This window comes from Geodermatophilus sp. DSM 45219 (assembly GCF_900104025.1).
Lineage (GTDB): Bacteria > Actinomycetota > Actinomycetes > Mycobacteriales > Geodermatophilaceae > Geodermatophilus.
In genome coordinates this window covers 55,916-113,586 of record NZ_FNIQ01000003.1, presented here as the reverse complement: position 1 = coordinate 113,586, position 57,671 = coordinate 55,916, and the positions used below count along the sequence as shown (strand labels likewise).

The 57,671-nt window shown below is 73.8% G+C and carries 51 protein-coding genes (1 of these 51 cut by a window edge); 23 read left to right on the top strand and 28 right to left on the bottom strand.

Annotated features, from left to right (window positions below):
- Positions 1–68 precede the first annotated feature (68 nt).
- Both BLR12_RS09645 and BLR12_RS09640 read right to left on the bottom strand, forming a co-directional pair.
- Positions 69–1,112: a YihY/virulence factor BrkB family protein gene (locus tag BLR12_RS09645; protein WP_091376948.1), complete on the bottom strand. Its 1,044-nt coding sequence runs from the start codon at positions 1,110–1,112 to the stop codon at positions 69–71.
- Positions 1,113–1,217: 105 nt separating this feature from the next.
- Positions 1,218–2,645: an MFS transporter gene (locus BLR12_RS09640; protein ID WP_091376946.1), complete on the bottom strand. Its 1,428-nt coding sequence runs from the start codon at positions 2,643–2,645 to the stop codon at positions 1,218–1,220.
- A 188-nt stretch (positions 2,646–2,833) separates the two neighbouring features.
- Between BLR12_RS09640 and BLR12_RS09635 the strand changes: the two genes are divergently transcribed.
- A complete protein-coding gene (locus BLR12_RS09635) occupies positions 2,834–3,013 on the top strand; it encodes a hypothetical protein (protein WP_091376944.1) in 180 nt (59 codons plus the stop codon).
- A gap of 294 nt (positions 3,014–3,307) precedes the next feature.
- Here the strand turns inward: BLR12_RS09635 and BLR12_RS09630 are convergent, their stop codons facing one another.
- On the bottom strand, positions 3,308–5,107 hold the full coding sequence (locus BLR12_RS09630; RefSeq protein WP_091376943.1) for an acyl-CoA dehydrogenase: 1,800 nt from the start codon (positions 5,105–5,107) through the stop codon (positions 3,308–3,310).
- Between the two features lie 169 nt (positions 5,108–5,276).
- Between BLR12_RS09630 and BLR12_RS09625 the strand changes: the two genes are divergently transcribed.
- From BLR12_RS09625 to BLR12_RS09610, 3 genes are all read left to right on the top strand, one after another.
- Positions 5,277–7,376: a putative bifunctional diguanylate cyclase/phosphodiesterase gene (locus BLR12_RS09625; RefSeq protein WP_176832448.1), complete on the top strand. Its 2,100-nt coding sequence runs from the start codon at positions 5,277–5,279 to the stop codon at positions 7,374–7,376.
- 428 nt (positions 7,377–7,804) lie between these two features.
- Positions 7,805–8,281, top strand: coding sequence for a hypothetical protein (locus BLR12_RS09615; protein WP_091376937.1), 477 nt, complete (start codon positions 7,805–7,807; stop codon positions 8,279–8,281).
- Positions 8,278–9,453: a zinc-dependent alcohol dehydrogenase gene (locus tag BLR12_RS09610; protein WP_091376935.1), complete on the top strand. Its 1,176-nt coding sequence runs from the start codon at positions 8,278–8,280 to the stop codon at positions 9,451–9,453. Before BLR12_RS09615 ends, BLR12_RS09610 begins: the two co-directional genes overlap by 4 nt.
- Before the next feature lie 90 nt (positions 9,454–9,543).
- Here BLR12_RS09610 and BLR12_RS09605 read toward each other — a convergent pair whose 3' ends face one another.
- Together BLR12_RS09605 and BLR12_RS09600 are read right to left on the bottom strand one after the other, a co-directional pair.
- Complete coding sequence (locus tag BLR12_RS09605; protein ID WP_091376932.1) at positions 9,544–11,322, bottom strand: MDR family MFS transporter; 1,779 nt, start codon at positions 11,320–11,322, stop codon at positions 9,544–9,546.
- On the bottom strand, positions 11,319–11,837 hold the full coding sequence (locus BLR12_RS09600; RefSeq protein ID WP_091376929.1) for a MarR family winged helix-turn-helix transcriptional regulator: 519 nt from the start codon (positions 11,835–11,837) through the stop codon (positions 11,319–11,321). The genes BLR12_RS09605 and BLR12_RS09600 overlap by 4 nt, the downstream gene beginning before the upstream one ends.
- A 193-nt stretch (positions 11,838–12,030) precedes the next feature.
- Here BLR12_RS09600 and hrpA point away from each other — a divergent pair, with 193 nt between their 5' ends.
- A complete protein-coding gene (gene hrpA, locus BLR12_RS09595; RefSeq protein ID WP_091376926.1) occupies positions 12,031–15,984 on the top strand; it encodes an ATP-dependent RNA helicase HrpA in 3,954 nt (1,317 codons plus the stop codon).
- Between the two features lie 100 nt (positions 15,985–16,084).
- On the opposite strand, the gene BLR12_RS09590 is transcribed toward hrpA, so the two are convergent.
- Complete coding sequence (locus BLR12_RS09590) at positions 16,085–16,450, bottom strand: hypothetical protein (protein ID WP_091376923.1); 366 nt, start codon at positions 16,448–16,450, stop codon at positions 16,085–16,087.
- 226 nt (positions 16,451–16,676) lie between these two features.
- Between BLR12_RS09590 and BLR12_RS09585 the strand changes: the two genes are divergently transcribed.
- The 5 genes from BLR12_RS09585 to BLR12_RS09570 all read left to right on the top strand — a co-directional run bounded on the left by BLR12_RS09585 (position 16,677) and on the right by BLR12_RS09570 (position 21,133).
- Entirely contained in the window at positions 16,677–17,129 is a 453-nt protein-coding gene (locus tag BLR12_RS09585) for an ATP-binding protein (RefSeq protein ID WP_091376921.1), read from the top strand.
- Positions 17,126–17,302: a hypothetical protein gene (locus tag BLR12_RS24445; RefSeq protein ID WP_176832447.1), complete on the top strand. Its 177-nt coding sequence runs from the start codon at positions 17,126–17,128 to the stop codon at positions 17,300–17,302. Before BLR12_RS09585 ends, BLR12_RS24445 begins: the two co-directional genes overlap by 4 nt.
- A gap of 156 nt (positions 17,303–17,458) precedes the next feature.
- On the top strand, positions 17,459–19,735 hold the full coding sequence (locus tag BLR12_RS09580; protein ID WP_091376918.1) for a xanthine dehydrogenase family protein molybdopterin-binding subunit: 2,277 nt from the start codon (positions 17,459–17,461) through the stop codon (positions 19,733–19,735).
- Entirely contained in the window at positions 19,735–20,238 is a 504-nt protein-coding gene (locus BLR12_RS09575) for a (2Fe-2S)-binding protein (protein ID WP_091376916.1), read from the top strand. Before BLR12_RS09580 ends, BLR12_RS09575 begins: the two co-directional genes overlap by 1 nt.
- A 73-nt stretch (positions 20,239–20,311) precedes the next feature.
- The gene (locus BLR12_RS09570) at positions 20,312–21,133 is read left to right on the top strand and encodes an FAD binding domain-containing protein (protein WP_091376913.1); all 822 of its coding nucleotides are present in this window, start codon (positions 20,312–20,314) and stop codon (positions 21,131–21,133) included.
- A gap of 86 nt (positions 21,134–21,219) precedes the next feature.
- Here the strand turns inward: BLR12_RS09570 and BLR12_RS09565 are convergent, their stop codons facing one another.
- The 7 genes from BLR12_RS09565 to BLR12_RS09535 form a co-directional block, all read right to left on the bottom strand.
- Entirely contained in the window at positions 21,220–22,590 is a 1,371-nt protein-coding gene (locus BLR12_RS09565; RefSeq protein WP_255363400.1) for a sulfate adenylyltransferase subunit 1, read from the bottom strand.
- Positions 22,590–23,498 (bottom strand): sulfate adenylyltransferase subunit CysD, encoded by a 909-nt coding sequence (gene cysD, locus BLR12_RS09560; protein ID WP_091376911.1) that lies wholly within the window; start codon positions 23,496–23,498, stop codon positions 22,590–22,592. The genes BLR12_RS09565 and cysD overlap by 1 nt, the downstream gene beginning before the upstream one ends.
- A gap of 106 nt (positions 23,499–23,604) precedes the next feature.
- Positions 23,605–24,342: an inositol monophosphatase family protein gene (locus BLR12_RS09555; RefSeq protein WP_091376908.1), complete on the bottom strand. Its 738-nt coding sequence runs from the start codon at positions 24,340–24,342 to the stop codon at positions 23,605–23,607.
- Complete coding sequence (locus BLR12_RS09550; RefSeq protein WP_091376907.1) at positions 24,339–25,052, bottom strand: PaaI family thioesterase; 714 nt, start codon at positions 25,050–25,052, stop codon at positions 24,339–24,341. Before BLR12_RS09550 ends, BLR12_RS09555 begins: the two co-directional genes overlap by 4 nt.
- A gap of 30 nt (positions 25,053–25,082) precedes the next feature.
- Entirely contained in the window at positions 25,083–26,630 is a 1,548-nt protein-coding gene (locus tag BLR12_RS09545; protein ID WP_255363399.1) for a sensor histidine kinase, read from the bottom strand.
- Between the two features lie 49 nt (positions 26,631–26,679).
- Entirely contained in the window at positions 26,680–27,402 is a 723-nt protein-coding gene (locus BLR12_RS09540; RefSeq protein WP_091376904.1) for a response regulator transcription factor, read from the bottom strand.
- 100 nt (positions 27,403–27,502) lie between these two features.
- Positions 27,503–28,279, bottom strand: a complete 777-nt coding sequence (locus BLR12_RS09535; protein WP_255363398.1) for a siderophore-interacting protein — start codon at positions 28,277–28,279, stop codon at positions 27,503–27,505.
- 278 nt (positions 28,280–28,557) lie between these two features.
- Here BLR12_RS09535 and BLR12_RS09530 point away from each other — a divergent pair, with 278 nt between their 5' ends.
- Both BLR12_RS09530 and BLR12_RS09525 read left to right on the top strand, forming a co-directional pair.
- Positions 28,558–28,767 (top strand): hypervirulence associated TUDOR domain-containing protein, encoded by a 210-nt coding sequence (locus tag BLR12_RS09530; protein ID WP_091376901.1) that lies wholly within the window; start codon positions 28,558–28,560, stop codon positions 28,765–28,767.
- Between the two features lie 37 nt (positions 28,768–28,804).
- On the top strand, positions 28,805–29,236 hold the full coding sequence (locus BLR12_RS09525; RefSeq protein ID WP_091376899.1) for a DUF2795 domain-containing protein: 432 nt from the start codon (positions 28,805–28,807) through the stop codon (positions 29,234–29,236).
- 55 nt (positions 29,237–29,291) lie between these two features.
- On the opposite strand, the gene BLR12_RS09520 is transcribed toward BLR12_RS09525, so the two are convergent.
- Positions 29,292–30,470: a methyl-accepting chemotaxis domain-containing protein gene (locus BLR12_RS09520; protein ID WP_143018750.1), complete on the bottom strand. Its 1,179-nt coding sequence runs from the start codon at positions 30,468–30,470 to the stop codon at positions 29,292–29,294.
- 182 nt (positions 30,471–30,652) lie between these two features.
- Between BLR12_RS09520 and BLR12_RS09515 the strand changes: the two genes are divergently transcribed.
- Positions 30,653–32,800, top strand: a complete 2,148-nt coding sequence (locus BLR12_RS09515) for an LCP family protein (RefSeq protein WP_091376892.1) — start codon at positions 30,653–30,655, stop codon at positions 32,798–32,800.
- A gap of 33 nt (positions 32,801–32,833) precedes the next feature.
- Here the strand turns inward: BLR12_RS09515 and pstB are convergent, their stop codons facing one another.
- The 6 genes from pstB to BLR12_RS09485 form a co-directional block, all read right to left on the bottom strand.
- Complete coding sequence (pstB, locus tag BLR12_RS09510; protein ID WP_091376887.1) at positions 32,834–33,613, bottom strand: phosphate ABC transporter ATP-binding protein PstB; 780 nt, start codon at positions 33,611–33,613, stop codon at positions 32,834–32,836.
- Positions 33,614–33,636: 23 nt separating this feature from the next.
- Positions 33,637–34,722, bottom strand: coding sequence for a phosphate ABC transporter permease PstA (gene pstA, locus BLR12_RS09505; RefSeq protein ID WP_091376884.1), 1,086 nt, complete (start codon positions 34,720–34,722; stop codon positions 33,637–33,639).
- Entirely contained in the window at positions 34,722–35,678 is a 957-nt protein-coding gene (gene pstC, locus BLR12_RS09500) for a phosphate ABC transporter permease subunit PstC (RefSeq protein WP_176832446.1), read from the bottom strand. The genes pstA and pstC overlap by 1 nt, the downstream gene beginning before the upstream one ends.
- 131 nt (positions 35,679–35,809) lie before the next feature.
- The gene (gene pstS / locus BLR12_RS09495; RefSeq protein WP_091376881.1) at positions 35,810–36,928 is read right to left on the bottom strand and encodes a phosphate ABC transporter substrate-binding protein PstS; all 1,119 of its coding nucleotides are present in this window, start codon (positions 36,926–36,928) and stop codon (positions 35,810–35,812) included.
- A gap of 327 nt (positions 36,929–37,255) precedes the next feature.
- Positions 37,256–38,182, bottom strand: a complete 927-nt coding sequence (gene mshD / locus BLR12_RS09490) for a mycothiol synthase (protein ID WP_091376879.1) — start codon at positions 38,180–38,182, stop codon at positions 37,256–37,258.
- An 8-nt stretch (positions 38,183–38,190) separates the two neighbouring features.
- Positions 38,191–38,946, bottom strand: a complete 756-nt coding sequence (locus BLR12_RS09485) for a winged helix-turn-helix domain-containing protein (protein WP_091376876.1) — start codon at positions 38,944–38,946, stop codon at positions 38,191–38,193.
- Positions 38,947–39,070: 124 nt separating this feature from the next.
- On the opposite strand from BLR12_RS09485, the gene BLR12_RS09480 reads away from it, so the two are divergent.
- From BLR12_RS09480 to BLR12_RS09455, 7 genes are all read left to right on the top strand, one after another.
- Complete coding sequence (locus tag BLR12_RS09480; RefSeq protein WP_218120606.1) at positions 39,071–39,820, top strand: alpha/beta hydrolase; 750 nt, start codon at positions 39,071–39,073, stop codon at positions 39,818–39,820.
- Positions 39,817–40,632 (top strand): hypothetical protein, encoded by an 816-nt coding sequence (locus BLR12_RS09475; protein ID WP_091376873.1) that lies wholly within the window; start codon positions 39,817–39,819, stop codon positions 40,630–40,632. The genes BLR12_RS09480 and BLR12_RS09475 overlap by 4 nt, the downstream gene beginning before the upstream one ends.
- Before the next feature lie 11 nt (positions 40,633–40,643).
- Positions 40,644–41,333 carry an LmeA family phospholipid-binding protein gene (locus BLR12_RS09470; RefSeq protein ID WP_091376872.1) on the top strand — a complete coding sequence of 230 codons (690 nt, stop codon included), beginning with the start codon at positions 40,644–40,646 and terminating at the stop codon, positions 41,331–41,333.
- 29 nt (positions 41,334–41,362) lie between these two features.
- A complete protein-coding gene (locus BLR12_RS09465) occupies positions 41,363–41,725 on the top strand; it encodes a thioredoxin family protein (protein WP_091376870.1) in 363 nt (120 codons plus the stop codon).
- Positions 41,726–41,743: 18 nt separating this feature from the next.
- Positions 41,744–41,818, top strand: a complete 75-nt coding sequence (locus tag BLR12_RS25640) for a putative leader peptide (RefSeq protein ID WP_369803440.1) — start codon at positions 41,744–41,746, stop codon at positions 41,816–41,818.
- A gap of 175 nt (positions 41,819–41,993) precedes the next feature.
- Entirely contained in the window at positions 41,994–42,821 is an 828-nt protein-coding gene (locus BLR12_RS09460) for a sulfurtransferase (protein ID WP_091376868.1), read from the top strand.
- Between the two features lie 6 nt (positions 42,822–42,827).
- Complete coding sequence (locus BLR12_RS09455; protein WP_091376866.1) at positions 42,828–43,121, top strand: DUF1416 domain-containing protein; 294 nt, start codon at positions 42,828–42,830, stop codon at positions 43,119–43,121.
- 80 nt (positions 43,122–43,201) lie between these two features.
- On the opposite strand, the gene pepD is transcribed toward BLR12_RS09455, so the two are convergent.
- The 8 genes from pepD to BLR12_RS09405 all read right to left on the bottom strand — a co-directional run bounded on the left by pepD (position 43,202) and on the right by BLR12_RS09405 (position 53,879).
- Entirely contained in the window at positions 43,202–44,665 is a 1,464-nt protein-coding gene (gene pepD, locus BLR12_RS09450; RefSeq protein ID WP_091376864.1) for a beta-Ala-His dipeptidase, read from the bottom strand.
- A gap of 96 nt (positions 44,666–44,761) precedes the next feature.
- Complete coding sequence (locus BLR12_RS09445; protein ID WP_176832445.1) at positions 44,762–45,787, bottom strand: ABC transporter permease; 1,026 nt, start codon at positions 45,785–45,787, stop codon at positions 44,762–44,764.
- Positions 45,784–47,346 (bottom strand): sugar ABC transporter ATP-binding protein, encoded by a 1,563-nt coding sequence (locus BLR12_RS24005; protein WP_176832444.1) that lies wholly within the window; start codon positions 47,344–47,346, stop codon positions 45,784–45,786. The genes BLR12_RS09445 and BLR12_RS24005 overlap by 4 nt, the downstream gene beginning before the upstream one ends.
- Positions 47,343–48,383 (bottom strand): ABC transporter permease, encoded by a 1,041-nt coding sequence (locus BLR12_RS09430; protein ID WP_091376858.1) that lies wholly within the window; start codon positions 48,381–48,383, stop codon positions 47,343–47,345. The genes BLR12_RS24005 and BLR12_RS09430 overlap by 4 nt, the downstream gene beginning before the upstream one ends.
- An 85-nt stretch (positions 48,384–48,468) precedes the next feature.
- Positions 48,469–49,590: a sugar ABC transporter substrate-binding protein gene (locus tag BLR12_RS09425; protein ID WP_091376855.1), complete on the bottom strand. Its 1,122-nt coding sequence runs from the start codon at positions 49,588–49,590 to the stop codon at positions 48,469–48,471.
- Positions 49,591–50,409: 819 nt separating this feature from the next.
- Positions 50,410–51,357, bottom strand: coding sequence for a beta-keto acid cleavage family enzyme (locus BLR12_RS09415; RefSeq protein WP_091376851.1), 948 nt, complete (start codon positions 51,355–51,357; stop codon positions 50,410–50,412).
- Positions 51,358–51,474: 117 nt separating this feature from the next.
- Positions 51,475–52,716, bottom strand: coding sequence for an epoxide hydrolase family protein (locus BLR12_RS09410; protein WP_091376849.1), 1,242 nt, complete (start codon positions 52,714–52,716; stop codon positions 51,475–51,477).
- 191 nt (positions 52,717–52,907) lie between these two features.
- Positions 52,908–53,879, bottom strand: coding sequence for a sugar-binding transcriptional regulator (locus BLR12_RS09405; protein ID WP_176832443.1), 972 nt, complete (start codon positions 53,877–53,879; stop codon positions 52,908–52,910).
- A 141-nt stretch (positions 53,880–54,020) separates the two neighbouring features.
- Between BLR12_RS09405 and BLR12_RS09400 the strand changes: the two genes are divergently transcribed.
- The 3 genes from BLR12_RS09400 to BLR12_RS09390 form a co-directional block, all read left to right on the top strand.
- Complete coding sequence (locus BLR12_RS09400) at positions 54,021–55,010, top strand: substrate-binding domain-containing protein (protein WP_091376844.1); 990 nt, start codon at positions 54,021–54,023, stop codon at positions 55,008–55,010.
- A 39-nt stretch (positions 55,011–55,049) separates the two neighbouring features.
- Entirely contained in the window at positions 55,050–56,576 is a 1,527-nt protein-coding gene (locus tag BLR12_RS09395) for a sugar ABC transporter ATP-binding protein (RefSeq protein WP_091376841.1), read from the top strand.
- A 71-nt stretch (positions 56,577–56,647) separates the two neighbouring features.
- On the top strand, positions 56,648–57,671 hold the 5' portion of the coding sequence (locus BLR12_RS09390; RefSeq protein WP_218120605.1) for an ABC transporter permease. Its footprint extends 5 nt past the window's final position; the window shows 1,024 of its 1,029 coding nt (coding positions 1–1,024); it begins with the start codon at positions 56,648–56,650; its stop codon lies off the right edge, out of view.

Below are 57,671 nucleotides of genomic sequence, written 5' to 3'. Positions count from 1 at the left end.
AGCGGGGAGTGTGGCCCCCTGCAGGGTCCCGCCACGAGCGTGCGAGTGGTGGGGGGCAGGGGGTCCTTCTAGTGGGTGTTGCGCTCCTTGGGCTCGGCGCGGGCGTCCAGCTGGATCTCCTTCTCCGCCAGCGGCACGCCCTCCTTGAGCTCCTTGGTGCGCTCGATCTCGGCGTCGAGCTCGATGCCGAACAGCAGGGCGAGGTTGGTGATCCAGAACCACACCAGGAAGACGATCACGCCGGCCAGGGCGCCGTACGTGGCGTTGTAGTTGCTGAAGTTGGCCACGTAGAAGGCGAACAGCGCCGAGGCGACGGCCCACACCAGCAGCGCGACGGCGGCACCGGGGCTGGTGAAGCGGAATCCGCGCAGCTTGACATTGGGGGTCGAGTAGTAGAGGACCGCGATCATCAGCGCGACGATCAGGACGACGACCGGCCACTTGGCCCAGCTCCAGATCGTCAGCACGGCGGAGGGCAGGCGGAGGGCCTGGCCGATGGCGTCGACGACCGGGCCGCTGAGCACGAGCATGGCCACGACCAGCGCGGCGAACAGCACGCCGATCAGGGTGATCAGCAGCTGCAGCGGCTTGAGCTTCCAGACCTTGCGGCCCTCGGGGGTCTCGTACACCACGTTGGCGGCGCGGGTGAAGGCCCCGACGTAGCCCGAGGCCGACCAGATGGCGGCGGCCAGACCGACGATCAGCCCGATGCCCACCGGTGCGGTGTTGCCGGCCAGCTGCTCGATCACCGGGTTGAGCGTCTCCGCCGCCTGGGCCGGCACCACCGCGGTGAGGGCGTCGGTGAGCTCCTGCGGGTTCGTCAGCAGCCCGACGATGGACAGCAGCGCGATCAGCGCCGGGAACAGCGCCAGCGTGCCGTAGTAGGTGAGCGCGGCCGCCCAGTCGGTGAGGTTGTCCTCGCTGAACTCCGTGAACGTCCGCTTCAGCGTGCCGCCGGTCGTCGCCGTGCGGTCGGTGCCCTGCGGGGCGTTGTCGAGCCGGGTGTCGTTGACCTTGGGGTCGTCAGGCGCTGGATCCCCAGCGCGGTTGCCGGCGAACCGGGTGTCCTTGGCCGCGGTTTCGCTGCCGCGCGAGCCGGTGGAGCGGGCCATCGTCAGTCCTCCGGTGGGATGGGAGTGATCCAGGCAGTCGTTCCCCGGATGATCGTCGTCCATGCCCGACGCCGGTGTGTCGCAACCGGTCCGTGATCTCGTCGATCAGCCCGCGTCGGCCGCCGGCACCCGCGCGGGGCCGCGCCGGCCGGTCAGCGTCACCAGGGCGACGGCGGCCGCGCTGCCCGCCCCGACCAGCGCGACGGCGGTGAACGCGCCGGCGGTGGGGAACCCGGTGGCGGCCGCCGTCCCGGCGGCCAGGACCGCGACGGTGACCGTGCTGCCCACGGCCTGACCCACCGACCGCGCGATGGAGTTCACCGCGTTGGCCACGCCGGTCTCCGCGGGCCGGACGGCGGCGACGACGAGCGCGGGCAGCGCCGCGTAGGCCACGGTGACCCACACCTGGGTGAGCAGCCCGGCCGCGACCACCTGGGCAGGCGTGTCGCGGAGCACCGCGAACAGCAGGAACCCCGCGACCCCGCAGACCGCACCGGCCCGCAGCGTGGTCCGCGCGCCGAGGCGGGCGACGACCCGGCCGGCCACCGGCCCGAGCAGGACCCCGGCCACCCCGCCGGGCAGCAGGTAGACCACCGCGGCCTCCAGCACGGTGGCGCCGAAGCCGTACCCGGCGGCGGCCGGCGTCTGCACGAACTGCAGGACGACGAGGAACGATGCGAACAGCCCCACGCCGGTGAGCAGCCCGGCGACGTTGGGGACGACGACGCGCGGGTCGGCCAGCAGCCCCGGGCGCACCAGCGGCTGCGCGGTGCGCCGCTGCAGCAGCACCCAGCCGGGCAGGACCAGCGCGGCCCCGGCCAGGCAGACCAGCGTCGCCGGAGACGTCCAGCCCCAGGTGTTGCCCTGCGAGACCGGCAGCAGCAGGAGCACCAGGCCCGCGGCGAGCACCGCGGCGCCGGCCCAGTCGACCCGGCCCGACCCCGCGGCCGGCCGGCGCGGCAGCACCACCGCCGTCAGCACCAGCGTGACCAGGCAGACGCCCAGGCCGATCCAGAAGGGCCGCCGGTAGTCCGCGCCGTCCTGGGTGAGCACCCCGGCGGCGACCAGGCCGACGACGCCGCCGACCGCGAGCGTGCTGCTGACGACCGACATCGCCACGTCGAGCCGCGCGGCGGGCAGCTCGCGGCGGAGCACGCTGATCGCCAGCGGGAACAGCCCGTAGGAGGCGCCCTGCAGCACGCGCGCCACCAGCAGCAGCGGCAGCGAGGCGGTGACCAGGGACAGCAGCGTCCCCACCGACATGGCCACGAGGACGCCGAGCGCCACCGGGCGCTCACCCCAGGTGTCCCCGAGGCGGCCGAGCACGGGCGTCGCGACCGCGGCGGCCAGCAGGTTGGCGGTCAGCACCCAGCCGGCGGCGTTCGCCGAGACCCCCAGCTGCTCGCCGATCGCCGGCAGCAGCGGGACGACGAGGCTCTGCATGAGCGACAGCGCCGTCGTGCCGAGCGCGAGGACCGCGACCAGCAGGACCGGGCGCGGGTGGCGCTGCTCGCCGTCGGCGCCGCGGGACACCCGGCGATCAGACCACGGGCCGACGCGCCGGGCGCGCCTGCCCGGGGGAGTGGAGTCGGTCACACACCATCGGGTACGGCGGCGAACGGACGGTTGGGACGGCGGCCGGGCGGGGTAGACCCGGCTCCGACGACACGCGCCGCCGGGCTGGACCCGACGGTGACTTCCTGCACGAAGGGGTTTGACTGATGGTGCTGTGGCCGGCCGTGACCCTCATCGGGTTCGTGGTCCTGACCGCACTGGTGATCGCGATGGGCACCTCCTCGACGGCGCGGTACGAGCGCGAGAAGCGCGCCGCGACTGCCGTGCCCGGGGGCTCGGTGACCCGGACCGCGACCGCCGAACCGGTGGGGGTCCGCGCCGCCTGATCGGGGACCTCCCTGCCCCCACGCCTCGTTGGAGGACCCCGTCCGCCCCACCCCTCGCAGGGCTCAGCACGGGACCCGGGACGGGGCCGGTGGGCCGCTGAAGGGTGGCCGTCCCCACACGTCACCAGCGCCCCGCAGCTCCTGTCCGGAGTCGCGGGGCGCTCGTCTGCCCGGCCCGGCGGCCACCGGCCGAGTGGGCAGTTGCGGTAGCCGACACGCACGGACGCCCCGGTGGCGCCCTCCAGGGGGCACCGCCCCGAGCATGCGGGGGGTGGGGAGGAGGGGGTCCTCCTCCTACAGCCAGGCCGCGTCGGTGTCGAGGACCGTGCGGTCCAGCGACTCCAGCAGGTCGAACTGGGCGCCGGTGCGCGGCAGCTCCCAGCGCCAGAAGTACCGGGCGGCCGCGCGCTTGCCCTCGTGGAAGGCCGAGGACGCGCCCTCGCAGGCCAGCGCCTGCTCCAGCCACAGCCACGCGACGACGACGTGTCCCGCGGCCTCCAGGTAGACGCTGGCGTTGGCCAGCGCGAGCTCGGGGTCGCCGGAGCCCCACAACGTCGCGGTCACCGAGCCCATCCGCGCCACCGCGGCGTCCAGGTCGGCGGCGAAGCCGGCCCACTGCGTGCCCGCGGCGCGCGTGGTCGTCGCCCCGATCGTCTCGCCGAGCAGCGCCAGCCCGGCGCCGCCCTGTGCGACGACCTTCCGGCCGAGCAGGTCCAGGGCCTGGATGCCGTTGGTGCCCTCGTGGATCGGGTTGAGCCGGTTGTCCCGGTAGAACTGCTCGACCGGGTAGTCGCGGGTGTAGCCGTAGCCGCCGTGCACCTGGATCGCGAGGTCGTCGGCGACCGGGCCCCACTGCGAGGGCCATGCCTTGGCGATCGGGGTGAGGGTGTCGAGCAGCAGGTGCGCGCGGGCCCGGTCGGCCTCGGTCTCGCCCGTCTGCTCCTCGTCGACCAGCCGGGCGCAGTACAGGCCCAGGGCCATCCCGCCCTCGGCGTAGGACTTCGCGGCCAGCAGCATCCGGCGCACGTCGGGGTGCTGGACGATCGGGACGGCGGGGGAGGAGGGGTCCTTCGCCGCCGCCGCCGCCGGCCGGCCCTGCCTGCGGGTGCGGGCGTACTCGACGGCGTGCAGGTAGCCGGTGTAGCCGAGCACGGTCGCGCCCATGCCGACGCCGATCCGTGCCTCGTTCATCATGTGGAACATGTAGGACAGGCCGCGGTGCGGCTCGCCGACGAGGTGCCCGACGGCGCCGGGCTGCCCGCCGGGGCGGTGCACGCCCTCGCCGAAGTTCAGCAGCGTGTTCGTCGTCCCCCGGTAGCCCATCTTGTGGTTGAGGCCGGCCAGGACGACGTCGTTGCGCTCGCCCAGCGAGCCGTCCGCGTCCACCAGGAACTTCGGGACGATGAACAGCGAGATGCCCTTCACCCCGGGCGGTCCGCCGGGGATCTTGGCCAGCACCAGGTGGACGATGTTCTCCGTCAGCTCGTGGTCGCCGCCGGAGATCCACATCTTGTTGCCGAAGAGCCGGTGGGTGCCGTCCTCCTGCGGCACCGCCTTCGTGGTGATGTCGGCGAGCGAGGAGCCCGCCTGCGGCTCGGACAGCGCCATGGTGCCGAACCAGCGGCCCTCGAGCTCCGGTCGGACGTAGGTCTCGATCTGCTCCCGGGTGCCGTGCGCCAGCAGCAGCCTCGCGTTGCCCATCGTCAGGAACGGGTAGGCCGACGTCGCGACGTTGGCCGCCTTGAACCAGGCGAACACCGCCTGGCCGACCACGTGCGGCAGCTGCATGCCGCCGTACTCCTCGTCGAAGCTGCCGGCCATCAACCCGGCCGCGGTGAACACGTCGAGGGCGGCCTTGACCTCGGGGATGAGGACGGCCTTCCCGTCGACCATGTGCGGCTCGTTCTCGTCGGCCTTGCGGTTGTGCGGCGCGAAGTGCTCGGTCGCGATCTGCTCGGCGAGGTCGAGCACCGCGTCGAAGGTCTCCCGCGAGTGCTCGGCGTAGCGAGGCCGCTTTCCCAGACCCTCGACTTCGAGCCACTCGTGCAGCAGGAAGTCCAGGTCGCGGCGGGACAGGATCAACGACGGGCGCACGACGCCTCCGCAGCGGTTCGGCTGGATCCGGGCACCTGCGGCCCCGGTCCCGCCACAGTAGGACGTCTCCGCACGGCGGGCCGCAGCCCCGCGGCCGGACGCCTACCATCCGGGTCCACCGTCCGACGATCCGAGCCGCGTGATCCCCCGGACGGCGATCGGAGGTCGAGTGTCCTCAGGGGGTGCCCTCCCGCTGCCGCCGTGGCGGACCCGTGTCACCGAGGCGCTGTCGGCCATCAGCGACGCGGTCTGGGTCCTCGACCACGACGACCGCTTCACCTGGGTGAACCCCGCCGCCGCACGGCTGCTGGCCCGGCCGGCCGCGGACCTGGTCGGCCACCGGGTGTGGGACGTCCTCCCCGACCTGGCCGGCAGCGAGCTGGTCACCGCCCACCGCCACGCCCGCGACACCCGGCGGCCGCAGGACGTGGAGGTCTTCGCCTCCTCGCTCGACCGGTGGCTCGGCGGGCGGGTGCACGGTGCGCCCGGTGGGGAGCTGGTCGTCGTGGTCCGCGACGTGCACGCGCGACGCACCCTCGACGACGAGCGGGCGGCGGAGTCCTCGCTCACCCGGGCGGTGCTCGACGCGCTGCCGGCCCGGACGGCGGTCCTCGACGCCGACGGCACGATCCTGACCACCAACCGCGCCTGGGACGACGCCGCGGGTCGGGCCGGGCAGCCGTTCCTCGGCCGGGTGGGGGAGGACTACCTCGCCCTGTGCCGGGCCGCGGCCGCGGCCGGCGACCGGGATGCGCGGTCGGCGGTCGATGGGCTGGAGGCGGTGTTCGCCCGGCGGGCGCCGTCCTTCGCGCTGGACTACGCCCGGGCGGTCCCGGGACGGCGCCCCGCGGAGCCGACCTGGTGGTACGTGCAGGCCTTCCCCGTGGACGACCGGCCGCGGGTCGTCGTCACGCACACCGACGTCACCGACCGCGTCACCGCCGAGCAGCAGGCGGCCTGGCAGGCCCGCCACGACCACCTCACCTCGCTGCCCAACCGGGCCGCGCTGCACGAGGCCATCACCGACGCGCTGGCCGAGGACGAGGGCGGCCGGGTCACCGTCCTGTTCATGGACGTCGACGGCTTCAAGCAGGTGAACGACTCGCTGGGCCACGCCGCGGGCGACCTGCTGCTGCGCGAGCTGGCCTCACGCCTGGCGCACCGCACCCGCCCGACCGACGTCGTCGGCCGGCTCGGCGGGGACGAGTTCGTGGTGGTCGCCCGCGACTGCGACGCCGAGGGCGGCGTGGCGCTGGCCCGCCGGTTCCACGGCGTCTTCGACGAGCCCTTCGAGTTGGCCGGGGTGCGGCTGCCGCTGACCGTCAGCATCGGCATCGCGACCTCCGACTCCGCGCACGCCGGCCCCGACGACCTGCTGCGGGACGCCGACGCCGCGATGTACGCGGCGAAGGCCGAGGGCCGCAACCGCGACCTGGTGTTCACCCCCGCACTGCGCGGCGAGCTCGAGGACCGCCGGCAGATCGCCGGCCGGCTGCGCGACGCGGCCTCGGGGGGCGAGTTCAGCGTGCACTGGCAGCCGGTGCTGCACCTGGGCACCGGCGAGGTGGCCGGGTGCGAGGCGCTGCTGCGCTGGGACCACCCCCAGCGCGGCCCGGTCCTGCCGGCGGCGTTCGTGCCGGTGGCCGAGGAGCACGGGCTGATCGTGCCCATCACCCGGTGGATGCTGCGGGTGGCGCTGGCGCAGGGCCGGGCGTGGGCGGACGACGGCCTGCGGCTCACGATCGGTGTCAACGTCAGCGCCGTCCACCTCACCTCGGGCTCCCTCGTGGACGACGTCCTGGAGGCGCTGGAGGAGAGCGGCCTGCGGGCGCAGGACCTGCTCGTCGAGCTGACCGAGGCCGGCGTGGCCCGCGATCCCCGGCAGGCGGCCGAGCAACTGGCGGCGCTGCGGGCGCACGGCGTCCGTGTCGCGATCGACGACTTCGGCACCGGCCGCAGCTCGCTGGCGGTGGTGGCCTCGCTCCCGGTCGACCTGCTCAAGGTCGACCGGGCCCTGATCGCCGGGCCCCTGCCGGACCGGGCCGCCCCGGAGGCGGTCCTCGGCGCGGTGGTCGCGCTCGGCACCACGCTGGGCATGCGGGTGCTGGCCGAGGGGGTCGAGACCGCCGAGCAGGTCGAGCTCGCCCGGCGGGTCGGCTGCACCTACGCCCAGGGCCACCGGGTGTCCGCGCCGCTGGACGCCGCGGTGCTGGGCGCGCTACTGGTCCAGGGCCGGCGGCTGACCGGCCGGCAGGTGCTGCCGCCCTGACACGGTCGGCCTACCGGCCGACACCGCGGCCAGTTGCCGTCCCCCACCTGCGCTGAACCCCACCGTCGGCGCTCCTCGGGGACCCTCCGGGCCCCGCTCGTCGGCCGACACCGCGGCCACTTGCCGTCCCCCACCTGCGCTGAACCCCGCCGTCGGCGCTCCTCGGGGACCCTCCGGGCCCCGCTCGTCGGCCGACACCGCGGCCACTTGCCGTCCCCCACCTGCGCTGAACCCCGCCGTCGGCGCTCCTCGGGGACCCTCCGGGCCCCGCTCGTCGGCCGACACCGCGGCCAGCGGCCGTCCCCCCGGCCGCGCCGAGCCCCGCCGTCGGCCGGTCATGCTGCGGACGAACCGATCCGTCACGGTTGGCGCCGGCGAGGCCCTGGGTAGGCCGCGACCGTCACCCACCCAGCCCAGGAGGACGCGTCATGGCCGTGCCCAGGATCCTCGACTCCCTGCGGAGGGCCGCCACGGAGGCCGGGGGCGCCCTGCTCGGGCGCCTCCAGCACGTGCGGCTCCCCGGTGTGGGGCAGTCGTCGTCCGCCGACGACCCGGAGACCGCCGCCCGGCGGTGGCGGGCGGTGACCGTGCTGCGCTCGCCGGAGCAGATCGGCACCGGAGCCGACCTCCCGGCGCCACTGGCCGCCCTCGGCGACCGGGTCGAGGTGCGGGTCACCCCCGCGCCCGGGGACCGGGGCGCCGAGCTGGCCGCGCGCTACCGCGACCTGCCGTCGGACGACGACCTGCGCGCACTGCGGTCGGCCCTGCGGGAGGCCAAGCAGCTCATCGAGGTGGGCGAGGTGCTCCGGGTGGACCCCGCGCCGCACGGAACGCGCAAGGCCACGCCGCAGGGCGCGGTCCTGGAGGGCGCGACGGCTCGCGCCGGGGGAGAGGGCGTGCTGTGAGGGCGGCGACGTGGACCGGGGTCAACGAGGTCTCGGTGGAGACGGTCCCGGACCCGACGATCCTCAACGACCACGACGTGATCCTGAAGGTGTCGCGCACGACCACCTGCGGGTCGGACCTGCACCTGCTGGGTGGCTACATCCCGTTCATGCGGGCCGGTGACGTGCTCGGCCACGAGTTCATGGGCGAGGTCGTCGAGGTCGGCCGCGGCGTGCGCGACCGGCGGATCGGCGACCGCGTCGTCGTCAACTCGTTCATCGCCTGCGGCAAGTGCTGGTACTGCACGCAAGAGCTGTACAGCCTCTGCGACAACGGCAACCCCAACCCCGGCATCACCGAGGCGCTGTGGGGGCAGAGCCCGGGCGGCTGCTTCGGCTACTCGCACGCGATGGGTGGCTGGGCCGGCAGCCACGCGGAGTACATCCGGGTGCCCTACGCCGACGTCGGGGCCTTCGTCGTCCCCGAGGGGGTCAGCGACGAGCGGGCGCTGTTCGCCTCCGACGCGGTCTCCACCGGCTGGATGGGCGCCGACCTCGCCGGCACCAAGCCGGGGGACGTGGTCGCGGTGTGGGGTGCCGGCGGGGTCGGCCAGATGGCCGCCCGCGCCGCGATGCTGCTGGGCGCGGAGCGGGTGTACGTCATCGACCGGCTGCCCGAGCGGCTGGCGCAGGTGCGCGAGCACGTCGGTGCCGAGGCGATCGACTACTCGCGGACCGACGTCCTGGCCGAGCTGCGCGAGGTCACCGGCGGCCGCGGGCCGGACGTCTGCATCGAGGCGGTCGGCATGGAGGCGCACAGCCTCGGCGTCCAGGGGGCCTATGACCAGGTCAAGCAGCAGCTGCGGCTGCAGACCGACCGGCCCTCCGCCGTCCGCGAGGCGATCCTGGCGTGCCGGAAGGGCGGCAGCGTCTTCGTGCTCGGCGTCTACGCGCAGATGGTGGACAAGTTCCCGCTGGGTGCGCTGATGAACAAGGGCCTGACCGTGCGCGGCGCCCAGGTGCACGGCCAGCGCTACATGCCGCGCATCCTCGACCACATGGCCCGCGGGGAGCTCACCACCGAGCACCTGGCCACCCACGTGATGCCGCTGGAGGACGCGGCGCGGGGGTACCGGGTCTTCAAGGACAAGGCCGACGGCTGCGTGCGTTCGGTGTTCCTGCCCAACGGCTGAGCCGGCGCTCGACGCCGAGTGGGCAGTTGCGGTCGCCGACACGCGTCGACGCGCCGGCACGACCGACCACGACTGCCCACTCGGCGTGCGTCAGCCCCGGGGCTCGGCGTCGCCGGGGCGGCCCGCGGGGGGAGCGGCGGACGTCGGGGCCGCGGCGCCGACCGCCTGGGTGACCTGCTCGCCCGCGTCGTCGGCGGTCGGGGCGCCGGCGGTCTGCCGTGCGGCCGCCGCCTCCCGGGCGGCCTGGATGCCGGACTTGTCCGACAGTGCCAGCTGCGGCAGGAACAGGAAGACGACGAACCCGACCGCCACCGCACCCGCGGCGATGAGGAACACCAGGTCGATGGAGTCGGAGAAGCCGGTCTTGAAGGGCAGTGCCAGGTAGTCGGGCAGCTCCTGGATGAACGAGGTGTCCGACAGGTCCGTGCCGGCCGGCAGCTGACCGCTCTGCACCGCCTGCGCCACGCGCGGGTCGCCGGCCGCCGCCTCGGCGACCGACTGCTCGATCTGCCCGGGCAGCCGGCTGAACAGCAGGGAGAGGAAGGCGGCGGTGCCGATCGTGCCGCCCATCTGCCGGAAGAAGGTCACCGAGGAGGTGGCCACACCCATCTCCCCGGGGGAGACGGCGTTCTGCACGGCGAGCACCGCCGGCTGGAAGTTGAAGCCCAGGCCCACGCCGAGCATGACCATGAACGGCACCAGCGCCCAGATCGAGGTCTCGGCGCCGACGACGAAGGACATCGACACCAGGGCCACGGTCATCAGCACGGTGCCGGCCAGCGGGAACACCTTGTACTTGCCGGTCTTCGAGATCGTGATGCCCGAGCTCATCGCGCCGGCCATGATCCCGGCGACCAGCGGGATCATCTGCAGGCCGGCGACGGTCGCGCTCGAGCCGTGCACGATCTGCAGGTACTGCGGGAGCAGCAGCAGGCCGCCGAACATGCCGGCGCCCACCACCACGCTGCCCACGCTGGCGACGGTGAAGCTGCGGTTGCGGAACAGCTGCAGCGGCAGGAGTGCCTCGTCGCGGTAGGCCCGCTCGGCCAGGACGAACACGACGAAGCCGACCGCACCGATGGCGTAGCAGGCCAGCGCACGGCCCGACGTCCAGCCCCACACCCGGCCCTGCTCGGCGATGACCAGCAGCGGCACGACGAAGGTGACCAGCGCCAGCGCCCCGGGCCAGTCGATGCGGTGCTCGCGGCGCAGGTGCGGCAGGTGCAGCACCTTGAACACGGCGGCGAAGGCGAGCGCGCCCAGCGGCACGTTGACCAGGAAGATCCACCGCCAGCCGTCGACGCCCAGCAGCGACCCCTGGCCGGCGAAGAAGCCGCCGATGACCGGGCCCAGCACGCTGGAGGTGCCGAAGACGGCCATGAAGTAGCCCTGGTACCGGGAGCGCTCCCGCGGCGGCACGATGTCACCGATGATCGCCAGCGCCAGCGACATCAGCCCGCCGGCGCCGATGCCCTGCACCGCCCGGTAGGCGGCCAGCTGGTACATCGAGTCGGCCATGCCGCAGAGCACCGAGCCGACGACGAACACGGCGATCGCGAACAGGTAGAACGGCCGCCGTCCGTAGATGTCGGAGAGCTTCCCGTACAGCGGCGTGGAGATCGTCGAGGTGATCAGGAAGGCCGTGGTGGCCCACGCCTGCAGGTCGTAGCCCTGCAGGTCGTCGGCGATGGTGCGGATCGCGGTGGACACGACCGTCTGGTCGAGGGCGGCGAGGAACATCGCGACCATCAGCCCGGCGACGATCGTGAGGATCTGCCGGTGGGTGAAGGTGCCGTCCTCGCCGGGTGCGGCGGCCGCCTCGCGGGCGTCCCTCCGCTCGGCCGCGCTGGCGCGGGTGCTCTGGCTCATGGGTTCTCTCTGCTGGGTGCGACCGGCACGACGCTGGGCTCGATCGGGAGGGATGCGGCGAGGTCGTCGAGGAGACGACCGAACAGGTGGGTGAGGGCGGTGAGGTCCGCGGCCGGCCAGTCGGCGGTCACACGGGCCAGGTGGGCCTCGCGCTCCGCGCGGACCTGGGCGAGCGCCGCCCGGCCGGCGTCGGTGACCACCAACCGGCTGGCCCGTCCGTCGGTCTCGTCGGCGACGCGGTGGACCAGGCCCTGCTCGATCAGCGCGGCCACGTGCCGGCTGACGGTGGAGGGGTCGGCGTGCACGAGCTCGGCCAGGGCACCCTGGCGCAGCGGCCCCAGCCGGTCGAGCGGGAACAGCAGGACCAGTGCCGCCCGGCCCTCGGCGGCCTGACCCGCCTTGAGGGCGTGCACCAGCCGCATGAACCGCGGCAGCTGCTCGCCCAAGGTGCGCAGGTCGGCGAGCCGGTCGTCGCCGGGCGCGGCAGGGCCGGGCACGGCGGGGGACGACGGCACAGGGCACTCCGGGGGACGGCGGACGGAACACGTGCACGCTACAACCGGTTGTGCGGCTCAAGCAACAAGTTGCACGACGCACGCAAGTGAGGCGGGCCACCCCCGCGGGCCGCGACTCGGTGCGATCCTGGAACCCGCGCCCGCCGCCGTCCGCCCGCGGCCGTGCACCCCCACCCCGATCGAGGAGATCCGCGTGACCACCCCGCCCGATGACCTGCGTGCGCGGCTGGCCGGGCTCACGATCGAGGACGCGCACCGGCTGGGCCGCCGGCTCGACGGCACGCGCAGGACCCGGGACGCCGAGGCGCGTGCCCGGCAGCGGGCGCGGATCGCCGCGGACGTCACCGCCGCCGAGGAGCGCATCACCCGCCGCCGCGCCGCCGTCCCGGTCGTGCGCTACCCGGCCGAGCTGCCGGTCAGCGCCCGCCGCGACGACATCGCCGCCGCGCTGCGGGACTCCCAGGTGGTCGTCGTCGCCGGCGAGACCGGGTCGGGCAAGACCACCCAGCTGCCGAAGATCGCCCTGGAGACCGGCCGCGGGGTGCTGGGCCGGATCGGGCACACCCAGCCGCGGCGGATCGCCGCGCGGACCGTCGCCGAGCGGATCGCCGAGGAGCTGGAGACCCCGCTGGGCGAGGTCGTCGGCTGGAAGGTCCGCTTCACCGACCAGGTCGGCGACACCACGCTGGTCAAGGTCATGACCGACGGCGTGCTGCTCAACGAGATCGGCCGCGACCGGCTGCTGCGCCAGTACGACACGCTCATCATCGACGAGGCGCACGAGCGCAGCCTCAACATCGACTTCCTGCTGGGCTACCTGGCCCGGCTGCTGCCCCGCCGTCCCGACCTCAAGCTGGTCATCACCTCGGCGACCATCGACGTCGACCGGATCGCCAAGCACTTCGGTGCCGACGGCGCCGAGGTGCCGGTCGTGGAGGTCAGCGGGCGCACCTATCCGGTCGAGGTCCGCTACCGCCCGGTGGTCGACCCGGATGCGGCCGAGGACGACCCCGCGTCGGACCCGGACCGGGACCAGGTCACCGCGATCGCCGACGCCGTCGACGAGCTGGTCGCCGAGGGCCCGGGCGACGTCCTGGTGTTCCTCGCCGGCGAGCGGGAGATCCGCGACACCGCCGACGTGCTGGCCGAGCGCTTCCCCGCCGTCGAGGTGCTGCCGCTCTACTCCCGCCTCTCGGCCGCCGACCAGCACCGCGTCTTCGCCCCGCACACCGGGCGGCGGGTCGTGCTGGCCACCAACGTGGCCGAGACCTCGCTGACCGTGCCGGGCATCCGCTACGTCGTCGACCCGGGCACCGCGCGGATCTCCCGCTACAGCTCACGGCTGAAGGTGCAGCGGCTGCCGATCGAGCCGATCAGCCAGGCCTCGGCCCGGCAGCGCTCCGGCCGCTGCGGGCGCACCTCCGACGGCATCGCGATCCGGCTCTACACGCAGCAGGACTTCGACGGCCGTCCCGAGTACACCGACCCGGAGATCCTGCGCACCAGCCTGGCCTCGGTGCTGCTGCAGATGGCCGCCCTCGAGCTGGGGGACGTCGCCGACTTCCCCTTCATCGACCCGCCGGACCGCCGGGCGGTGGCCGACGGCGTGGCCCTGCTCGAGGAGCTCGGTGCCCTCGACGACGCCGGCGCGCTCACCCCCACCGGCCGCGCCCTGGCCGCCCTGCCCCTGGACCCGCGGATGGCCCGGATGGTCGTCGAGGCCGACCGGCGCGGCGTGCTGGAGGAGGTGCTCGTCATCGCCGCGGGGCTGACCATCCAGGACCCCCGCGAGCGACCGACCGAGCACCAGCAGGCCGCCGACCAGGTGCACGCCCGGTTCGCCGACGAGAACTCCGACTTCCTCGCCCTGCTCAACCTGTGGCGCCACCTGGGCGAGCAGCAGGACGCCCTCTCCGGCAGCCAGTTCCGCCGCGCCCTCAAACGCGAGTTCCTGCACTACCTGCGCATCCGCGAGTGGCAGGACCTCTACGGCCAGCTGCGCAGCACCGCCCGCCGGCTGGGCATGACCGTCGGCGAGCTCGCCGACGAGCCGGACGAGCGGGGCATCCACACGGCCCTGCTGGCCGGGTTGCTGTCCCACGTCGGCCTGCAGGTCGAGGACGGCAGGGGTCGCGACGGCGACCGGCGGCGCGGCGGCCGGGAGTACCTCGGCGCCCGCAACGCCCGCTTCGTCCTCGCCCCCGGCACCCCGCTGGCCAGGAAGCCGCCGCGCTGGGTGGTCGCCGCCGAGCTCGTGGAGACCAGCCGGCTGTTCGCCCGCACCGTGGCCCGGATCGACCCGGAGGTCGTCGAGCGGCTGGCCGGTCACCTGGTGAAACGGCAGTACTCCGAGCCGCGCTGGGACGCCCAGCGGGGCTCGGTCGTCGCCACCGAGCGGGTCACCCTCTACGGCATCCCGCTGGTCGTCGGCCGCCGCGTGCAGTACGGCTCCATCGACCCGGTCGTCTCCCGCGAGCTGTTCGTCCGGCACGCCCTGGTGCAGGGCGAGTGGACGACGCACCACCGCTTCTGGCACGACAACCAGAAGGCGATGCAGCGCGTCGCCGAGCTGGAGGAGCGGGCCCGCCGCCGCGACATCCGGGTGGACGACGAGACCCTGCTCGAGCTCTACGACGCGCGGGTCCCGGCCGACGTCGTCTCCACCCGGCACTTCGACAGGTGGTGGAAGGCCGCCCGGCGGCAGACCCCCGACCTGCTGACGTTCACCCCGGAGATGCTCACCAACGCCGCGGCGGCCGGGCAGGTGCGGGTCGAGGACTTCCCGGACGAGGTGCCGCTGAGCCAGGGGCTCACCCTGCCGCTGTCCTACGCCTTCGCGCCGGGCACCCCGACCGACGGCGTCACCGTCGACGTCCCGCTGGCCGTGCTCGACACCGTCGCGGAGCGGACGTCGGGGGAGTCGCTCGCGTTCACCGTCCCGGGGCTGCGCGAGGAGCTGGTCACCGCGCTGCTGCGCACGCTGCCCAAGCAGCTGCGCCGGGCGCTGGTGCCGATCCCCGACCGGGTGCGCGAGGTGCTGCCGCGCATCTCGCCGACCGAGCCGCTGCTGCCGGCGCTGGAGCGCGAGCTGCGGCGGGCCGCGGGGGTCGTCGTCCCGCCGGACGCCTGGGCGCCGGACCAGGTCCCCGACCACCTGCGGGCGACGTTCCGGGTCGTCGACGACCGGCACCGGCCGCTGGCCACCGGCAAGGACCTGCTGGCGCTGCGGCGACAGGTGGCGCCGCAGAGCCGGGCGAGCCTGGCAGCCGCTGCCTCCGAGGTCGAGCGCACCGGGCAGACCGCCTGGACGTTCGGCACGCTGCCGCGCACCGTCGAGGTCGCCCGCGGCGGGCACGTGGTCACCGCCCACCCGGCGCTGGTCGACGAGGGGACGACGGTCGGCGTCCGGGTGGTCGCCACCGAGGTCGAGGCGACCCGGCTGACCTGGCGCGGGGCACGGCGGCTGCTCGTGCTCGTCGCCGGCTCACCGACCCGGCAGGTGGTCAAGACGCTGTCGCCGTCAACGCGGCTGGCCCTGCAGTTCAACCCGGACGGCGAGATCCCCGCGCTGGTCGACGACTGCGTGCACGCCGCCGCCGACGAGCTGATCGCGGCCGCCGGCGGGCCGCCGCGCGACGAGGCCGCCTTCGCCGCGCTGGTGCAGACCGCCAGGGCCCAGCTGCTGCCGCTGACCACCGACACGGTGCGGCGGGTCGATGCGGTGCTCACCCAGGCCCGCGAGGTCGCCGTCGCGATCGGCGCGGCACCCGGGCGGCGGGTGCCCGAGGCGGCGGTCGCCGACCTGCGCCGGCAGATGGGCGGGCTGCTGCACCGCGGCTTCGTCGCCGCGGCCGGGCGGCGCCGGCTGCCCGACCTGGTCCGCTACCTCAAGGGGATGGCGCACCGGCTGGAGAAGCTCCCGGCCAACGCCGTGCGCGACGAGCTCTGGACGCAGCAGGTCGCCGCGGTCACCGCCGAGTACGAGCAGCTGCGCGCACGCGTGCCGGCGACCGGAGCGCCCGACGACCCGGTCGCCCGGGTCCGATGGATGGTCGAGGAGCTGCGGGTGAGCCTGTTCGCGCAGGTCGTCGGGACGCCGCGGCCGGTGTCCGAGCAGCGCGTCTACAAGGCGATCGACGCGCTCTAGAAGGGCCCCTGCCCCCCACCCGGCCTCGTCCGGGGCACCGCCCCGAGCTGGCGAGGGGTGGGGAGGACGGGGTCCTTCCACCTGCAGGGGGCCGGGAGGATCAGCCGGCGGCGGCGCGGGCCCGCTCGCGCAGCAGCGCGGAGATCCGCTGCCGGGTCACGCCGAACATCGCGGCGATGCGGTTGATGCTCACCTGCTCGGCGGCCAGCGCGTGCGCCTGCTCGCGCCGCCAGGCACCACCGGCGCTGGCGAGCGCCGCCATCACCGAGCTGATCTGCTCGACGACCAGCGGCCGGGACTCCGCCGTCACGATGTCGAGCCAGGCGCGGCCGGTCTCGCGCTCGCTCAGCAGCTTCTCCGCACGCGCCCGCGCACCGCTGAGCTCGGTCATGCAGGTGTCGAGCACGGTCAAGAGCTCGCTCAACGCCCGGACGGCCGGGTCCGGCTGGGGGCTGTCGGTCGCCACGGGGGGCCTCCGCGTCAGAGAGATCGAGATGTAGGCAATCCGGTTGCCCACTATCCATACTCCCGGGGCGGGACGCAAGGCCCGTGACACGCAACAGCGGTCCCAGGGCAATGGTCGTTGCGCACAACCGGCGGCACCGCTTACGTTGTGCACGACGGGGTGGCGTGGCATGGAGTGCGCGTCGGAGCGGCCGCGAGGTCGGGGACCCCCACACAGAGGGGGCCCGATGTCCACGCTCACCGCCATGGTCGACCTGAGGCCGGTGCCGGCCAGCGTCCCGGTCGCCCGGCACCTCCTGCTGGACCTGCTGGCCGCGTGGGGTGCGCCGCACGACGCCGGCGACGCCGCTCTGCTGGTCACCGAGCTCGTCGCCAACGTCGTCGACCACGTGGCGGGCGAGGCGTCCTTCACCCTGGAGGTCAGCCTGGCCGAGCGCTGGTTGCGCATCTCGGTCGCCGACGGCTCGGCCCTGCGCCCCGTCGTCCGGGAGTTCTCCACCGACGCCGAACGCGGCCGGGGCATGCGGCTGGTCACCGGCATCGCCGACCGCTGGGGCGTCGAGGACCACCGGGACGGCAAGCGCGTGTGGTTCGAGCTCGCGCCGCACGCCCCGGGTTTGGGCGCACCGGACGCCGGGGACGGGCGGGGAGGACGACCGACCGAGGAGGAGACGGCATGAGCGAGCCGAACGGCGAGACCTACAGCGCGGGCGAGGGGCTCTCCGACGAGGAGATGGTCCGCACCGTCGCCGAGCAGACCGACAGCATCTCCGAGCACGCCGACGAGGCGGGCAAGGACTGGAACGGCGACGCGAGCAGGGCGCCCGACCCCACCGTCGACCCCACCGGCTGACCCCACCCGCCGAGCGGCGCCGGGCGGGACCGACAGGTCGCGCCCGGCGCCGTCGTCGTCGGCGGGCCCGCCGTTCGCCGTGGTCCGGTGGCTGGCGGTGCGGTGCTTCGTGCGAGAAGGTGACCAGGGTCTCCCCGCCTGACGGAAGGTGAGCGCATGAGCATCCTGGGTACACGCGTGGTCCGCACGGAGGACCCGCTGTTCCTCACACGTGGTGCGACCTACACCGACGACCTGACCGACGACCGGCTCGCCGGGGCGCTGCACGCCACCTTCGTGCGGTCCACGGTCGCCCACGGGCAGCTGCTGTCGGTCGACGCGTCCGCGGCGCTGGAGGCACCGGGCGTGGTGGCGGCCGTGACAGCGCAGGACATCGGCGACCTGGTGCCCATCCCGCCGCCCTTCCCCTTCGTCAACTCCGGGATGACCCGCCCCTGGCTGGCCTCGGACCGGGTCCGGTTCGTCGGTGACCCGATCGCCGTCGTGCTCACCGAGGAGCGGTACCAGGGCGAGGACGCCGCGGAGCTGGTCGTCGTCGACATCGACCCGCTGCCCGCGGTCGTCGGTACCGCCGCGGCGGCCTCCGACGAGGTGCTGCTGTTCCCCGAGGCGGGGACCAACGTCATGGCCTCGTTCGGCAAGCCCGCGCCGGCGGACTTCTTCGACGGCTGCGAGGTCGTCGTCACCCAGCCGATGGTCAACCAGCGGGTGGCGCCCGTGCCGCTGGAGACCCGGGCCGCCGCCGCGGCCTGGGACGACGGCGGCCGGGTGACCGTCTGGTGCACCAACCAGGGGGCCCAGCAGGCCCGGGGTCAGTTCGGGGACTGGCTGGAGATGGACCCCGACCTGATCCACCTGATCACCCCCGACGTCGGCGGCGGCTTCGGGGCCAAGATCGGCGCCGACCCGGAGTACGCCTTCGTCGCCTGGCTGGCCCGGCACGTCGGCCGGCCGGTGCGCTGGGCGGAGAGCCGGTCGGAGAACCTGATCGGCATGCTGCACGGCCGGGCCCAGGACCAGGTCGTCACCATCGGTGGGCGCCGGGACGGCACGATCGAGGCCTACAGCATCGTGGTGGACCAGGACTGCGGGTCCTATCCCCGGATCGGGACGGTGCTGCCCACCCTCACCATGCTCATGGCCCCCGGGGTCTACGGCTTCCCGAAGGTGCACGCCCAGGCCCGCGCCCTCGCCACCACGACGACGTCCATCGGGGCCTACCGGGGTGCCGGCCGGCCGGAGGCGACGGCGGCGCTCGAGCGGGCGGTCGACCTGTTCGCCGCCGAGATCGGCATGGACCCCGCCGACGTGCGCCGGGAGAACCTGCTGCCGGCGTTCAGCGAACCGCACACCACGCCGACGGGCGCCACCTACGACAACGGCGACTACACCGCGGCGCTGGACGCGGCCCTCGAGGCCGCGGGCTACGCCGAGCTGCGGGCCGAGCAGGCCCGGCGGCGGGAGCGCGGCGACGTGCGGCAGCTGGGCATCGGGATGTCGGTGTACGTCGAGATCACCGGGGCCGACAACGGCGCCGGCACGGGGGAGGGCGCCTCGCTCGAGGTCCACCCGGACGGCACGGCGACGGTGCTCACCGGCACCTCGCCGCACGGTCAGGGGCACGCCACCGCCTGGGCGATGATCGCCAGCGACCAGCTCGGCATCCCGGTGGAGAGGATCACCGTGGTGCACGGCGACACCGACCGGGTGCCGCAGGGCGGCGGCACGATGGGGTCGCGCAGCCTGCAGCAGGGCGGGGCGGCGGTGCACCAGGCGGCCGGCGAGCTCGTCGAGCTGGCCAGGAGACGGGCCGCGGAGAAGCTGGAGGTCGACCCCGAGGACCTCGTCGTCGACCTGGGTCTCGCCGGCCTCGCCGTCCGCGGTACGCCGGGGACGGGGGTCAGCTTCGCCGAGCTGGCCGCCGACGAGCAGCTGCTGGTGCAGACCCGGTTCGAGGCCGCCGCGCCGACGTTCCCCTTCGGCGCCCACGTGGTGGTCGTGGAGGTGGACGTCGAGTCCGGCAAGGCCGAGGTCGCGCGGCTGATCGCGGTCGACGACGCGGGCACGATCCTCAACCCGCTGCTCGCCGAGGGGCAGCGGCACGGCGGCTACGCGCAGGGTGTGGCCCAGGCGCTGCTGGAGGAGGTCCTCTACGACGAGGACGGCAACCCGACGACCTCGACGCTGGCCGACTACCCGTTCGTCTCCGCCACCGAGCTGCCCAGCTTCGAACTGGTCGAGATGGCCACGCCCACCCCGATGAACCCGCTCGGCGCGAAGGGCATCGGCGAGGCCGGGACGATCGGCTCCACGCCGGCGGTGCAGAACGCCGTCATCGACGCGGTCGCCCACCTCGGCGTCCGGCACATCGACATGCCCACCACCCCGATGCGGGTGTTCCGGGCCATCCAGCGGGCCCAGGGAGGCAACTGATGCAGGTCTCGATGACCGTCAACGGACGGCAGCGCACCGACGACGTGGAACCCCGGCTGCTGCTGGCGCACCACCTCCGGGACGTCTGCGGGCTCAAGGCGACGAACATCGGTTGCGACTCCACGTCCTGCGGGGCGTGCACTGTCGTCGTCGACGGTCTCACCGTCAAGTCCTGCACGGTGCTGGCGGTCCAGGCCGACGGCGCGCAGGTCACCACGCTGGAGGGGCTCACCGGTCCGGACGGTGAGATGCACCCCGTGCAGCGGGCCTTCCGCGAGGAGCACGGGCTGCAGTGCGGGTTCTGCACCCCCGGCATGGTCATGGCCGCCATCGGCGTGCTGGCCGACAACCCCGACCCGAGTGACCGGGAGGTCCGCGAGGGCCTCGAGGGCAACCTGTGCCGCTGCACCGGCTACCACAACATCGTCCGGGCGGTGCAGGCCGCCGCGAAGTCCGGGCCGGCCGCCGGCCAGGTGCCCCAGGCGCAGGAGGTCGAGGCATGACCGAGCTCGCGAGGTCATCCAGGTACGCAGCATCCCGGGTCACGGGCCCGACGAGAGCCAGCGAGGAGGGCCGGTGATCCCGAGCCGGTTCGACTACGTGCGGGTCGCTTCGGTGGACGAGGCGGTGGCCGCGCTCACCGAGCACGGCGAGGACGCCAAACTGCTCGCCGGTGGGCACTCGCTGCTGCCGGTGATGAAGCTGCGGTTGGCCGTGCCGTCCGTGCTGATCGACATCAGCGGGATCAGCGACCTGTCCTACGTGCGGGCCGAGGGTGACGAGGTCGCCATCGGCGCAGGGACCCGGCACCACGAGCTGGAGCGGTCCGAGGTCGCCCGGGCCGAGGTGCCGCTGCTGTCGCACACGGCCGGCCGGGTGGGCGACCCCCAGGTGCGGCACCGCGGCACGCTGGGCGGCACCGTGGCGCACAGCGACCCGGCGTCGGACCTGCCGACCGCGCTGCTGGCCCTCGGCGGGACCGTCGTCGTCCAGGGGCCCGGTGGGCGGCGGGAGGTACCGGTCACCGGGTTCTGGACCGGCTTCTTCGAGACGGCGCTGTCGCCCGACGAGATGGTCGTCGAGGTTCGGGTGCCCCGCACGGGCAACGCCGGCTGGGGCTACGAGAAGTTCACCCGCCGGGAGAACGACTGGCCGATCGTCGCGGCCGCGGCGGTGCAGGGGCGGGTCGCGCTGGCCAACATGGGCGGCTCGGTGGTGCGGGCGACGGCGACCGAGGAGGCGCTGGCCGGGGGGGCGTCCATCGCCGAGGCCGCGGCGCTGGCCGACCAGGGCACCTCGCCGACGTCGGACATGCACGCCGACCAGGAGTACCGCCGTCACCTCGCCCGGCTGCTCACCCGCCGGGCGCTGGAGAAGGCGGCCGCCGCCGCTCACTGAAGGACAGGCTGGTCACGTCAGCCTGCCGGCCCCCTGCAGGGGCCCACCGCGAGCCTGCGAGCGGTGGGGGGCAGGGGGGTCCTTTCTCAGCCGGCGGGGGTGAGCATCCCCGCGCCGACGGTGGCGTTGGTGGCCTCGTCGACGAGGATGAACCGCCCGGTGACCCGGTTGCGGGTGTAGTCGTCGACGAACAGCGGCTGGGTGGCGCGCAGCCGCACCCGGCCGATGTCGTTGAGGCCGAGCTCGGTGGCCTCCCTGTCCCGGTGCAGCGTGTTGACGTCGAGCCGGTAGGCCAGCTCCTTGACCACTGCACGCACCGTGCGGGTGGTGTGCTTGACCGCGATCCGCTGGCGGGGCCGCAGCGGCTCCTCGGCCATCCAGCAGACGAGCGCGTCGAGGTCCTGGGTGGCCGTCGGCGCGTTCTCCGGCTTGCACACCAGGTCGCCGCGGGAGACGTCGAGGTCGTCGGCCAGCCGCAGCGTCACCGCCATGGGCGGGAAGGCCTCCTCGACCGGGCCGCGGGGGCCGTCGATGCCGGTGATCGTGGTGCTCAGCCCGCTGGGCAGCACCTGCACCTCGTCGCCGGGCCGGAAGGCGCCGCTGGCCACGGTGCCCGCGTAGCCGCGGTAGTCGTGGTGCTCCTCGGTCTGCGGCCGGACGACGTACTGCACCGGGAACCGGGCGTCGGTGAGGTTGCGGTCGCTGGCCACGTGCACGTGCTCGAGGTGGTGCAGCAGCGTCGGCCCCTCGTACCAGGGCGACTCCTGCGAGTGGGTGACGACGTTGTCCCCGTGCAGCGCCGAGATCGGGACGACGGTCAGGTCCGGGACGCTGAGCTTGGCCGCGAAGGCGCTGAACTCGTCGGCGATCCGGTCGAAGACCTCCTGCGACCAGCCGACGAGGTCCATCTTGTTGACCGCGACGACCAGGTGCGGCACCCGCAGCAGCGAGGCGAGGAAGGCGTGCCGGCGGCTCTGCTCGACCATGCCGTTGCGGGCGTCGACCAGGACGATCGCGAGGTCGGCGGTCGAGGCGCCGGTGACCATGTTGCGCGTGTACTGCACGTGGCCGGGTGTGTCGGCCAGGATGAACGTGCGCCGCGGGGTGGAGAAGTACCGGTAGGCGACGTCGATGGTGATGCCCTGCTCGCGCTCGGCACGCAAGCCGTCGGTGAGCAGCGCGAGGTCGACGTGGTCGCCCTTGCTGGCGCGGGCCACCGCCTCGTACTGGTCCTCGAAGATCGCCTTGCTGTCGTAGAGCAGCCGGCCGATCAGCGTGCTCTTGCCGTCGTCCACCGAGCCGGCGGTGGCGATGCGCACGATGTCCTTGCGCGCGGTGGCGAGCTCGACGGCGTGCTCGGCGACGGGGGAGTGGACGTCGACCGGCTGGTCGTCGGCGTCGGTGACGGTGGGGTACGTCTCGGGGGCGGCCGTGGGGAGGGTCGGGTCGGGTGTCATCAGAAATAGCCCTCCTTCTTCCGGTCCTCCATGGCGGCGTCGCTGACCTTGTCGTCGCCGCGGGTCGCGCCCCGCTCGGTCATCCGGGTCACCGCGATCTCGGCGATGACCTCCTCGACCGTGGTGGCCTCCGAGCGGACGGCGGCGGTCAGGTTGGCGTCGCCGACGGTGCGGTAGCGGACGGTCGCGCGGAACGGCTGCTCGCCGTCCCTGGGCCGGATGAACTCGTTGACGGCGTAGAGCATCCCCTGCCGTTCCACGACCTCCCGCTCCTGGGCGAGGTACAGCGGCGGGATGGCGATCTGCTCGCGCAGGACGTACTGCCAGATGTCCAGCTCGGTCCAGTTCGACAGCGGGAAGACCCGGATCGACTCGCCGAGGTGGATCCGGCCGTTGTACAGGTCCCACAGCTCGGGCCGCTGGTTCTTCGGGTCCCACTGGCCGAACTCGTCGCGGAAGGAGAACACCCGCTCCTTGGCGCGGGCCTTGTCCTCGTCGCGGCGGGCGCCGCCGAACAGCGCGGTGAAGCCGTGCTCCTCGACCGCGTCGAGCAGCACCGGGGTCTGGATGCGGTTGCGGGAGCCGTTGGGCTCCTCCTTCACCAGCCCCTGGGCCATGGCGTCGGGCACCGAGGCGACGATCAGCTGCACGCCCAGCTCGGCGACCCGCTTGTCGCGGAACTCCAGCACGTCGGGGAAGTTCAGCCCGGTGTCGACGTGCATGACCGGGAACGGGATGCGGGCCGGCGCGAACGCCTTGCGGGCCAGCTCGAGCATCACGATGGAGTCCTTGCCGCCGGAGAACAGCAGCACCGGGCGCTCGAGCTCGGCGGCCACCTCGCGGATGACGTGGATGGACTCGGCCTCCAGCGTCTCCAGCTGGCTGAGCCGGTAGTCAGGGGTGCTCACGCGCAGGAACTCCGGGGATCGGCGGCAGGGGTCGAACCGGCACCAACCGCACCGGCCCGGGGGGCATTCCCGTCCCCCAGTGTCCGCCATGGCCGGGAGCGCTCCGCTACGACCCCGTCCGGACCGCCGCCAGCAGCGGCTCGGCCAGCTCGGGGCGGCACACCAGCAGGTCCGGCAGCCAGGCCTCCGGGACGTTGTAGACCAGCGGCGAGCCGTCCAGCCTGACGGCGGTGAGGCCCGCGGCCCGGGCGACGGCGACCGGCGCGGCCGAGTCCCACTGGTACATGCCGCCGGCGTGCACGTAGGCGTCGGCCTCGCCGCGGACGACGGCGGTGACCTTCCACCCCGCCGAGCCCATCGGCACCAGCTCGGCGTCGAGGGCGGCCGCGGCGGTCGCGGCCACCTCGGGTGGGCGGGTGCGGCTGACCGCGATCCTCGGCCGTCCGGCCTCGGGCGCGGGCACGACGGGTGCGGGGTCGGTGCGGAGCACCACGCCGAGCGCGGGCAGCGCGACCGCTGCCGCCGTCAGCTCGCCGGCCGACCAGAGCGCCACGTGCACCGCCCAGTCCGGGCGGCCGGCCTCGCCGTACTCCCGGGTGCCGTCGAGGGGGTCGACGATCCACACGCGGTCGGCGTCCAGCCGGCGCCGGTCGTCGACCGCCTCCTCGCTGAACACCACGTCCGCCGGACGGCGCTCGGCCAGCACCTGCGCGATGGCGGCCTGCGCGGCGGCGTCCCCGGCGTCCCCCAGCTCGCGGCCGGACAGCCGGCCCTCCTCGCGCAGCCCGGTGAGGACGGCGGCGGCGGCGCGCGCGGCGGTCGCGGCGACCTCGACGTCGCTCACGGGCGCTCGGTCGTCGCGGTGGCGTCGGTGGGGCGCCGGGGCGGGGCCGGCCGGCCCGAGGCGTCGGTGATGGCACCGAAGTAGTCGGCGCGGACCTCCTCCCGCGGCATGACGAAGACGCCGCGGGCCTCGACCAGCGTGCGCTCGGGGTCCTCGGCCGGCGCGATCGTGCCGGTGACCACGCACTTGCGCCCGGCGGCCTCGGTGACCCGCGCCTGCAGGGTCAGGGGCGTCGACAGCGGCACCGGGCCGCGGTAGTCCAGCTCCAGGCGGACGGTCATGCCCCACAGCCCGGCGGCGATGGCGGTGGAGCCGAGCAGCTGGTCCATCAGCAGGCTGCTCACCCCGCCGTGCACGTACCCGGGCGGGCCCTCGTAGGCCGCCCCGAGGGTCGCCTCGGCGACGACGCCGCCCTCGGCGCGGCGGATCACCAGAGGGGGGGCCAGGGCGCTGCCGACCCCGCTCACCGGGCTGTAGACGCGGCGGAAGACCAGCGGGTCGTCGAGCACCGGCAGCCGGGTCGGCGGCCGCCGGGCCGCGGCCAGCCGCTCGGTCACCGCCCGCGTCCCGGCGGCCGCCGCGCGCAGCTCGTCGGCCGGGACGGTGGTCAGCACGGACGCGTCCACCAGCCCCCGCAGGGCGGCGCCGAGCTCGGTCACCGCGGCCATGAGGTCGGCGTCGTAGGGCTGCCCGCCCGCGTCGGAGGTCACCCGCGGACGGTAGCCGGACCGCCCGCGGGCTCAGGCCGCCGGTGCGTCCGGCGCCGGCGGGGCCTCGCTTCGACCCGCCCCGCCCCGACCCGCCCCGCCCGGGCCCGAGCGGGGCAGCCGGACGGTGAACGCCGCGCCGCGGCCCGGGGCGGTGTCCAGGTGCACCGTCCCCCCGTGCGCGGCCACCAGCGCGCTGACGATGGCCAGGCCCAGCCCGGTCCCGCCGGCCGTGCGGGCCCGTGACCTGTCGGCGCGGTAGAAGCGCTCGAACACGCGGGCGGCGTCCTCGGGGGCCATGCCCGGGCCCCCGTCGGCCACCCGCAGCACGACCACGCCGCCGTCGTCGCCGTCCGCCGTCCCGTCCCCGGCCGCCGGCTCGTCGGAGACCGTGACCGTGACCGGGGCGGTCTGCGGGGTGTGCACCAGGGCGTTGGTGACCAGGTTGCCGACGACCTGGCGCAGCCGGGCCTCGTCGCCGAGCACCACCGGCAGCTCGCTGAGCGAGGGGTCGAGCTGGAGGCTGATGGGACGGTCGGGCTGGACGGCCCGTGCGTCGTGGACGGCGTCGCCGGCGACCTCGGCCAGGTCGACCGGGGTGATGGTGAGCGGGCGCTGCTGGTCCAGCCGGGCGAGCTGCAGCAGGTCCTCGACCAGCACGCCCATCCGCGCGCCCTCGGACTCGATCCGCTGCATCAGCCGCGCGGTCTCCTCGGGGCTGCCGACGGCGCCCTGCCGGTACAGCTCGGCGAAGCCGCGGATCGAGGTCAGCGGCGTGCGCAGCTCGTGGCTGGCGTCGGCGACGAACCGGCGCATCCGGGTCTCCGAGGCGCGGGCCTGCTCCTCGGACTCCTGCTGGGCGCGGAAGGACCACTCGATCCGGGCGAGCATCCCGTTGAGCGCCAGCGACAGCCGGCCGACCTCGGTCCGCTCGTCGCCGGTGGGCACCCGCTGGGACAGGTCACCGGCGGCGATCGCCCGCGCCGTGCGCTCCACCTCGGTGAGCGGCCGCAGGCTGTTGCGGACCAGCAGGTAGGCGGCGGCTCCGAGCACCGTCAGGACGATGAGGCCGACCACGACCTGGGTGGCGACGAGCTGGCGGATGGCCCGCTGGTCGCGGCCCAGGTCACCGCCGATCACCAGCGCGTAGCCGCCGTCGAGCTCGACGGTCAGCAGCTGCCAGTCGCCGTCCCGTGACCAGTCGCGGAACGGCGGCCCGTCGGCCTCGCCCGTCTGCTCGTCGACGTCGGGCAGCTCGTCGGCCTTCGGCGGGGGGACGTAGACGACGGTGAGGTCGTCGCTGCCCGCTGCCTTGCAGGCGACCAGGTAGGGGCCGGGCAGGACGAGGTCCACGCCGGTGCGGCAGGCCTCGATCACCGTCGGGTCGCGCCCGTAGTCGTCGAGCACCTCACGGAGCTCGTCCTCCTGCTGGCCGGCGAGGTAGCCCTGCAGCACGTGGGTCGCGACGATCCCCGTGGCGGTCAGCGCGAGGCCGACCAGCGCCACGATGAGCACGACCAGGGTGATGCGCAGGGGCAGGCGGGTGCCGCGGGGCCCCGGGCGGACGGGGGTCCCCGTCACCTGGTCACCGGTCCGCCCCCGCCCGGCGCCGGCCGGACGGCAGAGCCGCTCACGTCCCGCGGGGCAGCCGCAGCGTGTAGCCCACGCCGCGGATGGTGTGCAGCAGGCGCGGCTCGGTGGTGTCGACCTTGCGGCGCAGGTAGGAGATGTAGGACTCGACGACGTTCGCGTCGCCGTTGAAGTCGTAGTTCCACACGTGGTCGAGGATCTGGGCCTTCGACAGCACCCGCCCCGCGTTGGCCATCAGGTACCGCAGCAGCTTGAACTCGGTCGGCGAGAGCGGGACCACCTCGCCGGCCTTGATGACCTCGTGCGTCTCCTCGTCGAGCTCGATGTCGGCGAAGGACAGCCGCGGGGACTCCGCCGGGCGCTGCGGGCCGGTGCTGCGGCGCAGCACGGCCCGGATCCGGGCGAGCACCTCGTCCAGGCTGAACGGCTTGGTCACGTAGTCGTCGCCGCCCAGGGTCAGCCCGGACACCTTGTCCTCCGCAGCGTCCCGAGCGGTCAGGAAGAGCACGGGGGTGTGCCGCCCGCTCTCGCGCAGCCGGCGGACGACGCCGAAGCCGTCCAGACCCGGCATCATCACGTCGAGGACCAGCAGGTCCGGGCGGAAGGAGGCCGCCATCGCCAGCGCCTGCTGCCCGTCCGCGGCCGTGGCCACCTCGAACCCGGCGTAGCGCAGGCTCGCCGACAGCAGCTCACGGATGTTGGGCTCGTCGTCCACCACGAGGAGGCGCGCCTCCGGTGCGGAGCCCTTGCCGGTGCTGGTCACAGCACCTCCCGTCGAACGCGCAGCCGTGGTCATGCCCTGAGGGTGGCGCCCCGGCCTGGAGCGGCCCTGGGCATTCCCTGTGAGGAGTCTGGACACCGGGTCACCCCGCGGGTGACATGGCCCGGCCGCGCCGCCAGTAGCCGATCGCGTGGTGCTGCGCCCGGCCCAGCCCCCAGCGGCCGCGCAGGTCGGCCCGCACCGCGCGGACGGCGGCGGACTCCGCGGCCACCCACGCGAACAGGTCCTCGCCGTCCGGCCGGTCGAGTGCGGCGACCGCGTCGGCCAGCAGCGTCTCCTCGCCGGGCGGGCTGCCGTCGCGGTGCAGCCAGCGGACCGCCACGCCGTCCGGGGCCGGCAACGGCTGCTCCTCCGCGGCGTCGGCGACCTCGACCAGCGCGACACCGCGGGTGGACGGCGCCGCCTCGGCCAGGATGCGGCTGATGGCGGGCAGCGCGGTCTCGTCGCCGGCCAGCAGCAGCCAGCCGGCGGGCCGCTCGCCCAGCGGCCCGCCGCCGGCCACGGCCACCGCCGCCCCCGGGGCCGCGGCCCCGGCCCACGCCGCCGCGGGGCCGTCCCCGTGCAGCACGAAGTCGATCTCCACCTCGCCGCGGCCGGGGTCCTGCCGGCGGGCGGTGTAGCTGCGCAGGCTCACCCCGTGCGACCCCTGCGGCCAGACGATCCGCCCGTCCCGCTGCACCGTGGGCCAGCGCGGGGCCGGGTCGCCGACGCGGGGTACCAGCAGCGAGATCGTCGGGCCGGCGGCCGCGACCGCCTCCGGGGTGCCGGACAGCACGATGCGGCGCACCGAGGGGGTGACCTCGGTGGTCGTGGCGACGGTCAGCACGTCGACCGGCCGGGTGGGTGGAGGGGCTGTCACGAGCCCCGAGGGTAGATGCGGGCCGACCCGGCCGACCCCGGGGGAATGGAGTCGACCGGGCCGGCGATCGAGGACGAGGCCGTCACGGTGTGTCATCACGTCACCCGCTTCGAGCAGCGGTAACGGCGTGGCGCTCCCCGTCGACCGGAACGCTACGTGACGGATCGTCCGGAGTCAGTGCCCGCACGGGTGATCGGGCCTCCCGGACGGGTGATGTGTGCCCGGGTGCGTGCGCGGGCAGGGGCAGGGCACCACGCCGAGCACCCTGGGAGGGTCCCGTGTCCGACGACATCAGCAAGGGCGACCACGTCACCTGGAAGAGCCACGGCCAGGAGGTCGAGGGCACCGTCAAGCGGGAGATCACGTCGGAGACGGAAGCGGGCGGCCGGAAGGTCAAGGCCAGCAAGGACGAGCCGCAGTACGAGGTCGAGAGCGACAAGACCGGGAAGACCGCGGTGCACAAGCCCGGGGCCCTGCACGAGAAGTGACGGCGCAGCACAGATGACGGCACCAGGGAGGACGATCGTGAGCGAGACCGGAGACCAGTTCGCCGGGACGGCATCCCGCAGCACCAAGCACAGCCCACGGGTGGACGAAGAGCTCGAGCACGAGATCCAGGGCATGCTCAAGGGGGAGCGGGCCACGCGTGCCGAGGAATGGCGCGAGGTCGAGCCCCAGGCGGAGGGGGACCCGGACATCGACAGCAGCCCCGACGGCACCCTCGTCGGGGGCGTTCCCGTGGGCATGACCGAGGACGCCGTCGTCGCCCGGGCCGAGCTGGCCCGCTGGCTGGACCGCGCCGACTTCCCCAGCGACGGGCCGGCCCTGGTCGAGGCCGCCCTGGACCACCGGGCGCCCGACGCCGTCGTGGACGAGCTGCGCCGGCTGCCCGAGGGGCAGACCTACGACCGGATCGGCGACGTCGTCCGAGCGCTGGGCTACCCCACCGAGACCTGAGCCGTGGCGGTCGGGAGCCGCGCAGCCGGCTCCCGACCGCGACCAGGCCCCCGGACTAGGCCTCCGCGGCCTCGCGCTCCTCGTCCTCCGCGATCTCCTCGGCGCCGCGCCGGCGGAACAGCCGGGAGCCGGGGAAGCCCTTCACCACGTGCCGCAGGTCCTGCATGGTGTCGAGCAGGTCGTGCACGTCGGCGCCGACGTTGCCGAGCGAGGACAGCACCGGGAGCACGTCCTCGTCGAGGTGGGTCATCAACTGTGGGAGCCGGTCGATGAAGGCGACCACTGCCTCCACCTCGGTCGGGTCGATGCTCGCCGCCAGGCGGCGCACCGCCGGGGCCAGCGCCAGCAGCGGCTCGTGGAAGACGTCGACCAGCGGGTCGACCCGCCCCAGCAGCCCCTCGGCCCGGGTGACCGCGCCGCCCGCGCCCGAGATCGTGGCGCCGATGGCGGTGACGGCCTCGTCGGAACGGGTGATGGTGTTGCCGATGGCGGTGACGGCGTCGTCGGAGCGGTTGATGGTGTTGCCGATGGCGGTGACGGCGTCGTCGGAGCGGTTGATGGTGTTGCCGATGGCGGTGACGGCGTCGTCGGAGCGGTTGATGGTGTTGCCGATGGCGGTGACGGCGTCGTCGGAGCGGGTGATGGTGGCGCCGATGGCAGTGACCGCGTCGTCGGAGCGGGTGATGGTGGCGCCGATGGCAGTGACCGCGTCGTCGGAGCGGGTGATGGTGGCGCCGATCGCGGTGACCGCGTCGTCGGAGCGGGCGATGGTGGCGCCGATCGCGGTGACCGCGTCGTCGGAGCGGGCGATGGTGTTGCCGATGGCGGTGACCGCGTCGTCGGAGCGGGTGATGGTGGCGCCGATGGCGGTGACGGCGTCGTCGGAGCGGGCGATGGTGGCGCCGATGGCGGTGATCGCCACGTCTGCCTTCTCCCGTGTGGCGCCGACGCCCGCGATGGCCTCGTCGGCCCGCTGCCGCGTGCGGCCGACCGCGGCGATCGCCTCGTCGGCCCGCCGCCGGGTGTCCTCGACGGCGGCGATCTCGGTGTCCACCCGGTCGACGATGACCTCGACCTTCTCGACGACCGTGGTGAGCCGGTCGAGCAGACCCTCGACCCGTCCGACGACGGTGACCAGCCGGGGGACCAGGGCCAGGGCCTCGGTCACGCCGTCGCGGACGCCCTCGACGGCGGAGACCACGTCGGAGGGACCGGGCACGAACGGCAGCTTCACCCCGGCGACGCTACGGCCGGCGGTGCCGTCCTGCCCGCCGATCTCCGCGCGTCCCACCCCGGGAAGGGCCCCAGCGCCCGTATCGTGGGTGACTGCCCGACTGCGCAGCGATACGACCGCGTGCAGGACGGGGACGACGGAGCCCGCCAGGGCGGCAGTTCGACGATGCGGAGTCGGCACGGGTGGGTGACAAACGCACGCGCGACGACGCGGGGGACGCCCGCGGGGCCGGGCGTCTCCGCGGCCGGCGCCACCCGGCCCCGCAGTCGCCCGTCACCGGCGGCGACGTCCCGGCCCGCGAGCCGATCACCGTCGAGCAGCTGATCGCCCGTCAGGGTGGCGAGGTGGGTCGCCGTCGGGCCGCGCGCACCGGTGAGATCCCACTGCCCCTGGCGATCGGCGAGAAGGCCCCCGCGCACCGGCGCGGCCGGCCGCCGGTGCCCGCGGAGGACGTCCCGGCTGCCGACCGGCCCCAGGCGCGCGCCCCGTTCGGACGGCGCACCGCCGACGGGCCGTCCGCGGTCGACGCGACCCCCGCTCCGCAGCGCGGACTGCCCCCCGTCCCCGGAGGGTCGGCGGCCGCGCGCCCGCCCGCCCCGGCCCCGCAGCCGGCGCCCGGCGCCGTCCCACCGCTCCCGCCGCTGCCCGCCCTCCCGGGCCGGCCGGCCACACCGGAGCCGCAGCGCAGCGGTCTCCCGCCGGTGCCGCCGTCGGTCCGCCCCTCCGTGCCGCTCTTCCCGCCGCTGGTCGAGCAGGACGGCTCCCGCCCGTCCCGGCCGATCGCCCCGCTTCCTCCGATCCCGGGCCGCGACGCCCCGCTGTCCGGCGCGACCCGGCTGGCGCCGCCCTCGCCGCGCGAGCGGCGGGCCGCTCGCCGTGCCGCCCGCAGCCCGGGCCGGCGGCGGCTGGTCCGCGCCGCGACCGTCCTGGCGGTCCTCGTCGGCGTGGTCCTGGCCTACCACCTCGGCCTGTACTTCTACGTCGACCAGCGCATCCAGCGGGTCGACGCGCTGACCCCCGACGGGGCGGAGGTGCTCGCCCCCGCCCTGCAGGAGGGGGCCGCCACCTACCTCGTCGTGGGCACCGGCCTGCCCGGTGAGGAGGGCGCGGCCTCGGTGGCCACGCTGCTGGCGCACGTCAGCGCGGACGAGGACCGCGCGGTCCTCGTGAGCATCCCGCCGACCGCCCTGGTGGACACCCCCGCGTGCATCCGTGCCGACGGGCAGGTGCGCGAGGCGGTGACCGAGTCCTTCGCCGACTCGCTCCTCGACGGCGGGCCGTCCTGCACGGTGCGCGCGGTGCAGCAGCTCTCCGGCCTGGGCATCGACCACTACCTGGGCGTGGACCTCGCCGGGCTGCCCGCCATGGTCGACGCGCTCGACGGCGTCGACGTCTGCGTGCCCGTGGCGACGCCGGCGGTCGCCGCGGCCTCGCAGCCCCTCCCGACCGGACCGAGCCGGTTGTCCGGCGAGCTCGCCACCGGCTACCTCACCCCCGGCGCGGTCGGCGCCGACGTCACCGGCGAGGCGACCGCCGAGCGGACCCAGCTGGTGCTCACCTCCACCCTGCGGACGGCGCTGAGGCCGTCGACCCTGGGCAACCCGGTCACCCTGACCCGGTTCCTCACCCGCGCCTCCGACGCCCTCACCCTCGACGAGGCGACCACCCTGGGCGACCTGCGCACCCTCGCCAGCACGCTCGGCGACCTCGGTGGCGGCGCGGTGCAACGGACCGGCCTGCCGGTCGCCCAGGTCGGCTACGTGCCGACCGGGCGCGAGCAGGCGCACGTCGTGCTCGACGCCGCCGCCACCCGCTCGCTGTTCGACCGGGTGATCGAGGAGGGCCGGCTGCCCGAGGAGCTGGTCGCCCCGGAGACCGCCGACCCGGCGACTGTGGCCGCGGCCCCGGCGGCCGCCGAGCAGCCGGTGACCCCGCCCGCGGAGCAGCCGCTCACCGCCGCCCCGGCCGGTATCACCATCGACGTGCTGAACGGGACCGCGACCAGCGGGCTGGCCGCCACCGTGGGCGACCAGCTGCGCGCCCAGGGCTTCGGCATCGGCGAGGTCGGCAACGAGCTCGGCGTGGTCAACGAGACGCTCGTCCGCTATGCCCCGGGCGCTGAGGAGCAGGCCCGCACGGTCGCCGCCGCCGTCCCCGGCGCGGTGCTGCAGGCCAGCGACGCGACCGGCGGGGCCGTCCAGTTGGTGATCGGGCCGGGCTTCTCCAGCGTCGTCCCGGTGGTGGTGGAGCCCGCCCCGGCACCGGAGCCCGTCGTCGAGACGCCCGCGGCCGAGCCGGTCGCGGCCGCACCGGCCCCCGTCTCCTGCTGAGCCGGCGGCACGGCCCGGGCCGTGGGTCCTCTCTCAGCCGAAGCGGCCGGAGATGTAGTCCTCGGTCGCCTTCTGGTCCGGGTTGCTGAAGATCTTCTCGGTCGGGTTGAACTCGATCAGCCGGCCCGGCTGACCCACCCCGTTGAGGTTGAAGAAGCCGGTCTGCTCGCTCACCCGCGCGGCCTGCTGCATGTTGTGGGTGACGATGACGATGGTGAAGCGCTCCTTGAGGTCGGCCATCAGGTCCTCGATCGCCAGCGTGGAGATCGGGTCCAGCGCGGAGGCCGGCTCGTCCATCAGCAGCACGTCGGGCTCCACGGCGATCGCGCGGGCGATGCACAGCCGCTGCTGCTGACCGCCCGAGAGGCCGGCGCCCGGGCGGTCCAGCCGGTCCTTGACCTCGTTCCAGAGGTTGGCGCCCCGCAGCGAGCGCTCCACCAGGTCGTCGAGGTCGGACTTCTTCATCTTCTTGCTGTTCAGCCGGATCCCCGCGGCGACGTTCTCGTAGATCGACATCGTCGGGAACGGGTTGGGCCGCTGGAAGACCATGCCGATCTGCCGGCGGACGTCGACCGGGTCGACGTCGGAGGCGTACAGGTCCTGCCCGTCCATGACGATCTTCCCCTCGACGCGTCCGCCGGGGATGACCTCGTGCATCCGGTTGATGGAGCGCAGGAAGGTCGACTTGCCGCAGCCCGACGGCCCGATGAGGGCCGTGATGCTGCGCGGCTCGATGGAGACGTTGACGCCTTCGACGGCGAGGAAGTCGCCGTAGTAGATGTTCAGGTCCGAGACGTCGATGCGCTTGGCCACTGCAGGTCCTCCAGGGTTGCCGGTCAGCGACCGGACTTGGGAGCGAAGAAGCGACTGATGAGCCGGGCGACGACGTTGAGACCCATCACCAGGATGATCAGGACGAGGGCCGCCGTCCAGGCCCGGTCGGTGGCGAACTCCGGCGGGACCCCGGGCTGGGTCAGCTGGTAGTACGCGTAGACCGGCAGCGTCGCCATGCGGCCGTCGAACGGGTCGAGGTTGGTCGCGTTGGTGATGCCGAGGGTGATCAGCAGCGGGGCGGTCTCGCCGACCACGCGGGCGATCGCGAGGGTGACGCCGGTGCCCAGGCCCGCGATGGCGGTCGGGACGACGACCTTCACGATGGTGCGCCACTTGGGCACGCCGAGCGCGTAGGAGGCCTCGCGCAGCTCGTTCGGCACGAGCTTGAGCACCTCCTCCGCCGAGCGGACGACGACCGGGATCATGAGCACCGAGAGCGCGATCGCGCCCATGATGCCGAGCCGGACGCCGGGGCCGAGGAAGATCGCGAAGAGCGCGTAGGCGAACAGGCCGGCCACGATCGACGGGATGCCGGTCATCACGTCGACGAGGAAGGTGATGGCCCGCTTCAGCCGGCCCTGGGCGTACTCGACCAGGTAGATCGCCGTCATCAGGCCGATCGGCACCGAGATCAGCGTGGTCAGCGCGGTGATGACCAGCGTGCCCATGATCGCGTGGTACGCGCCGCCGCCCTCGCCGACGATGCCGACCAGCGAGGAGTTGAAGAACTCGCCGTCCAGCCGACCGATGCCGCGGCTGACGACCTCCCAGACCAGCGAGACCAGCGGCACCATCGCCAGCCCGAAGGCGCTCACCACCAGGCAGGTCACCAGCCGGTCGGTGGCCCGGCGGCGGCCCTCCACCGACCGGGCGAGCAGGTAGACCGCCAGCGTCCCGAGGACGACGGTGTAGAGGACGGCCAGCGCGATGTTCAGGTCGAACACCGGCCAGAGCACCGCGACCAGGACGGCGGCACCGAGGAAGCACGCGAGGGGCGCCCACCGGGGGAGCCGGCCGGCGCGCTCGCCGCGCCGCGGCCCCGGTGCGCTGCTGCCCGTGGGGACCGGCGCCGTGGAGGTCTGGCTCATCAGTTCGCTCCGGAGAAGTCGGCGCGGCGGTTGACGATCGCGCGGGCCAGCATGTTGACCGCGAAGGTGATCACGAACAGGGCCAGACCGCTGGCGATCAGCGTGTTGATGTCGATGCCCGAGGACTCGGGGAACTCCAGCGCGATGTTCGCCGCGATGGTCGACGGGTTGCCGCTGCTGATCAGGTTGAACGTGATGCCGCCGGAGACCGACAGCACGATGGCGACGGCCATCGTCTCGCCCAGCGCGCGGCCCAGGCCCAGCATGGCGCCGCCGACCACGGCGGAGCGGCCGTAGGGGAGGACAGCCATCCGGATCATCTCCCAGCGGGTGGCACCCAGCGCCAGCGCGGCCTCGCGGTGCAGGCTCGGCACCTGCAGGAACGCCTCGCGGGAGATCGCGCTGACGATCGGCAGGATCATCACCGCGAGGACGAGGCCGGCGGTCAGCATGGTGCGCCCGGTGGTCGAGGCGGGGCCGGCGAACAGCGGGATGAAGCCCAGGTCCTCCTCGAGCCACACGTAGAAGGGCACCAGCTTGGGCGCCAGCCAGAAGATGCCCCAGAAGCCGTAGACGATGCTGGGGATGGCGGCGAGCAGGTCGACCACGTACCCGAGACCCTGGGCCAGCCGCCGCGGGGCGTAGTAGCCGATGAACAGCGCGATGGCCACCGCCAGCGGCGTGGCCACCAGCAGCGCGATCACCGCGGCCAGCAGGGTCCCGAAGACCAGCGGGACGACGTAGGAGGCCAGGCCCTCACCGCCCGGGATCTCCTCGGCCGGCGCGGTCAGCGCGGGCAGCGACTCGACGACGAGGAACGCCGCGACCCCGGCGAGGATGGCGAGGATGAGGATGCCGGCGCCCTTGGCGGTGCCGGCGAAGACACGGTCACCGGGACGGCGGATCGACCGTCCGGTCCCGGGCGGGGACGGGGGTGTCGTCCTGGTGCTGCTCACCGCTGCTCCGTGGGGTGTTGGCCGGTGCTGGGGGGCCCGGCGGGGGTGGTGCGGGCGCCCGGCCGGAGCCGGGCCCGCCAACGGCCCGGGGCGCCGTCGGGCACCCCGGGCCGTTGCCGGTCATTGTGGGCTCAGCCGGCGGTGATCGCGTCCACGGCCGTCTGCGCCTGCTCGCGCAGCGCCTCGGAGATCGGCGCCGAACCCGCGGCCTCGGCCGCGGCCTGCTGGCCCTCCTCGCTGATCACGTAACCCATGAAGTCGGCCACCAGGCCGGCCTTCTCCGGGTCGTCGTAGGTGATGCAGCCGATGTGGTAGCTGACCAGCACGATCGGGTAGTTGCCGGACTCGGCGGTGTCGCGGGCGACCTCGATGGCGAAGTCGTACTGGCCGCGGCCCTCGAGCCGCTCGGAGTTCTCGACCACCGCGGCCGCGGCCTCGGGGGTCGGCGTCACGAACTCCCCGCCGACGCCGATGTTGGCCACGCCCAGGTCGCCGGCCTGCGAGAGGTCGGCGTAGCCGATGGTCCCGTTGCCGCCGCTCACGGCGCTGACCACGCCCGAGGTGCCCTGGGCGGCCTCGCCGCCCTCGACCGGCCAGTTGCCGTCGGGCTCGTAGGTCCAGGCCTCCGGCGCCGCGGCGGCCAGGTACTCGGTGAAGTTCTCGGTGGTGCCCGACTCGTCCGAGCGGTTCACCGGGGTGATCGGCAGGTCGGGCAGCGTTCCGCCCGGGTTGTCCGCGGCGATCGCCGGGTCGTTCCAGTTGGTGATCTGCTGGTTGAAGATGCCGGCCAGCACCGCGGGGGAGAGGTTCAGCTCCTCGACGCCCTCGACGTTGTGGACCACCGCGATCGGCGAGATGTAGTTCGGCAGCTCGAAGACCTCGCCACCGGCGCAGCGCTCCTGCGCGGCGGCCAGCTCCTCCTCGTCGAGCGCGGCGTCCGAGCCCGCGAAGTCGGTGCCGCCGGCGATGAACTGCTCGCGGCCGCCGCCGGAGCCCACCGGGTCGTAGTTGACGGTCACGCCCGGCTGCACGCCGGAGTAGCCGGCAGTCCAGCCCTGCATGGCCGCCTGCTGGCTGCTGGCCCCTGCGCCGACGAGCGTGCCGCTCAGCTCCGTGGAGCTGCCCGTGCTGGCGCTGCCACCACCGCCACCCGCGGTCTCCTCGTTGGCGGCGCCGCACGCGGAGAGCGCGAGCGAGCCGGCCAGCGCCGTCGAGAGGACGACGGCGCGCGACCTGGTGCTGAGCTTCAAGACAGTTGCCCTTCGACGTGTGCCCGGGCTTCTGCCGGGCAGCGCGGAACCAACGACCAGGGACGGTAGGGAGCGCAGGTGGACGCCTCCCGCTGGCTCGATGAACGAGAGGTGAACGGCGGCGGAGGCTTGGGTCACGCCGTGTGGACCAGCTCACGGCCATCGGGTGAACGCGGGCGCGCCGAGTGGAGAAGGGCCCTCGCGCCCCCACCGGGGAAGGACCCCGTCCTCCCCACCCTTCGCGAGCTCAGGGCGGTGCCCTGAACGGGGCCTGCGGCGGGCCCCTGCACGAGGGCCGGGACTCCCTACCTCAGGGGGCGCGGCACGTCAGGGGGCGCGGCGCCAGGAGACGTCGACGGCGTGCCGGGTGAACCCGCTGCGCTCGTAGAGCCGCACCGCCGCGGTGTTGTCCTCCTCGACGTAGAGCAGCACCTGGCGCAGCCCCAGCCCGCGCAGGTGGGCCAGCCCCACGTCGGTGAGCGCGCGTCCCAGGCCCAGCCCCTGCGCGTCCGGGTCGATGCCCAGCACGTAGACCTCGCCGACCGCCTCCGGTCCCTCGTCCCCCGGCGGGTGCACCTTCGTCCAGTGGCTGCCCAGGAGCCGGTCGTCGTCCCAGGCGAGGAAGAAGCCGGCCGGGTCGAACCACGGCTCGGCCTCGCGCAGCTGCAGGTCCGCGGGGGTCCAGCTGCCCTGCTCGGGGTGGTGCGCGAACGCCCGGGCGTTGACCCGCAGCCAGGCCTCCTCGTCGCGGCCGGGGCGGAAGGTGCGCAGCAGCACGCCCCCGGGCAGCCGCGGCCGCGGCTCGGGGTCGACCCCCGCCAGGTCGCGGCGCATCTGCAGCAGCACCCGGGCGCGGGTGTAGCCGCGGGACCGCGCCAGGTGCGCGGACCCGGGCAGGTCGCCGTGGGCCCACACGCGCAGCGGGCGGTCCCCGGCCAGCTCCTCCAGCCGGGTCAGCAGTGCCCGGCCGACCCCGCGCCGCCGGCAGTCGGGGGAGACCACGAGCTCGGCCTCGGCGTCCCCGGTGCCGTCCCCGCCCTCGAACCGCGCGTAACCGGCCGGCGCGCCGTCCGCGGTGGTGGCCAGGACGTCGCGGCCGCCGGCCGGGCCGCCGTGCTGCAGCCGCAGCTCGGCCTCCTCCGACAGCGGACGGACGCCGTCGGCCGCGGTCGCCGCGCGCAGCAGCGCGAGGACCGCCTCGACGTCGGCCGGCTCGAGCCGGCCGACGTCCCGGACGTGGGGAGCAGTGGACAGGGCGGGCCTCAGACCAGCTCGGTGTCGGCCTGCGCCGTGTCGTCGGAGGTGAGGGCCTCGGCGCGCGCGGCGGCCGCGGTGGCGTCGGCGACCTGCTGGTCGAGCTTGTAGCCGACGTTGCGCACGGTGCCGATCAGCGCCTCGTGCTCGGTGCCGAGCTTGGCCCGCAGCCGGCGCACGTGGACGTCGACCGTCCGGGTGCCGCCGAAGTAGTCGTAGCCCCAGATCTCCTGGAGCAGCTGGGCGCGGGAGAAGACCCGGCCCGGGTGCTGCGCCAGGTACTTCAGCAGCTCGAACTCCTTGTAGGTGAGGTCGAGCGGGCGGCCGCGCAGCCTCGCGGAGTAGCTGTGCTCGTCGATCACCAGCTCACCGGCCTGGGTGACCCCGCTGTCGCCGTCGACCGGCGCGCTGGCGGCCATGCGGCGGGCGGTGGCCCACTTGAGCCGGGCGTCGACCTCGGCCGGGCCGGCGGTGTCGAGCAGGACGTCGTCGACGCCCCAGTCGGCCGACAGCGCGACCAGGCCGCCCTCGGAGAGGACCGCGACGAGCGCCGAGGCGACGCCGGTCGAGGAGAGCAGCCCGCACAGCGTGCGGGCCTGGACCAGGTCGTGCCGGGCGTCGACGAGGACGACGTCCCCGGAGTCGCCGTCGAGCAGGCTGGAGAGCTCGGGTGGCACCACGCGCACCTGGTGGCCCAGCAGGCCGAGGGCGGGCAGCACCTCGGTCGTCGCCTGGCGGGCGGCGGTCATGAGCACGAGTCGCATGGCGTCTCCTCAGGGGAGCCGGGGACGACCGACGTCGTCCAGGGGCCCACGACGGCGCTGTCGGTGAGGCAGCAGGATAACCGACGTGTCACCCCGTCCCCCGGCCGTGACCGGATCGCGATCCGTGACCGCCGACACGCCGGACGGCGTGCGGCTGGCCGGCCTCCTCGTCCCCGCACGGCCCGTCGCCGGGCCCCGGCCGCCGACCTTCGTCGTCGTGCACGGCTTCACCGGCTCGGTCGCCCGGCCCTCGTTCCGCCGGCTGGCCGGCTGGCTGAGCGCCTTCGGCGAGGTCCGCGGGTTCGACGCGCGCGGCCACGGCCGCTCGGGTGGGCGCTCTGCGGTGGGCGGGGACCCCGAGGTGCGCGACGTCGACGCCGCGGTGGCCGCCGCCCGGGCCGACGGGGCGCGTGCCGTGGTCACCGTCGGGATGTCGCTGGGCGGGGGGGGGGTCGTGCTGCGCCACGCGGCGCTGGGTCGGGCCCGCCCGGACGCCGTCGTCGCGGTCAGCGCGGTCAGCCGCTGGTACATCCGCGACACGCCGCCGATGCGGCGGGTGCACTGGCTGCTGGAGGCCCCGCTGGGACGGCGGGTCGTGGCCCCGGCGTTCCGGCTGCGGCTCGACGACCCCTGGCTGGTCCCGCCGGAGTCGCCGCTGGCGGTGGCCGGCCGGATCGCGCCCACCCCGCTGCTGCTGGTGCACGGTGACCGCGACGGCTACGTCCCGCTGGAGCACCTGCGCGCGCTGGTGCGGGCGGCGGGCCCGACAGCGACGGCGTGGGTGGTCCCCGGGTTCGGACACGCCGAGAGCGGTGCCAGCGCCCCGCTCGTCGAGCGGATCGGGCGCTGGGTGTCTGCGACGATCGGTCCGTGACGGTGACCGAGGCGGGAGCCGGGCCGTCGGCCCGGGCGTGGCACCTGCCCACGGCCGCCGCGGTCGCGGGCGCAACGGTGCTGCTGGTGCTGCTCCCCGTGGCCGCCGGTGACGCGGGCCGGCTGGGAGCGGTCGCCGTCGTGCAGCTGGCGCTGGTCGCGGCCTGGGTGCCGGCGACCGGCATCCCCGCCCGGGTCGGCGCCCCGGCGCTCGGGCTCGCCGCCGCGGCCGGCGCGGACCTGCTGCTCGTGCTCTCCGACCGGCCGGAGATCGGCGCGCTGCTCGCCGTGCCGGGGCTGGGCCTGCTGGCCGCGGTGCTGCACCAGATGCTGCGCCCGGCACCGCGGCACGACGTCGTCGGCTCGCTGGCCGGCGTCCTGCTGCTCGTGTGCGCGGTGACCGCGCTGGCCGTCCTGCTGCTGCCCACCGGGGACCACGCCGCGGCCGCGACCACGGCGCTGCTCGTGGTCGGCGCGACCCTGGTCGTGGGCTCGCTGGTCGACCGGGTGCTGCCCCGCCCGCCGGTCGCCGCGGGCGTGCCGCGCGGGGTCCCCGCCCTCGTGCTCGCGGTGCTGGCCGGCGCCGCGGTCGCGGTGGTCGGTGCCGGCACGGGCGGGCCCGCGGGGGTCCTCGGCGCGCTCCTCGCCGGGCTGGCGCTGGGCGCGGTCGCCGCGCTGGTCGGCCTGGCCGCCGGCTACGTCGTGGCCGCCGGCCCCGCCCGCGCCTGGGCCGGGACGCTGCTGCAGGCCCTGCTGCCGTTCGCCGCCGCCGCGCCGGTGGCGTTCTCCCTCGTCCTGCAGAACACCCTCTGAGCGGCCGGCCCGTGCGCGCACTGATCGTCGTCCTGTTGCTCCTGGCCGGCCTGGCGCTGGCCGCCGACCGGGTCGGCGAGGCCGTCGCCGAGGACCGCGTAGCCCAGCTGGTCGCCGAGCGCGGCGGGCTGTCCGGCGAGCCGGCGGTCGAGATCGGCGGGTTCCCGTTCCTCACCCAGGCGCTCGGCGGCCGGTACGAGGACGTGCGCATCTCGCTGGCCGGTGCCGACCTCGGGCAGCCCGAGGGCACCAGCGCCGACGTCTCGCTGCAGGGCGTACAGGTGGCGCTGTCCGACGTCCTGGCCGGCTCGGTGCAGCAGGTGCCGGTCGAGCGGGTCGACGGGACGGCGACGCTGTCCTACGCCCTGCTGGCCGAGCAGCTGGGCACCGGCACGACCCTGAGCCGGGACGGCGACGGGCTGCAGGTGGACACCACCGTGGAGGTCGCGGGGCAGACCGTGCCCCTCACCGCGACCGGCACGGTGCGGCTGGACGGCGACACCCTGGTGGTCGACGTCGACGACGCCGTCGGCGCGGGTGTGGACGCGCCCGACGCCTTCGTCGACGAGCTCAGCGACGCCCTCGACCTGCGCTACCAGCTCCCGGAGCTGCCCTTCGGCCTGCAGGTCACCGGCGTCGCCCCGGGGGACGACGGCGTGCGGGTCCGGGTCGAGGCCACCGACACGGTGCTCGACTCCTGACGCCCGGAATCCCCGGGCGCCGGTGCGGGTTGTCGCCCACCGTGGAGCCGGACGGCGCGGTGCTCGCGGGCCTGGGTGTGGACCCGGGCCGCGCGGACCTGACCGTCGTCCAGTTCTCCACGGCGTTCTGCGGACCCTGCCGGGCCACCCGCGCGCGGTTGCGGCAGCTGCAGGCCACCCGGCCGGGGCTGGTGCTCGTCGAGGTCGACGCGGAGAGCCACCTGGACGCCGTTCGCGCGCTCGGCGTCGACCGCACGCCGACGCTGCTCTACCTGGACCGTTCGGGTCGGCTCGTCGGCCGCAGCAGCGGCGCGCCGCGTCCGGCCGAGCTCGCCGCCGTCGTCGATGCGCACGTGCCGGCTCCCGCCTCGCGCGTGGAGCGGGGCGCGTGATCGGCTACCCTCGCGCACGTGGGCTTCCTGCTGACCTCGCGCCGCACAGTGGACCTGTGCCGCGTCGGCAGCTGCCTGTGTCCGGCCGTCTGACGACGAGCCCGCTCGTCCCGACGCGCCCCGACCGCCGTCCCGGAGCCCTCGCAGCCGTGCGGCTGTCCGCCGCACCGCCGTCGTGCGCCGCGTCCCGGGGCCCCGGACCCCGATCCGCCTGATCCGCACGCGCACCACCGACCGCACCGACCGACCACAGGGAGGAAGACCCCCCATGAGCCGCAACGACGTGCTCGTCACCGTTGACTGGGCCCAGGAGCACCTCGGCCAGCCCGGCATCGTCTTCGTCGAGGTCGACGAGGACACCAGCGCCTACGACGGCGGCCACCTCGAGGGCGCCGTGAAGCTGGACTGGAAGCAGGACCTCCAGGACCCGCTGCGCCGCGACTTCGTCGACAAGTCCGCATTCGAGGCGCTGCTGTCCTCGCGCGGCATCGGCAACGAGGACACCGTCGTCCTCTACGGCGGCAACAACAACTGGTTCGCCGCCTACGCCTACTGGTACTTCAAGCTCTACGGCCACCGCGACGTCAAGCTCATGGACGGCGGCCGCAAGAAGTGGGAGCTCGACGGCCGCCCGCTGTCCAAGGACGCCGTGGAGCGCCCGGCCACGCAGTACACGGCCCAGGACCCGGACCTGTCGATCCGCGCCTTCCGCGACGAGGTCGTGGCCTCGATCGGCTCGAAGAACCTGATCGACGTCCGCTCGCCCGACGAGTTCTCCGGCAAGATCCTCGCCCCGGCGCACCTGCCGCAGGAGATGGCGCAGAAGGGCGGGCACGTCCCGACCGCGAAGAACATCCCGTGGAGCAAGGCGGCCAACGAGGACGGCACCTTCAAGTCCGACGAGGAGCTGGCCAAGCTCTACGACGAGCAGGGCTACGACGACGGCAGGGCGACCATCGCCTACTGCCGGATCGGCGAGCGGTCGAGCCACACCTGGTTCGTGCTGCACGAGCTGCTCGGCAAGCCCGACGTCAAGAACTACGACGGCAGCTGGGTCGAGTACGGCTCGCTGGTCGGCGTCCCGATCGAGAAGTGAGCTGACATGTGCGGAGCCCCGAAGCAGGGCAACGGCCTGGCCGGCATCGACCTGAGCGTCCAGACCGTCATCCAGGGCCAGGTCTGGCACGACGGCGCCCCGGTCGCGGGGGCCTACGTGCGGCTGCTCGGCACCGACGACGAGTTCACCGCCGAGGTGGTGACCAGCCCGGAGGGCGAGTTCCGCTTCTTCGCCGCCCCGGGTGAGTGGAAGGTGCGCTCGCTGGCGCCGGTCGGCAAGGGCGAGCGCGTCATCTCCGCCGAGGTCGGCCTCAACGAGACCACCGTCGCGATCGGCTGAGCGACACGGCGCAGCGCCCCTCCCGGCTCCGGCCGGGAGGGGCGCTGCGTCGTGCCGGGCGGCCCGTGCAGGGGGCCTCGTCAGTCGAGCCGGCTGACCACCTCGCGGACGAGCGGCCAGACCTTCGCCACGGACCTGTGGTTCACCGTCTCCTTGGGCGAGTGCAGGTCGTGCAGCTCCGTGCCGATGGAGATGGTGTCCAGGCCGGGGATCTTCTGGCTGAACATGCCGAGCTCGAGGCTGCACTGGGAGACGTGCACGTCCGGGTCTCCGCCGATGACGTCCCGGTAGGCCTTCGCGGCGATCTCCAGCAGCCGCGACTCGGGCTGGTAGGGGAACTCCGGGGCGTCCAGCCCGTACTGTTCGACGACCACGCCGCCCCCGGCCAGGGCCGCCAGGGCGCGGATGCGGTCGAAGACCTCGTGCTTGCGCGACGTCACCGCGGCGGTGATGGTCGACATCAGCCGGGCCCCGTCGTCGGTCGTCCGGACCGTGCCGAGGTTGTTGGAGCTCTCCACGATCCCGGGGACCACCAGGCTCCAGCTGAGGACGCCGTTGGGGATCAGCGAGGTCAGCCGCGAGAAGCGCGCGGTCGCCTCGGCCGAGAACACCCGCTCCGGCGCGTCGGCCGGCTCCACCTCGAGCCTGATCCCCGGGTCCGCCGTCCGGTACTCCGACCGCAGGGCCGCCCCGAGCTCGGCCACGATCGCCTCGACGCCCGCCACGTCCTCGGGCCGGAGGGCGAGGACGACCTGGGCGTCCATCGGGATCGCGTTGTTCTGGGCCCCGCCGTGCGGATCGCTGATGCGGACGTCGTGCCGGGCCAGCACCGCGTTCAGCACCCGGGCCAGCACGAGGACCGCGTTGGCCCGCTCCAGGTGGATGTCGAACTCGCAGTGGCCGCCGACCAGGCCGCGCACCTTGAGCAGGCGCGACTCCGGGTGCGTGGCGGGCACGTCCTCCCACTCGGCCGGGACGTCGATGGTGAGTGTGACGTCACCGCTGCAGCCGGCCAGGATCTCCTTGTCGGTGATCCAGTTGAAGTCGATCATCCGCTTGCCGGAGAGCTGCGAGGTGTCGAACTGGGCGGCTCCGACCTTGCCCTTCTCCTCCATCGCGGTGAGGACCGCCTCCAGCGGCGGGTGCGGGATGTCCGTGGAGTCGAGCAGCGCGAGGATGTAGGAGACCCCGATGCCGTTGTCCGCGCCCAGCGACGTGCCGGCCGCGGTGATGTAGTCGCCGTCGACGACCAGCCGGATGGGCTCGGTGAGGAAGTCGATGTCGACCCCCTCGTCCTTCTCGCACACCATGTCGAGGTGGCCGTGCAGGATCAGCGGTGGGGCGTTCTCCAGGCCCCGCTGCCCCGGCTTCCTGACCAGCACGCAGTGCAGGTCGTCCTGGATCGCCTCCAGGCCCCGCTCGCGGGCGAACTGGACGACCCAGTCCGCGACCTGCTCCTCGTTGCCCGACCCGTGCGGGATGTCCGACATGGTCTCGAAGAAGCCGAGCACCTCGCGGGGCTCGAGCGATGACAGAACAGGCATTCTCTCCTCTTCCTCCCTGGGGTCGGCGCGAGCACCGCGCCGCCTGCGACTTGCGCGTCCGAGGGACCGACCACCCACGGGACGCCCGGGCTGTGGTTACTTGACGACCCCGCGGTTCCGCCGGGTCATGGTGAGCGCGACCGCGACCATGATCGCGGCCCCGTAGACGAGGCTCTGCGCCTGCGGCGTGACGCCGACCGCCGCGGCCGCGATCGGGATGAGGGCGACGGTCAGGGCGCCGAAGACCACGCCGATCGGGTTGGTGACGCCGCCCGTGATCGCCGTCCCCCCCACGATCGCGGCCGCGATGCCCGGGAGCAGCAGGTCGCTGCCGAGGCCGAAGGACGACGCCGCGCCGGCCTGGGCGATGATCATCACGCCGGCGACACCTGCGAGGAAGCCCGAGAGCGCGAAGGCGAGGACCTTCAGCCTCCGGGTGCGCAGGCCCGAGAACAGCGCGCCGGTCTCGTTGAGCCCCACGGCGGTCAGGGCCTGACCCAACCGGGTGGAGCGGAGCAGCACCCAGAGGAGCACGGCCAGGACCACGGCCACCCAGAACCCCGCCGGGAGACCCACCATGGCCGTCCCGAACAGCGGCGCGAGGACCTCCCGGTTGGCGGTGACGTACACCGTCGTGGCGTCGCTGACCACCAGCGCGGCGGCCTGCAGGATGCCCAGGGTGCCCAGGGTCAGGGCGAACGAGGGGACCTGCGCGTACGCGACCAGCGCTCCGTTGACCGCGCCGACCGCGGTCATCAGCGCGATGCAGACCAGCGGAGCGGCGGCGGCCAGCGGGCCCAGCGTCATCGCGAGCACGATGGCCGACAGGATCGCCATCGCGGCGTTGGACAGGTCGATGGACCCGACGTGCAGGACCATGGCCTGGCCCAGCGCCACGAGGAGGATCGTGGTCGCCTGCAGCGCGAGGATGCGCAGGCCCCCGCCGAGGAAGGCCGGGTTGAGCGCGGACACCAGGGCGAAGAGGGCCACGAAGACGGCCAGGGGTCCGACCGTCTGCCAGACGGCGGCCGGGCCGAGGCGACGGCGTGACGGCCCCGCGGCCGCTGTCGCCGGCGCCGTCGTGCGCTGCTCGAGCGTCGTGTCCTCCGGCGTGCGCGTCACACCATCCTCCCCAGCAGGTCGAGTGACGTCGGTGAGTCGACCGACAGGTCGTACCGGGCCGTGACCTCGCCGTCGCGCATCACGAGGATGTCGTCGCCCATGGCGAGCGCCTCCTCGATCGTGTCGGCGATGAGCACCACCGCGGCACCGGCCTGGGCGGCGGCCCGGATCTGCGCGTTGACCGTCTCGGCGGCGCCGGGGTCGAGGCCGCGCAGCGGGTGGTCGAGGATGAGCACCCGCAGGTCCTCGGCCATCAGCCACTTGGCCATGACGACCTTCTGCTGGTTGCCCCCGGAGAAGCGGTCGAGGTGCAGCATGGGGTCGTTCGGCCGGACGTCGAGACGCTCGAACCACTCGGCGGCCAGCCTGGCCCGCGAGCGGCGGTTCACGAACGGCCCTCGCCGGGCGTGGCGGGGGGTGTGCGCCAGCGTCATGTTCTCCGCCGCGGTCAGGCCACCGACCATGCCCTCGACCTTGCGCTCCGACGGCACGTAGGCCACGCCCTTGCGGACCGCCGCCGCGACCGACCACGACCGGACCGGCTCGCCGTCGATCGTGACGGTGCCCCGATCGAAGGGCTCGGCGCCGTAGACCGCCCGGACCAGCTCCTCCCGCCCCGACCCCAGGGTCCCGACGATGGCGAGGCAGTGGCCGGGCGGCAGGGCGAACGACACGTCGGTGAAGTGGCCGGCGCGCCCCAGGCCCTCGACCTCGAGCACCGGCTGGGCCGCCTCGGCTCGCCCGGTCGCCGGTCGGCCGGCCGCGCGGGACTCCTTCCCGATCATGAGCCGGAAGAGCTCCTCCTCGGTCACCGAGTCGGTGCGCCGGTCCGCGACGAGCCTGCCGTGCCGCATGACCACGATCCGGTCGCAGATCCGCAGGACCTCGTCGAGGCGGTGGCTGACGAAGATGACCGAACCCAGCTTCTTCAGCGACCGGATCTCGCGCTCGAGGACGTCGGTCTCGTCCCGCTCCAGGACGCTGGTGGGCTCGTCGAGGATGACCAGCGGCGCGACGTGGACGATCTCGTCCACCCGCAGCGCCCGGGCGATCTCGACCATCTGCCGGTCCACGAAGGACAGGTCACCGACCTTGGTCCGCGGGTCGATGTCCGCCCCGACCCGGCCGAGGACCTCGGCCGCCTCGCGGTTGAGCTGCCGCCACCGGTAGAAGCCGAACCGGGTCGCCTGGTCCTTCGAGGCGACGGCGCTCATCGCGATGTTCTCGGCGACCGACAGGTTGGGCAGCAGGGACTGCTCCTGGTGCACCACACCGATGCCGGCCGCGACGGCGTCCTGCGGCCGCCGGAACCGGACGGCGGTGCCGTGGGCCTCGATCACGCCGGAGTCCGGCTGGTGCAGACCGGTGAGGATCTTCAGCAGCGTCGACTTTCCGGCGCCGTTCTCGCCGACGAGCCCGACCACCTCGTGACGGGGGATCTCCAGCGAGACGCCGTCGACCGCCCTGGTGGCGCCGAAGGACTTGGAGACGTTGCTGAGCCGGAGGGTCGGCGGGTCCAGGGTCGCCGTCGGCGCCCGGTTCGTCGTGGACGGGTTCACTTCACGATCCTCAGTCTGCTGCGGTGCGGCCAGGCGGCCGCCACGATGGCCAGGATCAGGACGGCTCCGGAGACGCCGGACTGGATGTTCGGGCTGACCCCGCTCAGGATCAGGCCGTTGTTGAGGACGGTCAGCAGCAGCACACCCAGCGCGGTGCGCAGGATGCCGCCCTTGCCCCCGCCGAGCGAGGTGCCACCGATCACGACAGCGGCGATGGTGAGGAACAGCGTGCCGATCCCGACCGTGGCCGAACCGGCGCCCAGCTGCAGGCTCGCCAGCACGCCGGCCAGCGCGCTGCAGCCGCCGGCGACCAGGAACACCAGGAGCTTGTACCGATCGACCCGGACGCCGTTGTCCCGCGCGATCTCCTCGTCGTCGCCGATGGCGTACGCGTGGCGGCCCAGCCGGGTGAACCGGCCCACGGCGACGCCCAGCAGGACGACGACGGCGGCCAGGACGAAGGAGTTGGGCAGCCCGAGCGTGCGCCCGCTCGGCCAGGACTGGAGGCTGCCCTCGGCCAGGAACGGGATCGCGGCCTCGCCGAAGAGGACCGTGGCGGTGCCGAGACCCACGAACCACACGCCGAGCGTGGCGATGAACGAGGGCACCTTCAGCCGGGTGTGGACCAGGCCGCTCAGCAGGCCGAGCGCCACCCCCACGGCGAGGGCGACCGGGATCGCCCAGAGCCCGAGGTCGACCGTGTCGCGGCTGTTGGCGGACAGCAGCACGAAGGTCATCCCGGCCGCACCCATCACGCCTTCCACGGACAGGTCGATCGAGCCCATCAGGATGACGAGCGTCGCTCCCACCCCGACGATGAGCGGTATCGCGGCCTGGTCGAGGATCGTCTGCAGGTTCACCGCGGTCGCGAACGACCCGGGGTTCAGCGCCGTGAACACCGCCACGAGCACGACGAGGGCGGCCAGCTCCCCGAGGCTCTTGAGCTCCAGGCGGCGGTAGGTGGCTCCCTCGCCCGGGCGCCCGGCGGGGCGGGTCGCCGTGGCCTGCGGGTGCACGGGGTTCTCCGTCTCGGTCATCGCTCTCCCAGCCCTTCTCCTCTGCCGCTCGCCGTCCGGCCGCGGGTACCGCACCACGGCCGGACGGCGCTGCGCGGGCTCTCGCTTACGGCAGCTGCTCCGGGCCCGCGCCGATCAGCGGCACCGGCTGGGTGTCCCACGGGCCGTTCTCGATCAGGGTGTCGATCCAGCCGGGGATGTCCTCGTCGTACTTGGTGAACTCCTCGAGGTTCTCGGGCGTGACGCAGCTGAGCTGGAAGAGGCTGTGGCGCTGCTCCGCGGGCAGTTCGGCGGGGTCGATCTCACCGGTGGCGGCGAGGTAGGCCGTGTAGAGCCCGATCGAGGCCGCCATGTAGCCCCGGTGGAAGGTCTCGCCGACGACGGCCGTCTCGGGCTCGCGCATCATCTCGATGACCGGCGGGTAGAGGCCGTCGGAGGCGAGCTTGACGTCGGCGAAGCGGCCGTCGGCCTCCAGGGCCTCGCTGGCCCCGATGATCATCGCGTCGTCGGCAGCCCAGACCCCGTCGATCTGGTCGCCGTACTTGGCGATGAGGCTCTGGGTCTCGCGGAAGGCCACCTGCGGGTCCCAGTTGGCCGGCCGGACCTCGAGGAGGTTCACGCCGGGGAACTCGGTCTCCAGCACCTGCTCCAGGCCGGCGACCCGCGTCTGGCTGGTCGTGCTGTCGAGCACGCCGGCCAGGGCCACGATGTTGCCCTGCCCGCCGATGCCCTCGGCGAGCTCCCGGCCGGTGCACTCGCCGCTGTCCACGCCGGGGTGCTTCTGGAAGGCGACGAAGTTGGGGCCGACCTCGGAGGGCTCGTAGTCGTCGGGCTTGTTCCACCAGATGGTGACGTAGCCGCCGGCGGCCGTCACGGCGTCCACGATGGGCTGCGCGTCCGAGCTGGCCACGGTGTTGACCATGAGCGCGACCTTCTTGCCCTCGGCGAGGATGGCCTGGATCCGCGAGATCTGGGTCTGCGAGCTGCCCTGCGAGTCCACGATCTCGAGCGGGACGTCGAGCTCCTCCGACAGCGCCCTGGCCCCCTCGATCATGGACGCCATGTACGGGTTGGTGGTGTTGATCACGGAGGCGACGAGGACGAGGTCCTCCTTGGCGATCGGCTGCTGCGCGCCACCCCCTCCGGTCGTGCTCGAGCAGGCGGAGGTCAGGCCGACGACGGCGGCCGCGACCGCCAGGCGCTGCCCGAAGGTCTTGTTGCGGAACATCGAGGTCTCCTCGTCTGAGAGCTGATGAATATTGATTCGACTAGCGCATCGACATCACGAGGAGTGTGAGGTCGGCCCGCAACTGTGTCAAGGGTCACGCTGGTGCATTCGAGGCCTGAATAGCTGCCCGCTCACGGGTCGGTGCGCACCGCCCGGGCGGGCCGATGTCGGGAGGCGGTCCACCTCGGCTCGGGCCCGTCCCGGGGGTCCGCGCGGAGCTGGAGGACGACGGTGGCGACGATCAGGATGGCCCGGCTCCGGGCGCTGCCGAGAGCGCCCGGGTCCGACGCGAGCCACCTCCACGGGGTCCGCGGGTGACGGCGGCTGCGGGCGGTCCCCGGCCTGTCCGGCGGCGAGCCGGATGGGCCTTCGGCAGCCCGTGGCCGTCGGCGGCCAGGTGCAGCTCGGAGGCCGGCCCGCAGCGGGAGCGCCCGAGGGCCTCGCCGTCGACGGGCGAGCTGGTCGGCCCGGCGGGCGCGGCACCCTCCTCCTCCCGGGCTCCCGAGGCGTGCCGGTCGGCTCGGACGGAGCCGGCGTTGATGCCGAGGGCCCGCTCCACCGCGCGGACAGCGTCGTCCTCGACGATCACCTCGGTCGGACTCCGGGCCCCGGTGCCCTCGGCAGTCCCTCCGCGCAGCCGCTCGTGCGCGGTCGTCCGCGGTCGGCAGCGCTCGCGCAGGACCCGCGCACCACCGCCCGCCCGGCTCCCCGTTGCTGGCAGCGAGGACACGCCTGACCCGACTCGCGCCGGGACGCGAGCCGGCGCGACGGGGGAGTCGGGACGCGGCCGCACGGGCGACCAGGGGGTCGGTCGCGACCTCACCTGATGTTGTAGAGCGCCCTCGCCTCGGCGTGCGTCGCGATGGGCCTGCCGACCTCGCGGGCGATCTCCTGGCACTGCTGGAGGAGCTCGAGGTTGGTGGGGTTGCGATCGGGGTCGTAGAAGAGCTCCAGCCCGGTCTTGACGTGCCCTCCGAGCTCGATGGCGCGGCGGAGGATGCCGGTGTCGTCGAGCGCCCCCTGCCCCCAGATGGAGATGTACCAGGGGTGCTGGACCGCGGCGGACTCGATCATGGTCAGGTAGTAGTAGAGGCTCTCGAGACTCGGCTTCATGCCGTTGGTGCCGATGGGTTCCATGGCGGTGAGGCCGTAGTCGCCGATCAGGTAGAAGTCCCACATGGAGCCGGGTGTGGAGAGGCCGTTGTTCACGTAGTGCAGGGCGTGGCGGAGGTGCCCTGGCTCGTAGACGCCGAAGACCATGGCCAGCTCGCGTTCCCGGAACATGCGCACCTGGCTGGCGACACGTCGGTAGTTGAAGCCGAACTCCGGACCCGAGAGGTAGCCCTCCTCGTCGACCTCCGTGGCGAACAGGGTCAGGCCCGTGTCGACGCAACCGATCCGCACGTTCGCGTCGTCGTACAGCAGGGGTACGTGCTCGAGCCCGTTCTCGTCCGGGAGCAGCCGGAGGTTGTTGCAGGTGGTGGGGTACCACGTGATGTCGGGGTGCTTCTCCAGCACCTTGCCCCAGGTGCGCATGTAGTCCTTGTGCGCGTTCGCGCCGAGCAGGTCGAAACTGGTGTTGTGGGCGTGGATGGCCCCGGCACCGGCTTCCCAGCAGCGGATGGCGTCATCGGCGATCTCGTCGTAGGAGATCGGCGTGTTCGGGTTCATCTCCTTGGTCCGGATGCCGTTGATGTGCGACTCGATGACGACCGGGTGGTCCCAGGTCGGCTTCATGTCGGCGTACTTGTCCAGCGCAGTGGCCACGGTGTTCTCCCTCTGGTCGGTGGTGCCTCGGCGACGAGGCGGTGGCAGGGGTCGAGGGCAGGGACCTGCCCGGACGCAGGTGGGGTCCGGGCAGGTCCCGTTCCAGCGACGCGCGGGTCAGCGGAACCGGCGGAAGAAGGTCGCCACGTCGTCGACGTAGGTGTCGGGGACCTCCAGCGGCGCGAAGTGCCCTCCGTCGTCGTGGACCCGGTACTGCTGGAGGTTGAAGTACTTCTCGGTCCACGCCCGCGGGGGCTTGTAGATCTCGCCCGGGTAGATGCTGACGGCCGTGGGGGCTCCGACCACCGGGAAGTTGGCGTGCGAGGGCTTCCACGGGTTGCCGCGGCACTCCCAGTAGTACCGGGAGGAGGTGCCACCGGTCTCGGTCAGGAAGTAGACGGCGGCCGTCGTGACCAGGTCCTCCTTCGGCCACACCCGCTCGAAGGGCTCGGTGCCGACGCCGCGCTCCTCGAGGCCCCAGAAGTAGCGCTTCTCGGTGATCCACGCCAGCTGACCGGCCGGGGAGTCGGTCACCAGGGCCGCGAGCGTCTGCGGCTTGGTCAGCTGGATCTCCCCGTAGCCGCTCTCCTGCTGCACGAACAGCTTCCCGCGCTCGAACCAGCCCTCCTCGTCGGCGCCGTACTCGCCGGCGTCCGGGAGCCCGAGGACCGGGTCGTACGCGATCCCGGGCGGCGCGTCGGGGTGGTCGGCCAGGTAGTGGCTCATCTGCGCCGGGAAGTGGGTGTAGACGCCGTAGACGTCCTGCTCGTACTTGTGGCCGTGCTGCTGGGCCACCAGGGCGCCCCAGTCGCCACCGGCCGTCGCGTACTTCTCGTAGCCGAGCACGTCCTTCATCAGGGCGTTCTCGAGGTCCGCGGTGCGCCACCAGTTCCACCCGGGCTCCGTCAGGGGGGACGAGAAGCCGTAGCCGGGGAGGGAGATGAGGACGACGTCGAAGGGGTCGGCCGGATCGCCGCCGTACCGCGCCGGGTCGGTGAGCGGCCCGATCACCTTCCGCACGTCCCAGAACGTCCAGGGCCAGCCGTGGTGCAGCAGCAGCGGCATGGGGTTGGGCCCCTTGCCCCTGACGTGGATGAAGTGGAGGGGCACGCCCATGAGCGTCGTCTTGAAGTGGGGCAGCTCGTTCATCCGCCGCTCGACGTCGCGCCAGTCGTACTCCTCGATCCAGTACTCGACCAGCTGGCGGTGGTAGTCACCGTTGTAGCCGTAGCGCCAGTCGTCGTTCGCGAAGTCCTGGGGGAACCGGGTGCGGCGCAGCCGCTCGTACATGTCGTCGAGCTTCTCCTGCTCGACGGCGATGGTGAACTCCTCCACCTGGTGGTCGCCGGTCGCCGTCACGTGAGCCTCCTCGCCGGTCCGCTCCGCCGCCGGAGCGTGCGCTCGCCGGCTCGTCGCGGACGCTGTGGGTGAATATTCAGACTGTGGTGATTCTCCCGCAGCCTGTCGTGACGCACCTCACGTGTCAACCCCGCCGCCGTGTCGGGACGGCGCCAGGGGGTCCCGGCACCCCTCCGCCGGGGGGGCAGCTCTCAGCGAGCGATCAGGTGCTCGGCCGTCGACAGGTCGGTGACCAGGGTGTTGACCCACCCGCCGAGCAGTGCGGCCCGGATCGCGAGGTACTTGCTGGGCCCGCCGGCGACGGCGAGCACCCGGTCGGCGCGGCGGAGCTGTTCGAGGGTGACGCCGACCACCAGCTCGTCCAGCTCGGACTCGATCGGGGACCCGTCCTCGGCGATGAAGCGCAGGTTGACCTGCCCGACGGCACCCAGCTCGACGGCCCGCTGGAACTGCTCGTCCGTGAAGAAGTTCTCGCCCGCCACCAGGGGCGGGACGATCTCGCACGTCCCGATCCCGACCAGCGCCATGTCCAGCCGGTCCAGCAGCTCCAGGGCCCGCCGCGCGTCCGGGTCGTAGGTCAGCAGGGTGTCGCGCACCTGCACGTTGGGGACCACGCCGGGGATGCGCAGGAACAGCGGCTCGGCTCCCGTCAGCTGTGCCAGCTGGCGGGTCGCGTCGGCGGCCTCGTGCTGCAGCGTCACCGGCCCGACGTCGCCCAGCATCTCGACGACGCAGCCGACCGACCCCTGGATCCGGTGCAGGCCCGCGACCGTGGCGCGCAGCGACCGGCTCCACGAGGTCAACCCGATGACCTCGGCCTCGAGCGGGTGCGCCTGGAGGCGGCTGGCCACCAGCTGGCCCAGGGAGCCGATCAGGTGGCCCTCGTCGTCACCCGGCCCCACCGCCACGTCGAAGACGTGCGCCTCCCGCAGTCCGTAGCGCTGCTCCAGCTCCTCCTCGACCTCCGCGTGCAGGCCGGGCGGTGCGACGACGGTCGTCTGGACGATCCCGGTCGAGACGGCGAGGTCCAGCAGGCGGGACACCCGGGACTGCGAGATGCCGAGGCGCTCGGCGATGTCCCGCTGGCGCAGGTGCCGGTTGTGGTACAGCCACGCGACCTTGGTCGTGAGCCGCTGCTGATCAAGGTCGCCGCGACCGGCCATCCTCGCCGTCCCCCTCGGTGCGATCGGTAGAAGCGTGACACGACCCATTGACAGTGGTCCACGCCACTCCTAACGTGAATGCAGCTGCAAGCCTAGCATAAACATGCATCGCCCAGCGAAGGGCGGAGGGGACGGCACACCGTGAGGCGCTCTACTCGGATCACCCGCGCGGCGGTCACGACCGCGGTCGTCGCGACCCTGGCCACCGCCTGTGGCGGCGGCGACTCCGGCGGCGGAGGCGGCGGTGGAGACGGCGGCGGCGAGCCGCTCCGCATCGGGGTCTCGATCGCCGACCAGAAGTCGCTCTTCTACATCGCCGAGGCCGACGGCATCGAGGCCGCCGCCGCGGAGGAGGGCGTCGAGATCATCCTGCTCTCCGCGGACAACAACTCGACGCAGCAGGTGAACCAGGTCAACAACCTGATCACCCAGGGCGTGGACGCGCTGATCTTCACGGCGCAGGACGCCACCGCGGCCGCGGCCGGGGTCCGGGCCGCGAACCAGGCGGACATCCCGGTCATCGCCGTCGACCAGAAGCCGGAGGGCGACGAGGGCGAGCTGGCCACCTACATCGCCACGGACAGCGTCAAGGCGGCCGAGGACCTGTGCACCTGGATGTTCGAGCAGATGGGTGGCACGGGGCAGATCGGCATCCTGCGGGGCGTCCTCGGCTCCACGGCCGAGCTGCAGCGCAGCGAGGGCTGCCAGAACGCGATCGACGCCAACCCGGGCATCGAGGTCGTCGCCGAGCAGGCGGCCAACTGGGACGAGACCGAGGGCTACAACGCGGCCCAGAACATGCTCCAGGCCAACCCCCAGATGAGCGCCATCTTCGGGGAGAGCGACGCGATGGCCCTGGGCGCCGCCAAGGCCGCCCAGGACGCCGGCCGCGACATCTTCTCCGTGGGCATCGACGGGTTCCCGACCATGGTCCAGGCCATCGAGGACGGGCTGACCGACGCGACGCAGGCCCAGGTGCCCTACGTCATGGGCCAGCTGGCCGTCCGTGACGCGATCGCGGCCGCCAACGGCGAGGAGCTCCCCGAGCTGCAGTACCAGGACACGGTGCTGGTGACCCAGGAGAACGTCAGCGAGGTCGACCCGGTCCAGTTCTACGGGCCGAACGTCTAGCAGCCGCCCCGGACGATCGAGCACCAGCGGAGGAGAGACATGGCAGTCGACGACCCGGCCCCGGTCTCGTCGCGGAGCGACAGCAGGGCCCTCGCCTGTACCGATCTCGTGAAGTCCTACGCCGGGGTGACGGTCCTGAAGTCCGTCAGCCTCAGCGTGGCGGCCGGCGAGGTCCTCGGCCTCATCGGCGAGAACGGGGCCGGGAAGTCGACGCTCTCCTCGATCCTCGCGGGCATCGTCATCCCGGACTCCGGCTCGATGACGCTGGACGGTGAGGCGTACCGGCCCCACTCGCCGCACGACGCCCTGGAGCGCGGCGTGGCGCTCATCCACCAGGAGATCCGGATGGTCCCGGCCCTCTCGGTGGCGGAGAACATCTTCCTGGGACGGCTGCCGACCAGCGGCGGCCGGGTGGACACCGCGCGGATGAACCGCGAGGCGGCGGCCGCCCTGGAGGTCCTCGGCATCGACCTGGACCCGCGGCGACCGGTCCGGGGGCTGTCGATGGCGACCCAGCAGGGCATCGAGATCGCCAAGGCGATCTCCCGGAAGCCCCGCTACGTCATCTTCGACGAGCCCTCCGCCTCCCTCACCGCACACGAGACCGACAAGGTGCTCGGCAGGATCGAGGTCCTGCGCAGCCAGGGCGTGGGCGTCGTCTACATCTCCCACCGCCTCGAGGAGGTCCGCGAGGTCGCCCAGCAGATCGTCTGCCTGCGCGACGGCCGGCTCGTCCAGGCGTGGCAGTCCGGCCGGGTGCCGCAGGACGACCTGGTCAGGGCGATGGTCGGCCGGGACTTCACGTTCGAGCACCACGCGCCCGAGCCGGCCCGCGACCGGGTGGTCCTGGAGGTCCGCGGGCTGGCCCGCGCCGACGCCTTCGAGGGCGTCTCCTTCAGCGTGGGCGAGGGCGAGATCCTGGGGATCGCCGGACTGGTCGGAGCCGGCCGCACCGAGGTGGTCCGCGCGATCGCCGGGGTGGACAGGTTCGACCGGGGCGAGGTCCTCGTCGACGGCGAGGTGGTGTCGCTCAAGCGGCCCACCGACGCGATCGCCGCCGGCATCGTGATGGTCCCCGAGGACCGCAAGGGGCAGGGCCTGCTGCTCGGCCGCAGCAGCGCCGAGAACATCTGCACGCCCTGGGAGAAGTCGCTCGGGCGGCGCGGCCTGGTCACCCGCTCGAAGATCGCGCGGATCGCAGCGAAGAGCCGTACGGAGTTCGACATCCGGGGCTCGCTCGACATCCCCTCGGTCGGCCTCTCCGGCGGCAACCAGCAGAAGGTGCTGCTGGCGAAGTGGCTGGTCAGGACACCGAAGGTGCTGATCCTCGACGAGCCCACCCGGGGCGTGGACGTCGGCGCCAAGATGGCGATCTACGAGATCGTCCGGCGCCTGGCCGCCTCCGGCGTGGCGGTGGTCGTCGTCTCCTCGGAGCTCGAGGAGGTGCTCGGGCTCTCCCACCGGGTCCTGGTGATGTCCGGGGGCAGGCAGCGCGACGTCCTCGACCGCGCGCAGGCCGACTCCGAGACCGTCATGCAGCTCGCCGTCCCGCAGGCGTCGTCGTGAGCCGGTTCCACGTCGTCCCCCGGCACGACACCTCCAACGACACCCGGCCACCCCGGGGAGGGAGCCCCACCATGAGCAGCACCCACCAGGACCCGGCGACGGCGCCCCCCGACACCGAGTCCCGCGGCTCCTCCGGCTCCGGACTGCGCCAGCTGGCCGGCGTGGCCCGGACCCGGCTCCAGAGCATCGGCGGGCCCCTCGGCGGGCTGGTGGTGATGGTGATCGCCATGTCGTTCCTGTCGGAGTTCTTCTTCACCCAGCGGAACCTCACCAACCTGATCAGCCAGATCTCCGACTACGGCATCCTGGCTGCCGGCGCGGCCCTGGTGATCCTCATCGGCGGCATCGACCTCTCGGTGGCCGCGAACATGGCGCTCACCATGATGTTCACGGCCTGGCTGTACCGGGTGCACGAGATCCCCTTCGGCCTGGCCCTCGTGGCCGGCCTGCTGCTGGGGGCCTTCGTCGGGCTGGTCAACGGGCTGCTGGCCACCTACGGCCGGGTGCAGCCCTTCGTCGCCACGCTGGCGACGATGTCGGCGTGCACCGGCCTGGCGCTGTACATCACCCAGGGCAGCACGATCAACAACTTCCCGAGCTGGTTCGGGAACCTGACCTCCGCCGACGTCCTGGGCATCCCGCTGCAGGGACTGCTGCTGGTGGCGATCTTCCTCGTCCTCGGCTTCTGGCTGCGCTATCGACCGGGTGGGCGGGCGCTGTACGCGATCGGCGGCAACGAGGAGGTCGCGCGGCTGTCCGGCCTCCCGGTGCGCCAGGCCAAGACCATGGTCTACGTCATCGCCGGGGCGCTGGCGGCGGTCGCCGGGTGGATCAACATCAGCCGGCTCGACTCCGCCCAGCCGACGGCCGGGGCCAACTACCTGCTCATCGTCATCGCCGTGGTCGTCATCGGTGGCGCGAGCCTGGCCGGCGGCGTCGGCTCCATGGGCGGGGCCTTCGTCGGCCTGCTGATCATCGGGGTGCTCAACAACGGGCTGGCCCTGCTCGGCATCAACCCGAACCTGCAGGCCGTCGTCATCGGCGTCGTCATCCTCGCCGCCGTCCTCACCGACCGGGCCGGCATCAAGAAACGAG

What these genes read in the sequence shown, in the direction of transcription:
- BLR12_RS09405 (WP_176832443.1), bottom strand. Translation starts at nt 53,879, where the DNA reads ATGGCCGGTCGCGGCGACCTTGATCAGCAGCGGCTCACGACCAAGGTC.
- BLR12_RS09425 (WP_091376855.1), bottom strand. Translation starts at nt 49,590, where the DNA reads ATGTTCCGCAACAAGACCTTCGGGCAGCGCCTGGCGGTCGCGGCCGCC.
- BLR12_RS24445 (WP_176832447.1), top strand. Translation starts at nt 17,126, where the DNA reads ATGAGCGAGCCGAACGGCGAGACCTACAGCGCGGGCGAGGGGCTCTCC.
- BLR12_RS09485 (WP_091376876.1), bottom strand. Translation starts at nt 38,946, where the DNA reads ATGCGACTCGTGCTCATGACCGCCGCCCGCCAGGCGACGACCGAGGTG.
- BLR12_RS09430 (WP_091376858.1), bottom strand. Translation starts at nt 48,383, where the DNA reads ATGACCGAGACGGAGAACCCCGTGCACCCGCAGGCCACGGCGACCCGC.
- BLR12_RS09645 (WP_091376948.1), bottom strand. Translation starts at nt 1,112, where the DNA reads ATGGCCCGCTCCACCGGCTCGCGCGGCAGCGAAACCGCGGCCAAGGAC.
- BLR12_RS09455 (WP_091376866.1), top strand. Translation starts at nt 42,828, where the DNA reads ATGTGCGGAGCCCCGAAGCAGGGCAACGGCCTGGCCGGCATCGACCTG.
- pstA (WP_091376884.1), bottom strand. Translation starts at nt 34,722, where the DNA reads ATGAGCCAGACCTCCACGGCGCCGGTCCCCACGGGCAGCAGCGCACCG.
- pepD (WP_091376864.1), bottom strand. Translation starts at nt 44,665, where the DNA reads ATGCCTGTTCTGTCATCGCTCGAGCCCCGCGAGGTGCTCGGCTTCTTC.
- BLR12_RS09580 (WP_091376918.1), top strand. Translation starts at nt 17,459, where the DNA reads ATGAGCATCCTGGGTACACGCGTGGTCCGCACGGAGGACCCGCTGTTC.
- BLR12_RS09565 (WP_255363400.1), bottom strand. Translation starts at nt 22,590, where the DNA reads ATGACACCCGACCCGACCCTCCCCACGGCCGCCCCCGAGACGTACCCC.
- BLR12_RS09615 (WP_091376937.1), top strand. Translation starts at nt 7,805, where the DNA reads ATGGCCGTGCCCAGGATCCTCGACTCCCTGCGGAGGGCCGCCACGGAG.
- BLR12_RS09585 (WP_091376921.1), top strand. Translation starts at nt 16,677, where the DNA reads ATGTCCACGCTCACCGCCATGGTCGACCTGAGGCCGGTGCCGGCCAGC.
- BLR12_RS09605 (WP_091376932.1), bottom strand. Translation starts at nt 11,322, where the DNA reads ATGAGCCAGAGCACCCGCGCCAGCGCGGCCGAGCGGAGGGACGCCCGC.
- BLR12_RS09635 (WP_091376944.1), top strand. Translation starts at nt 2,834, where the DNA reads ATGGTGCTGTGGCCGGCCGTGACCCTCATCGGGTTCGTGGTCCTGACC.
- BLR12_RS09395 (WP_091376841.1), top strand. Translation starts at nt 55,050, where the DNA reads ATGGCAGTCGACGACCCGGCCCCGGTCTCGTCGCGGAGCGACAGCAGG.
- BLR12_RS09460 (WP_091376868.1), top strand. Translation starts at nt 41,994, where the DNA reads ATGAGCCGCAACGACGTGCTCGTCACCGTTGACTGGGCCCAGGAGCAC.
- BLR12_RS09575 (WP_091376916.1), top strand. Translation starts at nt 19,735, where the DNA reads ATGCAGGTCTCGATGACCGTCAACGGACGGCAGCGCACCGACGACGTG.